The 56,963-nt window shown below is 73.0% G+C and carries 53 protein-coding genes and 2 tRNA genes (1 of these 55 running past the window's edge); 35 read left to right on the top strand and 20 right to left on the bottom strand.

The annotated features are described in order from the left end of the window. Positions 1-279: 279 nt before the first annotated feature. Positions 280-804: a MarR family winged helix-turn-helix transcriptional regulator gene (locus ACIBTV_RS17950; RefSeq protein ID WP_396706157.1), complete on the bottom strand. Its 525-nt coding sequence runs from the start codon at positions 802-804 to the stop codon at positions 280-282. A 116-nt stretch (positions 805-920) separates the two neighbouring features. Beyond that, positions 921-1,364 carry a hypothetical protein gene (locus ACIBTV_RS17955; protein ID WP_396706159.1) on the bottom strand — a complete coding sequence of 148 codons (444 nt, stop codon included), beginning with the start codon at positions 1,362-1,364 and terminating at the stop codon, positions 921-923. 296 nt (positions 1,365-1,660) lie between these two features. Here ACIBTV_RS17955 and ACIBTV_RS17960 point away from each other — a divergent pair, with 296 nt between their 5' ends. Continuing rightward, a complete protein-coding gene (locus ACIBTV_RS17960) occupies positions 1,661-1,831 on the top strand; it encodes a hypothetical protein (RefSeq protein WP_172836455.1) in 171 nt (56 codons plus the stop codon). Positions 1,832-1,966: 135 nt separating this feature from the next. Here ACIBTV_RS17960 and ACIBTV_RS17965 read toward each other — a convergent pair whose 3' ends face one another. Both ACIBTV_RS17965 and ACIBTV_RS17970 read right to left on the bottom strand, forming a co-directional pair. Next, positions 1,967-2,377: an FmdB family zinc ribbon protein gene (locus ACIBTV_RS17965; protein WP_396706161.1), complete on the bottom strand. Its 411-nt coding sequence runs from the start codon at positions 2,375-2,377 to the stop codon at positions 1,967-1,969. A 7-nt stretch (positions 2,378-2,384) separates the two neighbouring features. Then, positions 2,385-3,053, bottom strand: coding sequence for a 5-formyltetrahydrofolate cyclo-ligase (locus ACIBTV_RS17970; RefSeq protein ID WP_396706163.1), 669 nt, complete (start codon positions 3,051-3,053; stop codon positions 2,385-2,387). Between the two features lie 85 nt (positions 3,054-3,138). Here ACIBTV_RS17970 and ACIBTV_RS17975 point away from each other — a divergent pair, with 85 nt between their 5' ends. The 6 genes from ACIBTV_RS17975 (at position 3,139) to ACIBTV_RS18000 (ending at position 9,948) form a co-directional block, all read left to right on the top strand. Beyond that, positions 3,139-5,655, top strand: coding sequence for a diguanylate cyclase (locus tag ACIBTV_RS17975; protein ID WP_396706165.1), 2,517 nt, complete (start codon positions 3,139-3,141; stop codon positions 5,653-5,655). Between the two features lie 9 nt (positions 5,656-5,664). Continuing rightward, positions 5,665-6,627 (top strand): UTP--glucose-1-phosphate uridylyltransferase, encoded by a 963-nt coding sequence (locus ACIBTV_RS17980; RefSeq protein ID WP_396706167.1) that lies wholly within the window; start codon positions 5,665-5,667, stop codon positions 6,625-6,627. Beyond that, on the top strand, positions 6,624-7,907 hold the full coding sequence (glp, locus tag ACIBTV_RS17985) for a gephyrin-like molybdotransferase Glp (protein WP_396706170.1): 1,284 nt from the start codon (positions 6,624-6,626) through the stop codon (positions 7,905-7,907). The genes ACIBTV_RS17980 and glp overlap by 4 nt, the downstream gene beginning before the upstream one ends. A gap of 94 nt (positions 7,908-8,001) precedes the next feature. Then, positions 8,002-8,652, top strand: coding sequence for a GNAT family N-acetyltransferase (locus ACIBTV_RS17990; RefSeq protein ID WP_396706172.1), 651 nt, complete (start codon positions 8,002-8,004; stop codon positions 8,650-8,652). A 177-nt stretch (positions 8,653-8,829) separates the two neighbouring features. Then, positions 8,830-9,639, top strand: coding sequence for a hypothetical protein (locus tag ACIBTV_RS17995; protein ID WP_396706174.1), 810 nt, complete (start codon positions 8,830-8,832; stop codon positions 9,637-9,639). A 235-nt stretch (positions 9,640-9,874) separates the two neighbouring features. Next, a tRNA-Ala gene (locus ACIBTV_RS18000) sits at positions 9,875-9,948 on the top strand. 156 nt (positions 9,949-10,104) lie between these two features. Here the strand turns inward: ACIBTV_RS18000 and ACIBTV_RS18005 are convergent. Beyond that, positions 10,105-10,575 (bottom strand): hypothetical protein, encoded by a 471-nt coding sequence (locus ACIBTV_RS18005; RefSeq protein ID WP_396706176.1) that lies wholly within the window; start codon positions 10,573-10,575, stop codon positions 10,105-10,107. A 218-nt stretch (positions 10,576-10,793) separates the two neighbouring features. Then, positions 10,794-13,136 (bottom strand): RICIN domain-containing protein, encoded by a 2,343-nt coding sequence (locus ACIBTV_RS18010; RefSeq protein ID WP_396706178.1) that lies wholly within the window; start codon positions 13,134-13,136, stop codon positions 10,794-10,796. A gap of 570 nt (positions 13,137-13,706) precedes the next feature. On the opposite strand from ACIBTV_RS18010, the gene ACIBTV_RS18015 reads away from it, so the two are divergent. Then, positions 13,707-14,798, top strand: coding sequence for a DUF1996 domain-containing protein (locus tag ACIBTV_RS18015; protein ID WP_396706180.1), 1,092 nt, complete (start codon positions 13,707-13,709; stop codon positions 14,796-14,798). A gap of 163 nt (positions 14,799-14,961) precedes the next feature. Here the strand turns inward: ACIBTV_RS18015 and ACIBTV_RS18020 are convergent, their stop codons facing one another. After that, positions 14,962-15,618: a 4'-phosphopantetheinyl transferase gene (locus ACIBTV_RS18020; protein WP_396706182.1), complete on the bottom strand. Its 657-nt coding sequence runs from the start codon at positions 15,616-15,618 to the stop codon at positions 14,962-14,964. A gap of 265 nt (positions 15,619-15,883) precedes the next feature. Here ACIBTV_RS18020 and ACIBTV_RS18025 point away from each other — a divergent pair, with 265 nt between their 5' ends. Beyond that, a complete protein-coding gene (locus ACIBTV_RS18025; RefSeq protein WP_396706184.1) occupies positions 15,884-16,147 on the top strand; it encodes a hypothetical protein in 264 nt (87 codons plus the stop codon). Positions 16,148-16,209: 62 nt separating this feature from the next. Here the strand turns inward: ACIBTV_RS18025 and ACIBTV_RS18030 are convergent, their stop codons facing one another. The 3 genes from ACIBTV_RS18030 to ACIBTV_RS18040 all read right to left on the bottom strand — a co-directional run bounded on the left by ACIBTV_RS18030 (position 16,210) and on the right by ACIBTV_RS18040 (position 20,252). Beyond that, positions 16,210-17,007 carry a peptidase gene (locus tag ACIBTV_RS18030; protein ID WP_396706186.1) on the bottom strand — a complete coding sequence of 266 codons (798 nt, stop codon included), beginning with the start codon at positions 17,005-17,007 and terminating at the stop codon, positions 16,210-16,212. Between the two features lie 2 nt (positions 17,008-17,009). After that, on the bottom strand, positions 17,010-18,290 hold the full coding sequence (locus ACIBTV_RS18035) for a VWA domain-containing protein (protein WP_396706187.1): 1,281 nt from the start codon (positions 18,288-18,290) through the stop codon (positions 17,010-17,012). Positions 18,291-18,668: 378 nt separating this feature from the next. Continuing rightward, a complete protein-coding gene (locus ACIBTV_RS18040) occupies positions 18,669-20,252 on the bottom strand; it encodes a dolichyl-phosphate-mannose--protein mannosyltransferase (protein WP_396706499.1) in 1,584 nt (527 codons plus the stop codon). A gap of 236 nt (positions 20,253-20,488) precedes the next feature. Here ACIBTV_RS18040 and rsmI point away from each other — a divergent pair, with 236 nt between their 5' ends. Beyond that, the gene (gene rsmI / locus ACIBTV_RS18045) at positions 20,489-21,337 is read left to right on the top strand and encodes a 16S rRNA (cytidine(1402)-2'-O)-methyltransferase (protein WP_396706189.1); all 849 of its coding nucleotides are present in this window, start codon (positions 20,489-20,491) and stop codon (positions 21,335-21,337) included. Positions 21,338-21,380: 43 nt separating this feature from the next. Here rsmI and ACIBTV_RS18050 read toward each other — a convergent pair whose 3' ends face one another. After that, positions 21,381-22,487: a hypothetical protein gene (locus ACIBTV_RS18050; protein ID WP_396706191.1), complete on the bottom strand. Its 1,107-nt coding sequence runs from the start codon at positions 22,485-22,487 to the stop codon at positions 21,381-21,383. A 168-nt stretch (positions 22,488-22,655) separates the two neighbouring features. Between ACIBTV_RS18050 and metG the strand changes: the two genes are divergently transcribed. After that, entirely contained in the window at positions 22,656-24,458 is a 1,803-nt protein-coding gene (metG, locus tag ACIBTV_RS18055) for a methionine--tRNA ligase (RefSeq protein ID WP_396706193.1), read from the top strand. Between the two features lie 96 nt (positions 24,459-24,554). Here metG and ACIBTV_RS18060 read toward each other — a convergent pair whose 3' ends face one another. After that, the gene (locus ACIBTV_RS18060; RefSeq protein WP_396706195.1) at positions 24,555-25,406 is read right to left on the bottom strand and encodes an alpha/beta fold hydrolase; all 852 of its coding nucleotides are present in this window, start codon (positions 25,404-25,406) and stop codon (positions 24,555-24,557) included. Between the two features lie 74 nt (positions 25,407-25,480). Continuing rightward, the gene (locus ACIBTV_RS18065) at positions 25,481-26,728 is read right to left on the bottom strand and encodes a hypothetical protein (protein ID WP_396706197.1); all 1,248 of its coding nucleotides are present in this window, start codon (positions 26,726-26,728) and stop codon (positions 25,481-25,483) included. A gap of 119 nt (positions 26,729-26,847) precedes the next feature. Between ACIBTV_RS18065 and ACIBTV_RS18070 the strand changes: the two genes are divergently transcribed. The 7 genes from ACIBTV_RS18070 (at position 26,848) to ACIBTV_RS18100 (ending at position 32,966) form a co-directional block, all read left to right on the top strand. Beyond that, complete coding sequence (locus ACIBTV_RS18070; protein WP_396706198.1) at positions 26,848-27,747, top strand: TatD family hydrolase; 900 nt, start codon at positions 26,848-26,850, stop codon at positions 27,745-27,747. Positions 27,748-27,829: 82 nt separating this feature from the next. After that, the gene (gene rsmA, locus ACIBTV_RS18075) at positions 27,830-28,699 is read left to right on the top strand and encodes a 16S rRNA (adenine(1518)-N(6)/adenine(1519)-N(6))-dimethyltransferase RsmA (protein WP_396706200.1); all 870 of its coding nucleotides are present in this window, start codon (positions 27,830-27,832) and stop codon (positions 28,697-28,699) included. A 9-nt stretch (positions 28,700-28,708) separates the two neighbouring features. Next, complete coding sequence (locus ACIBTV_RS18080) at positions 28,709-28,882, top strand: hypothetical protein (RefSeq protein WP_396706202.1); 174 nt, start codon at positions 28,709-28,711, stop codon at positions 28,880-28,882. Then, positions 28,879-29,829, top strand: a complete 951-nt coding sequence (locus ACIBTV_RS18085) for a 4-(cytidine 5'-diphospho)-2-C-methyl-D-erythritol kinase (RefSeq protein WP_396706204.1) — start codon at positions 28,879-28,881, stop codon at positions 29,827-29,829. The genes ACIBTV_RS18080 and ACIBTV_RS18085 overlap by 4 nt, the downstream gene beginning before the upstream one ends. A gap of 128 nt (positions 29,830-29,957) precedes the next feature. After that, positions 29,958-31,763: an ABC-F family ATP-binding cassette domain-containing protein gene (locus tag ACIBTV_RS18090; protein ID WP_396706206.1), complete on the top strand. Its 1,806-nt coding sequence runs from the start codon at positions 29,958-29,960 to the stop codon at positions 31,761-31,763. A gap of 126 nt (positions 31,764-31,889) precedes the next feature. Continuing rightward, entirely contained in the window at positions 31,890-32,345 is a 456-nt protein-coding gene (locus tag ACIBTV_RS18095; protein ID WP_396706208.1) for a DUF4383 domain-containing protein, read from the top strand. 144 nt (positions 32,346-32,489) lie between these two features. After that, positions 32,490-32,966, top strand: a complete 477-nt coding sequence (locus ACIBTV_RS18100) for a DUF4383 domain-containing protein (protein WP_396706209.1) — start codon at positions 32,490-32,492, stop codon at positions 32,964-32,966. Between the two features lie 31 nt (positions 32,967-32,997). On the opposite strand, the gene ACIBTV_RS18105 is transcribed toward ACIBTV_RS18100, so the two are convergent. Further along, a complete protein-coding gene (locus ACIBTV_RS18105) occupies positions 32,998-33,687 on the bottom strand; it encodes a TetR family transcriptional regulator (RefSeq protein ID WP_396706211.1) in 690 nt (229 codons plus the stop codon). Positions 33,688-33,913: 226 nt separating this feature from the next. After that, a complete protein-coding gene (locus ACIBTV_RS18110; RefSeq protein WP_396706212.1) occupies positions 33,914-34,870 on the bottom strand; it encodes an acyl-CoA desaturase in 957 nt (318 codons plus the stop codon). A gap of 132 nt (positions 34,871-35,002) precedes the next feature. Here ACIBTV_RS18110 and ACIBTV_RS18115 point away from each other — a divergent pair, with 132 nt between their 5' ends. The 9 genes from ACIBTV_RS18115 (at position 35,003) to ACIBTV_RS18155 (ending at position 43,537) form a co-directional block, all read left to right on the top strand. Beyond that, complete coding sequence (locus tag ACIBTV_RS18115) at positions 35,003-35,866, top strand: helix-turn-helix domain-containing protein (protein WP_396706214.1); 864 nt, start codon at positions 35,003-35,005, stop codon at positions 35,864-35,866. A 13-nt stretch (positions 35,867-35,879) separates the two neighbouring features. Next, positions 35,880-35,951, top strand: a tRNA-Gln gene (locus tag ACIBTV_RS18120). A 103-nt stretch (positions 35,952-36,054) separates the two neighbouring features. Next, positions 36,055-37,590, top strand: a complete 1,536-nt coding sequence (gene glmU, locus ACIBTV_RS18125) for a bifunctional UDP-N-acetylglucosamine diphosphorylase/glucosamine-1-phosphate N-acetyltransferase GlmU (protein ID WP_396706216.1) — start codon at positions 36,055-36,057, stop codon at positions 37,588-37,590. A 59-nt stretch (positions 37,591-37,649) separates the two neighbouring features. Beyond that, positions 37,650-38,630 carry a ribose-phosphate diphosphokinase gene (locus tag ACIBTV_RS18130; protein WP_091592502.1) on the top strand — a complete coding sequence of 327 codons (981 nt, stop codon included), beginning with the start codon at positions 37,650-37,652 and terminating at the stop codon, positions 38,628-38,630. A 263-nt stretch (positions 38,631-38,893) separates the two neighbouring features. After that, positions 38,894-39,592: a 50S ribosomal protein L25/general stress protein Ctc gene (locus ACIBTV_RS18135; RefSeq protein WP_396706219.1), complete on the top strand. Its 699-nt coding sequence runs from the start codon at positions 38,894-38,896 to the stop codon at positions 39,590-39,592. Positions 39,593-39,688: 96 nt separating this feature from the next. Then, a complete protein-coding gene (pth, locus tag ACIBTV_RS18140; RefSeq protein ID WP_396706221.1) occupies positions 39,689-40,279 on the top strand; it encodes an aminoacyl-tRNA hydrolase in 591 nt (196 codons plus the stop codon). A gap of 136 nt (positions 40,280-40,415) precedes the next feature. Beyond that, positions 40,416-41,246: an inositol monophosphatase family protein gene (locus ACIBTV_RS18145; protein ID WP_396706223.1), complete on the top strand. Its 831-nt coding sequence runs from the start codon at positions 40,416-40,418 to the stop codon at positions 41,244-41,246. 72 nt (positions 41,247-41,318) lie between these two features. Then, a complete protein-coding gene (cysD, locus tag ACIBTV_RS18150) occupies positions 41,319-42,227 on the top strand; it encodes a sulfate adenylyltransferase subunit CysD (protein ID WP_091592494.1) in 909 nt (302 codons plus the stop codon). Next, positions 42,227-43,537: a sulfate adenylyltransferase subunit 1 gene (locus ACIBTV_RS18155; protein WP_396706226.1), complete on the top strand. Its 1,311-nt coding sequence runs from the start codon at positions 42,227-42,229 to the stop codon at positions 43,535-43,537. The genes cysD and ACIBTV_RS18155 overlap by 1 nt, the downstream gene beginning before the upstream one ends. A gap of 103 nt (positions 43,538-43,640) precedes the next feature. Here ACIBTV_RS18155 and galK read toward each other — a convergent pair whose 3' ends face one another. Together galK and galE are read right to left on the bottom strand one after the other, a co-directional pair. Next, the gene (galK, locus tag ACIBTV_RS18160; RefSeq protein WP_396706228.1) at positions 43,641-44,798 is read right to left on the bottom strand and encodes a galactokinase; all 1,158 of its coding nucleotides are present in this window, start codon (positions 44,796-44,798) and stop codon (positions 43,641-43,643) included. Beyond that, positions 44,795-45,778: a UDP-glucose 4-epimerase GalE gene (galE, locus tag ACIBTV_RS18165; protein ID WP_396706230.1), complete on the bottom strand. Its 984-nt coding sequence runs from the start codon at positions 45,776-45,778 to the stop codon at positions 44,795-44,797. The genes galK and galE overlap by 4 nt, the downstream gene beginning before the upstream one ends. Positions 45,779-45,974: 196 nt before the next feature. Here galE and ACIBTV_RS18170 point away from each other — a divergent pair, with 196 nt between their 5' ends. The 6 genes from ACIBTV_RS18170 to ACIBTV_RS18195 all read left to right on the top strand — a co-directional run bounded on the left by ACIBTV_RS18170 (position 45,975) and on the right by ACIBTV_RS18195 (position 50,603). After that, on the top strand, positions 45,975-46,997 hold the full coding sequence (locus tag ACIBTV_RS18170) for a hemolysin family protein (RefSeq protein ID WP_396706232.1): 1,023 nt from the start codon (positions 45,975-45,977) through the stop codon (positions 46,995-46,997). Positions 46,998-47,030: 33 nt separating this feature from the next. Then, entirely contained in the window at positions 47,031-48,056 is a 1,026-nt protein-coding gene (gene trpS, locus ACIBTV_RS18175) for a tryptophan--tRNA ligase (RefSeq protein WP_396706234.1), read from the top strand. Positions 48,057-48,115: 59 nt separating this feature from the next. After that, entirely contained in the window at positions 48,116-48,667 is a 552-nt protein-coding gene (locus tag ACIBTV_RS18180; RefSeq protein ID WP_396706237.1) for a 2'-5' RNA ligase family protein, read from the top strand. A gap of 66 nt (positions 48,668-48,733) precedes the next feature. Next, positions 48,734-49,657: a YihY/virulence factor BrkB family protein gene (locus ACIBTV_RS18185; protein WP_396706239.1), complete on the top strand. Its 924-nt coding sequence runs from the start codon at positions 48,734-48,736 to the stop codon at positions 49,655-49,657. Between the two features lie 17 nt (positions 49,658-49,674). Next, the gene (locus ACIBTV_RS18190) at positions 49,675-50,043 is read left to right on the top strand and encodes a GntR family transcriptional regulator (protein WP_396706241.1); all 369 of its coding nucleotides are present in this window, start codon (positions 49,675-49,677) and stop codon (positions 50,041-50,043) included. Positions 50,044-50,159: 116 nt separating this feature from the next. Then, positions 50,160-50,603: a hypothetical protein gene (locus ACIBTV_RS18195; RefSeq protein ID WP_396706243.1), complete on the top strand. Its 444-nt coding sequence runs from the start codon at positions 50,160-50,162 to the stop codon at positions 50,601-50,603. Positions 50,604-50,627: 24 nt separating this feature from the next. On the opposite strand, the gene ACIBTV_RS18200 is transcribed toward ACIBTV_RS18195, so the two are convergent. From ACIBTV_RS18200 to ACIBTV_RS18210, 3 genes are all read right to left on the bottom strand, one after another. Beyond that, complete coding sequence (locus ACIBTV_RS18200; protein WP_396706244.1) at positions 50,628-50,996, bottom strand: VOC family protein; 369 nt, start codon at positions 50,994-50,996, stop codon at positions 50,628-50,630. A 226-nt stretch (positions 50,997-51,222) separates the two neighbouring features. Then, complete coding sequence (locus ACIBTV_RS18205) at positions 51,223-52,857, bottom strand: glycoside hydrolase family 13 protein (protein WP_396706246.1); 1,635 nt, start codon at positions 52,855-52,857, stop codon at positions 51,223-51,225. A 165-nt stretch (positions 52,858-53,022) separates the two neighbouring features. Continuing rightward, positions 53,023-54,108, bottom strand: coding sequence for a LacI family DNA-binding transcriptional regulator (locus ACIBTV_RS18210; RefSeq protein WP_396706248.1), 1,086 nt, complete (start codon positions 54,106-54,108; stop codon positions 53,023-53,025). Positions 54,109-54,304: 196 nt separating this feature from the next. Here ACIBTV_RS18210 and ACIBTV_RS18215 point away from each other — a divergent pair, with 196 nt between their 5' ends. Together ACIBTV_RS18215 and ACIBTV_RS18220 are read left to right on the top strand one after the other, a co-directional pair. Next, entirely contained in the window at positions 54,305-55,552 is a 1,248-nt protein-coding gene (locus ACIBTV_RS18215) for an extracellular solute-binding protein (RefSeq protein WP_396706250.1), read from the top strand. Then, on the top strand, positions 55,552-56,963 hold the 5' portion of the coding sequence (locus ACIBTV_RS18220) for an ABC transporter permease subunit (protein WP_396706252.1). 223 nt of this gene lie beyond the right edge of the window; only the first 1,412 of its 1,635 coding nucleotides appear in the window; the start codon lies at positions 55,552-55,554; the stop codon falls past the right edge of the window. The genes ACIBTV_RS18215 and ACIBTV_RS18220 overlap by 1 nt, the downstream gene beginning before the upstream one ends.

Here is a 56,963-nt window from a genome sequence, read left to right on the forward strand (position 1 = left end):
ACGCCTGGACCGTCGCGGAGACCACCCGCACTGAGCGCACCCACCACGGCTACCAGGCCGAGGGCAACAGCGGCCCGGCCTACATCGCCTGACCGGCACCCTCATCGACTGCGGCTCGTGCCCGCACAGCGTGCGGGCACGAGCCGTCTCCTCCGCGGCCGTCAGTGCCCTCTCATCGTGATCAACCGCGGGTGGCCAGGCAGGCAGGGGCGGCCCGGTTTCCGAGAAGCAACTGTCGGGCCAGTGTGACGTTGCTCGATGAGGCAGCGGTCGGCGCTCTCAGGCACCCCGAGACGCCGGGTCGATAACGCTGCCCACGGCCAGACAGGGGTCGGTGCCCGGCGCGGCACTCACGATCGCCTCCGCCGCGCGCTCTGCCGCCTCACGAAAGCCCGCGCGTTGCTGCGGCGACAGACCGCCGAGCACCTGGTCCTCCGCGCGAGCGACCCGCTCTTCAGCGTCGGCCAGGACCCGGCGGCCCCTGTCGGTGGCCACGATGCGACGGGCGCGCCGATCACGGGGGTCCAGTTGCCGCTCGATCAGACCAGCAGCTTCGAGGTCGTCGATGACATAGGTCAGCACGCTTCGGTCGATCACCAGCCGAGCCGCCAGGGCGCCCTGCGTGGGAACGTCCTCGTGCACGACCACGGCGAGGATGTGGTATCCGCGGCTGCCGTGCGGAAGGTCCTGCAACGTCTCCTCGACGGACTCCTGCCACCGGCGCAGCACCATGCCGAGCGACCAGCCGAAGTTGACCCCACGCTGGCGGTCAGTCGAGGGTGGCACCTCTCCAGCAGCTGACATGGCCCAGATTGTATCACTCTGCGTTGATCAGAACATGATTTGCGAACAAATCATTTGTTAGGCAACTCATATCCGGTTCTGATGGCAGAACACCTGGACCACGCAGGCGCCCGAGATCAGAAGATGAGTCGGGAGCAGAGCAGGCAGACCAGGGCCACCAGCACCACCCCGGCCACCGCGCCGAAGCCGTACGTGACCCGCTGGGAGCGCTGCTCCGCCGCGTCCAGGGCCACCATGTCCTGGGTCGGCAGTTGCCGGGGTGGCGCCGGTTGCACGTGCAGGGGAGGGCGCCACCCGGCCGGCGGCGGCACGCTCGGCGGGGGACCGGTGTAACCGCCCGTCGGCCCGCCTCCGGTGGCGCTCGCACTGTAGGCGCCGCTCCCGGAGGGGCCGCCTCCGTAGGGGCCGATCCCGGGCGGGTCGCTTCGGTAGGGATCGCTCCCGGACGGGCCGCTCGGGGACGGGCCGGCCTCGCCGGCCTGCTCGGGCCGCCCTTCGGCGCCGCCCGGAGGCCGCCGCCAGTAGTCGTCCGGAGAGCTGCCGCCGCTGGGGGTCGTCACGCCGTCCGACGCTACCAACGCAGACCCCCCGCGACCGGCGGACGCGGCCCCTCTTCTCTGGGGAAGATCGCGCCCCAGCGATCGAACGCGCCCCGCGGAACACGCCCCCCCGGGCGCCCGGGGGACCCGGTGACCACTACTTCAGGGAAGAAGGCCGCTCGCCGGCGGTGGGAGACGACAACATCAGGGAAAGAGTCCCCTCCGCGCCGCCGGTGACCGGGGGCGCGGGCTGGCTGGGCTTGGTTGGCGGGCGGGTGCCGGGGTAGCGGGCGCTTTCTGCGCTAACCTTGCGGCTCGTGAGCACCGACGACCCGGGGACCCGCGGCGACGAGGACCGCACCGTCGACCTGAGCGACGACGTGCTGCCCTCGCAGACCGCCGACGACACCGATCGTGGTTGGGGCGAGTGGTCCGGCGGCGGCAACGACGACTGGCTGCTCGCCGAGCGCCCGCCGCACTGGGAGTGATCTCCGGTCAGCCCGCACGGCGGCGCTGAACCTGCTGCCCTCGAGCTGACCCACCGCGCGTGCCTGTGGACAACGGGCCGCCCTGTGGACAACGCCCACGGGACGGCCCGATGTGACAGCCGGGGATCCTCGGTGTCAGGACGCGGAGCTGCTGCTGGCGGCCGTGGCCTTGCCCGCCCCGCCGCTGGACGACCCGCCGGACGAGCTCGACGACCCGTTCGACGAGGACGTGGTGGCGGACGTGGTCGAACCGGAGGACGACTCGGTCTTCGCCGGCTTGCTGGTGGTGGTGCTCGACGAGCTGTCGGAGCCGGACGAGCGCGAGTCGGTGCGGTAGAACCCGGAGCCCTTGAACACGATGCCGACCGAGTTGAAGACCTTGCGCAGCCGCCCCTGGCACGCCGGGCACTCGGTCAGCGGCGCGTCGGAGAATGACTGCACCGCCTCGAGCTGCTGGCCGCACGCGGTGCAGGCGTACTGGTACGTGGGCACGTTCTCCTCCGGATCAGAATCGGCCGGTTGGCACTCGACGTCTTCGAGTGCCAATGGTGCGTCATGCGCCCCGGGTTCGTCCAGCGGACGTGTGGGGCGCGACACCCTTGCCGGCGGCGTCCAGCGTACGCAGGCCGTCGGCCGGGGTGACCACCGCGCTGACCGGGCGGTCGTGCGGCTCAGCCGGTACGGCTGGCACCAGCTCACCGTCGTGCAACGGCACCACGGTCAGCGCTGATTCCCGGACGCGGGCGAGCGCCCGGTCGTACGAGCCGCCGCCCCGGCCCAGCCGGAGCCCGCGCCGGTCGACCGCGAGCGCCGGCACCACGAGCAGGTCGACGTCGGTGATCACGGTCGGTCCGAGTCGGGGCCCGGTCGGCTCGCGCATGCCCCGACCGGCGGCGGCGAGCCCGTCCGGTCCGGCGTACGCGGCCCAGTCGAGGTCCAGGTCGGAGCGGAGCACGGGCAGCAGCAGTTCGCCGCCCGGGGGGAGCGCCGCGTGCAGCACCTCGGGCAGCTCCGGGCCGCCCGGTTCGGAGCCGACCGGCACGTACGCCGTCATCCGGCGTGGGCGCAGCCGGCGTACGAGCGCGACCAGTTCGGCCTGGACGCGGGCGGCGGCTTCCGCCCGGTGCGGACCGGTCAGTTGCCGGCGGTGAGCGAGCAGTGCGACACGCATGTCGCGTTTAGCCACATGGGTCACTTCCGCTTCATCAGAAAATTCCGGCACGCAACACTCCTGACGCAACGCCGCTCCCATGGTTGCTCTGTGTCAGCATCGCAGCATCGGAGGCGGAACTTTCGGGGGGAACCGAGTGACGCTACGCGGGCGGTTGACGGCGGCCTTCCTCGCGGTGGTGCTCGGCCCGGTCCTGCTCGGCGCCCTCTTCGTCGCCTCCACCATGAACGCGGTGGACCGCGGCCGCTCGACCGAGCGGCTGGCCGTGGCGGCCGCGACCGTGCGTACCTCGGTCGACGCCCTCTGCCAGCAGCTCCGCGCCGCCGCCGACGCGGTCGCGCTCGCCGGCCCCGACGCGACCGGCAGCGCGGGGCAGGTGGTCAGCCGAGGACTGGCGGCCGCAGTGGTGGTGCGCGACACGGCCGATCGGATCACCTACGCCACGCCCGGCGGCCCGCCGCGCCCGTGGCGTGAGTGCGCCGACGCCGCGCCGGCCGGCGGTCCGGTCGGCGCCCTGACCGCCCGGGTGGACCTGCACGACCGCGCGGGCGCGACGCTCGGCACCGTCACCACGGCGCAGCCGATCGACCCGGCGTTCGTGGCCCGGCTGGCCGCGGTGACGGGGGTCGCGGTCACCCTGCTCGACGACGGCGCCGGGCCCGTGCGGGTCACCCACACGACCGAGTCGCTGGAGGTACGCGACGCGGTGCTGGCCGCCGCCGGGACGCTCGACGGGGAACGGGTCCGGAAGACGGACGACGGCCGGTTCGTCCGCCGGATCGGGCCCTCGTCCGGGCAGCCGCTGCCGCTGGTGCTCTCGGTGCCGAGCGAGCGGCCGCCCGGCCTGGACACCGCGCTGGTCGTCGCGGTGGTGCTCGCGGGGCTGCTCGCCGTGCTGGCGGCCTGGCGGCTGGCCCGGGTCACCACCCGCCCGCTGGTCGAGTTGGCCGCCGCGGTGGACCGCGTCGCCCAGGGCGACCTGAGCGCCCGCGTCCCGGTCCGCACCCGCGACGAGGTGGGTCGGCTGGCCGGCGCGTTCAACCGGATGACCCGGGAGACCGGCTCCTACGTGGCGGCGTTGACCAGCAGCCGCGACCAGTTGCGCGGCCACCTGGCGGTGCTCGGCGACACCCTGGCCAGCACCCACGACCTGCAACGGATCCTGCGGGTGATCCTGCACAGCGCGATCGCGGCGACCGGTGCCCGGGCCGGTGCCGTGCTGCTTGTCGACTCCGGCGACATGCTCGTCGCCCAGTGCGCCGAGGGCCTCGACGGGCGCTGGCCGGACGGCGAGGCGCCGGAGACGCTCCGGGTGCCCGTCGGTAGCGGCGTGCTCGGCGCGGTCGCGGCGACGGGCGAGCCGCGGTGCGGGCGGATGGAACCGGCCGACGTGCCGCCGGGCGAGCCGGGCTGCCGTACGTACGTCGCCGTGCCGTTCGCCGCCCCCGCCGGACCCGGCCTCTCCGGCCCGGCGGCCGGCGACTCGGGCGCGGAGTCACCCAGCGCGCCCGGCACCTCCGGCGACGCGGCGGGCGCGCCCGGCTGGCCCGGCGACGCGGCCTGGCCCGGTGCGGCCGGCGATGCGGTCTGGCCCGGTGCGGCCGGTGACGCGGCGGCGGCCCGAGCCTCGGGCACGGACGACGCGCCGACCGCCGAGCTGCCCAGCGGGGTCGGGTTCGCCCTCGCGGCGGAGGGTGGCGGGGCCGCCACGACGCTCGGCGTCCTGGCCCTCTACGACCGGTTGGGCGCCGACGAGTTCGACGAGGACGATCTGGTGACGCTGCGCACCTTCGCCGGCCACGCGGCGGTGGCGGTCGACAACGTACGGGTGCACGAGGAGGCGCAGCGGCTCTCGCTCACCGATCCGCTGACCGGTCTGTGGAACTACCGTTACCTGCGCGAGTGCATCCGGCGGGAGGTGGAGCGGGCGAGTCGGTTCCGCCGGATGCTCAGCGTCCTGGCGCTGGACCTGGACCGGTTCAAGGACGTCAACGACACTTACGGGCACGCGGCCGGCGACACGGTGCTCGCCGAGTTCGCCCGCCGGGTACGCGGCGAGATCCGCGAGGTCGACTTCGCCTTCCGTCAGGGCGGCGAGGAGTTCGTGCTGCTGTTGCCGGAGACCGACGCGCGCGGCGCGGCGATCGTCGCGGAGCGGCTCGGCGCCGCCATCCGGGGCACCTCGGTCCCGGTCGAGACGCACAGCGGCGGCACCGTGCCGGTCCGGGTGACCGTCTCCATCGGCATCGCCGTCTACCCCGACCACGCCAGCACCGGCCAGCAGGTGATGGAGGCGGCCGACGACGCGCTCTACGCCGCGAAGGCGGCCGGTCGGGACACCTACCGGGTGAGCCCCAGTCGGCAGGTCGCGGCGATCGAACTTCCGGTGCCGGCGGGCGCGGTCAGCCCACCGGACGGCCTGCCCCGGGCGGGTCGCGCCGCCGCGCCCGCCCGGCCCGCGTCCGCGCGCTCGACCGACGCCGCTGCGCCCGTCGAGGCGGCACACGCCGGGGCGGAACCCGCCGGTGAGCCGCTCGGCCCGTCGCTCACCGGCCCGGACGTCGCCCGGGCCGGGCCCGGTTCCCCGCGGTCGGCCCCGGCGGGCGGCGCGTCTTCCGGGCCACACCCGCCGCGGCAGAGCCGTGGCCGATAGTCTCGCGACATGTCGGAGCACTCAGCGAACTCCTCACCGGCGGCCGCCGCGACCGGCCGCTCCCGCGCGGTCAAGGCCGTCATCCCGGCGGCCGGCCTGGCCACCCGGTTCCTTCCCGCGACGAAGGCGGTGCCCAAGGAACTGCTGCCGGTCGTCGACCGGCCGGTCCTGCAGTACATCGTCGAGGAAGCCACCCAGGCCGGCATCAACGACGTGCTCCTGATCACCGGACGGGGCAAGACCTCGATGGTGGACCACTTCGACCGCCGCCCCGACCTGGAAGCCCGGTTGCTGGAAAAGGGCGACGAGAAGACACTCGCGGCCGTGCGCCGGCCCAGCGAACTCGCCGAGATCTACACCTGCCGGCAGCCGGAGCAGCTCGGCCTCGGCCACGCGGTCGGCTACGCCGAGTCCCACGTCGGCGACCAGCCCTTCGCGGTGCTGCTCGGTGACGAGTTCGTCAAGCTCGACGAGCCGCTGCTGCCGGCCATGTTGGAGCTGCAGGCCCGCACCGGCGGGGTGGTGCTGGCGTTCTTCGAGGTCGACCCGGCTGAGACGAAGCGCTACGGCATCGCGTCCGTCGAGCCGGCCGAGGCCGAGCTGACCGACATCGGCGAGGTCGTCAAGGTCACCGGCATGGTGGAGAAGCCCAAGCCGGAGGACGCGCCGAGCAACCTGGCCGTGCTCGGCCGTTACGTGCTGCCCGGCCGGATCTTCGACGCGATCCGCCGCACCGAGCCGGGCAGCGGCGGCGAGATCCAGCTGACCGACGCGATGGAGCTGCTGCGTACGGAGGGGACACCGGTCCACGCGATCGTCTACCGGGGCACCCGCTACGACACCGGCATGCCGCTGGGCTACCTCCAGACGGTGGTGCAGATCGCCGTCGAGCGGGAGGACCTCGGCGCCGAGTTCCGCAAGTGGCTGGTCGAGTTCGTCAACTCCGACGCGTCGGGTGGATCTGGTACATGACCGCGACGGCCGACGCCGAGGCGGCCGCGAACGAGTTGACGCCGCTCGCCGACTACCTGGGCAGCGTGCTGCGCAGGTTACGCGCGCTGCCGCCGCTCGACCTCGAGCTCACCCAGGCGCACGGCAACGTCCTCGCCGAGGACGTCGTCGCGCCGCACGCCTTCCCGGCCTTCGACCAGGCCGCCGTGGACGGTTACGCGGCCCGCTGGGAGGACATCTCCGGTGCCGGTCGGGCCGCCGGGGGTCGGGCCGTACGCCTCAACGTGGTCGGCGACCTCGGCGCGGCGAGCTGGCGGCCGGTCCGGCTCACCCCCGGCTCGTGCTTCTCGGTGGCCGCCGGGGCGCCGCTGCCGGTGGCCGCCGACGTGGTGGTGCCGGTGGAGTGGACCGACCAGGGCATGGCCGCGGTGGAGATCTACCGCACCCCCAAACGGGGGTACGGTCTGCGCCGGGCCGGGGAGGAGCTGCCCGTCGGCACGCTGCTCGCCCGCGCCGGCACGTACGTCTCACCGGCGCTGGTGGCGGTCTTCGCCGCCACCGGCATCGGGCACGTGGTGGTGCGGCCCAGCCCGCGGGTGGTGATCGTGGCGACCGGTGACGAGCTGGTCGACGTGGGCCGTGGCAGCCAACCGGGCCAGGTGGTGGACGCGAACTCGCACGCGTTGACCGCGGCGGCGGCCGAGGCGGGCGCGCTGGCCTACCGGGTCGGGATCTGCGACGACGACCCGGAGGGCCTGCGGGGGCTGCTGGAGGACCAGACCCTGCGCGCCGACCTGATCATCACCACCGGTGGCACGGGCACCGGTCCCGGGGACATGGTCCGCCGGATCCTCTCCCGCCGGGAGGGGGGCCGGGCGGGGCCCGTCGCGTTCACGGACGTGGCGCTCTACCCGGGGACGGCACTCGGCTTCGGCACGGTCGGCGCGGAGGAGGTGCCGGTGGTCTGCCTGCCCGGCGACCCGGGGGCGGCTCTGATCGGCTTCGAGGTGCTGGCCCGCCCGGCGATCCAACTGCTGGCGGGCGCCGAGCCGGTGTTCCGGCCCAGCGTCCGGGCACACCTGCTGGAGACCGTGTCCTCCCCGGGCGGGCTGCGCGAGTTCCGCCCCGCGCACGTGGCCGAGCGGCGCGGCGGCGGCTACACGGTCCAACCGCTGAGCGGCGGGCCGTTCACGCTCGCCGGCCTCGCCGAGGCGAACGGTCTGCTGGTGCTCGGCGAGCGGGTCACCACGGCCGCCGCCGGCTCCACCGTGGACGTCCTGCTGCTGGACCGTCGCCGGTGAGCGGTCCCGGACCGGGCCGGCGCGGGTCGGGTGGGGCGGTACGTGGGCGGCCGGTGGTCGCGGGACCGGGGGTCGCGGGCGTAGGGTCCCGCCCGTGAGCCTCTTCGGAACCGGACGACCACCCGGCTGGCCGGCCGTGCTGGTGGACGGGCCCGTGGTGCTGCGGCCGTACCGGCGGTCGGACGCCGTCGCCTGGTCGGAGGTGCGTCGCGCCAACCAGAGTTGGCTGGCTCCGTGGGAGGCGTCGCTGCCCGGGGACTGGGACGAGCTGAACTCCCCGGCCGCGTTCCGTTGGGTGCAGCGCGACCAGCGTCGCTCGGCGCGTACGGGTGAGGGGATGCCGTTCGCGGTCTGCCTGCGCGAGGACGGTCAGGAGCGGCTGGTCGGGCACCTCAACGTCGGCAGCATCGTGCGGCGGGCGTTCTGCTCCGGCTACGTGGGCTACTGGGTGGACCACCGGGTGGCCGGCCGCGGGGTGATCCCGACCGCGCTGGCGCTCGCCGTCGACCACGCCTTCGGCGCGGGGGGCCTGCACCGGGTGGAGGTCAACATCAGGCCGGAGAACCGGCCGTCCCGGCGGGTGGTGGAGAAGCTCGGGTTCCGCGAGGAGTCGTACCACGTGCGCTACATGCACATCGACGGTGCGTGGCGGGACCACATCGGATACGCGATGACCAGCGAGGAGGTCGCCGCCGAGGGCGGTCTGCTCGCCCGCTGGCACCGGGTGCGTGCTGCCGCGAGGTGAACCGTCCCACGGACGGGATCGGCGCGGCGTGCGGGCATAGCGGACCGCCGCCCGTAACCTCAAGTAACTGCAAGCTGTGGCAAGCGCTGTTCGCCCGCACGATCCACGGGACCGACGCCGATCGGTGGAAGATCCTGCGGCCGGGCGGTGGTTGCCCCGAATTCGGTGACGGGAGGGGTGAGGGTGCCGACCTCGGTGCTCCTCGCCGTCCTCGCCGCCGCCGGCCTGCTCGCCCTCGCTCCGGCGCTCGTCCGCCGGTACGACGCCGCCGAGCGGCTGGTGGCGGAGCGGGCGCAGTCGACGGCGCGGGTGCTCCAGCGCCAGCGCCGCCGCCGTACTGTGCCGGGGCGGCGGCCGGTGCGCCCACCCCGATCCCTCGTCGTCACCCTCAGTGAGGATCCGACTACGGGTGGTCTCGCCGCCCCGATCTCCGCGCCGCCCGCCGCGCCCGTATCGGCCGGCCGTTCCGGCCGCCCCGGTCGGCTGCGCTCGGTCCCGCCCGCCCCGAACCGGGCGCGCCGCCGGCCACCACCCCGCCGGCACACCCCCGCCGTCTACCGGCGCCGCCGGGTGCTTGCCGCCCTGCTGCTGCTCAACGCGGTCGAGTTGGTCGGCGTGGTCGTGGTCGGCCCCGGGTTCTGGATCAGCGTCTCGGTGACCGGCACGCTGCTGATCGCGTACGTCGGGCACCTACGCCAGCGGGCCATCGCCGACCAGCGGCGGCGGCGCGCACGGGCGCGCGAGGCGGCCTGGCTGGCCGCCCGGCAGGCCGAGGTGCGACGGGAGCAGGCCCGTCGGGCGGCGGCCCGTCGGGAGGCGCAGCGCCGGCTGGCGGCTCAGCGGGAGGTCGTACGGCGGGCCGCCATGGGCCTGGACCGGCCGGCCGACCTGCCGGCGGCGGCGAACGGCGGATCGGTCTCCTACCGGCGCTCGGGCGGGCTCCGGGGCCGCCCCTACCAGTCCGGCCGCACCAGCCACCCCGCCTGAGCCCACTCCCGCCCTGCGCCCCGCCCTGCTCCCGCTCCCTGCGTCCCGTCGATCATGCACGTATGGTGCCCGGGATGCCCCGTTGGTGATGATCTGTCAGGCACCACAACTGCATGATCGCCGGGGACGGCGTGGCGGGCGGGGGTGATTCGCTTCCGGGGTGCCCGACCTGTTAGCCTTGTCGCCGGCCCGCCCGGTGATAGCCGGGTGGGACCGAAGCCGGTTAGCCGGCGGAGGGGCTGTGGCGCAGACCGGTAGCGCACCTCGTTCGCATCGAGGGGGTCAGGGGTTCAAATCCCCTCAGCTCCACCCAGTTCAAAGGCCGTTTCCCCGTGGTGGGAGACGGCCTTTTCGATGACCGCATGACCAAGCCCGGCGGGCGGCCGACATCCAAGCAGGTTGCGTGTTCCAGGTCGGTGCTGCGCTGGCGAGCGTCTGCGGTGCTCGCGAGCGGGTAGGCGCGGACTAATGCGCCGAGGTGGAGCTACTGTGCGCGTCTCCGGTGGTCTTCTGCGCTGCCAGCAGCTCGCGGGCCTGGGCCAGCAACTCGCGCAGTTCCTCGCGGTCGCGTCGGCTGCGCATGCGGTTGCGGTCCTGCGGGGACGTGCGCTCCAGGCCGAGGGCATCGGCGGTCTCCCGGGGCACACGGGCGCGCACCAGATTGCCGATGTGATACCGGGTGGCGGTCTGGGTGACCTTCCGCTCCTCGGGGCTGTAGCCGGCCTGGGCATACAGCTCGCGTACGGCGTACCGGTACACGCCGGTGCGGCCGGTCCAGTCGGGGTCGCCGGACGCGGTCAGATAATGCTCGCGCAGGTCGACCATCTGCTCGGCGAGGGCGCGCAGCAGGATCGTGCGGTGCTCACCCGTGGTTTGTCGCGCAGCACGGAGGATGCGCACGACATCGCGCTCGATGTGCTGCTTAGCGGCGGCCATGCCGCGAGAATACGCGCGCGGGGAGCTCCTTGATCATGGCCTGGTAGGCCCGGGGGAGCACCCTGGCCGTCGGCGTCGTGTCGGTCGGGGCGCGGCGGACTCCGGCGGTGATCAAGAGGTTCGCGTCAGAAGTCGGCTCGCGGATGACGCGAACCTCTTGATCACCGGGACGGGAGGGGGACGGGAGGGGGACGGGAGTGGGGTGGGGTGGGGTGGGGTCAGCCGAGCTTCCATTTCTGGTGGGCTTCGCCGGTGCACTGCCAGATCTGCAGCTGCGAGCCGTTCGCCGTGTGGTGATCAAATACGTCGACGCAGCGGTCGGCGCGGACGTTGACCAGGTCGTACGCCTTGTTGAGCGTGAACTTCTGCGACGCGGCGCCGTTGCAGTCGGCCAGCAGCACGGCCGCCCCGTCCGACGTCGAGTGTCCGGCGACGTCGAGGCACTTGCCCAGGGCGCGGACGGTGCCGTCGGAGGGGAACGTCCACAGTTGTCCCGCCGTCCGGCGGCAGTCCCAGATCTGGAGTTGCACTCCGCTGGTGGCCTTGCCGCCAGGGACGTCGATGCAGCGGTCACTGGCGAAGCCCACGATCGGCCTGCCGGTGGGTGCGTTGGGGGATGACGACACCGCCGACTGCCGGGGGCTCGCCGACGTGCCGTTGCCCGTCCCCGGTGACGGCTGACCCGCACCCGTACGGCCGGGCGTCGGTTCGCCGGTCGGCGGGGTGCCGGCGGTCTGGGACGGGGCGCCGCCGGCCACCGGCAGGCCCTGGAAGCCGTCCGTGATGAGCGCGAAGAGGCTTCGGCTCGCCGACCAGTCCGCTGCCGGAGTGGTCCATCCGAGGGTGTACGCGTGCCCGTTGTGGCCGACGAACAACCGGCTCACGGCGTGCGTCGGCGTGCCGTCGGGACCGTCGTACGTCCACTCCCACTCGGCGGCCCGTGCCTGGTAGGGGACCGCGCCGAGGCGCACCTGACGGTAGCCGTCGTACTTCCTGCGCTCCGCCTTCTCCCGCGCCCGCAGGTCGGTGGTCGGGTTGGTGGGCACGGTGCGCTGTTCGCCGACGACGAGCACCCGGGCGCCGTCCGGATCGCGGAACTCGGTCCAGTCACCGTCGCGGTCGGCCACCCAGCCGTCCGGCACGGGTAGGAGGAACCGGGGGTCATCCCGGTGGTAGTGCCAGCCGGAGGGCGGCGGCGGCAGGACGTGCGACACCGCCGTGTCGGCGAACGCGGTCGGGCTGGGCGGTTGGGCCGCCGGGTTGTCGGTGGAGGTGCCGGGCAGCCCGCCGTATTGCAGCGAGACGCCCACCAGCACGGCGAGCAGGAGCCCGGCGGCGAGTGACCCGACCAGCCAGCTGCGGCGTCGCCGGGCCGTTGCCCGGGCGGGCAGGACGTCATCGATGCCGTCAGCGGCACTCCCGCCGCCCACCGCGCCCCCGACACCCGCCGCGCCCGCGGCACCCGCGCCCGCCACGGGACCCGTCGCGCCGCTGTCGGCGGCGCCGGTGTTCGCGGTCGTGGTCGGCGTGCTGGAACGGAACTCCGGCACGATCATCGGGCGGGGCGTCTCGCCGGAGCCGCCCCGGGTGGCCCGCGCCCCCGACGTGGGCGATCCGGCCTCGGCACCGGCCACGCCCGGGGGGACCGTGCCCGCCAAGGCTGTGGGGACCGTGCCGTCCGTGCCGGAGGGGCCCGAGCCGGTGGGGTCGGCGGCGGCCGAGCGCAGCAGGCGGTCCGCCTCCCCGGCGTCGATCCGCTGCTGCGGGTCCCGCCGGAGCAGCCCGTTGAGCAGTTCGGTCAGCACGCCGGCGCGTTGGGGCGGTGGCGGGGGTTCGGTGGCGAGCGCGGCCAACGTCGCGATCGGGGTGGAGCGGTGATACGGCGTACGGCCCTCGACCGCCGCGTAGAGGGTGGCGCCGAGCGACCAGAGGTCGGCGGCGGGGCCGACGGCACCGTCGGTGGCCCGTTCGGGGGCGAGGAACGCGGGCGAGCCGAGGACCATCCCGGTCTGCGTCACGCGGGGGTCGCCGGGGAGAGTGGCGAGCCCGAAGTCGGTCAGCACCACGCGACCGTCGTTGGCGAGCAGCACGTTGGCCGGTTTGACGTCGCGGTGCAGGATGCCGGCCCCGTGTGCGGCACGCAGCGCGGCGAGCACGCCGAGCCCGATCCGGGCGACGCGCGCCGGTGGCATCGGCCCCTCGGCCTCGAGCGCCTGGTGCAGGGAGCGGGACGCCACCAGCTCCATGACGATCCACGGGTCGTCGTCGGAGTGCAGGACGTCGAAGACGCGTACGACGTTGACGTGGTCGAGGCGGGCGACGGCCCGAGCCTCCCGCAGCGAGCGTTCGCGGAGGTCCCGGCGCTCCTCGTCCCGGAGTCCGGCCGGCGCCACCAACTCCTTGATGGCCACGTCCCGTTGGAGCATTTCGTCGCGAGCCTGCCAGACGCGACCCATTCCGCCCTGACCGAGCGGGCGTACCAGACGGTAACGATTGGCGATGAGCTGTGAAGAGGCGCCGAGCACGGCGAAACGGTACCCGGCCTTGATTACGAGACCCATTCCGATGGCTCGCCAAATGACGACAGTTGGCTATGTCACAGCAGGTCGGACGAGGTTCCTGAGCGGTCATCCTGGAAGGAATACGGCTTTTCGTGCTACGTCTGTCGCCCACCGCATTGTTACCGGCGCGTAGCTGGTGGAATGGTGGTGAGGTTCGGTGAAAATCGAATCACGCGCGGGACGTAGGTGCAGATGCTGGGCGATTAGTGCCCGGCCGGGGCCGGTCGACAGTCCGTGATGTCGGTCCCGATGCCGCTGGGCGCGGGCGGCCAGGCCCCGGGCGTCGGGGGTGTGGGGGCCGGGATGCGGCGACCGAGTGCGCGGCCGACCGGCGCCGAGAATGTGCCGACTCCCCGAGAGGCATTCAAATTACAGTTTCTCCGCGAATTTGAGAAAAATCATTCCTGGGTCCGCCGCCGCAGGTCAGGCGGCGGGTAGGAGTCAGAGACTTAAGTAAGACCTAAGCGATTATGCCTCGATTTCAAGGGTGCCGGAACCGTATTCTTCCGAACCGGAAGAAAGGTGCTCCCCTCGATGATCAGGCGACTCGATTCACGGAAACTTCGACCGGTGGCGGCGGTCCTGCTGCTCAGCCTGGCCCTGACCGCCGGCTGCAAGGACCAGGTGACGACCCCCGGCGCCGCCGCCCCGTCGTCCGCCACCGGCCTCGGTCCGGGCGGGGCGGCCGACCCGGTCCAGACCTCGGCCGGACCGTCGGCCAGCGCTGCGGCCGGTTCGCCGACGCCCAGCGCGACCTCCTCCGGCTCGCCCAAACCGCCGGCCGCCCCCCGGCCGCCGGTCAACAAGGGTGGCTGGATCGTCATCGATCAGGCGGCGCAGGCGGCCCGGACAAAGGCCTTCTTCGCCCGCAAGCCGAAGCCGGTCACCGGCAACCCGGTGAAGGTGCCCGAGTTCAACGTCGGCTGCACGGTCAGCCACCACAACAACGACGACCCGATCGTCGCTCCCGGGCTCGTGGGCGCGTCGCACAACCACACGTTCTTCGGCAACCGGTCCACCGACGCCGACTCGACCTACGAGTCGCTGATGGCCGCCACCCGCACCAGCTGCAACGTCGGCGACGACCACTCCGCCTACTGGATTCCCACCCTGCTGCAGAACGGCAAGCCGGTCGATCCGAAGGAGGTGACCGTCTACTACGGCTCCCGGTTGAAGGACCCGAGCAAGACCCAGCCGTTCCCGCCCGGCCTGCGGATGATCACGGGCGACGCGAAGAAGCAGACCGACACGCCCGACAAGCAGGGCAACCACTTCTGGTGCGCGGGCATCGGCGGTGAGACCGGCCGGACGGCCGACGGTCTCTTCCCGATCTGCGCGAAGACCGCCAACCTGGTCCGCCAGGTCACCTTCTTCGACTGCTGGGACGGCAAGCACCTGGACAGTCCGGACCACAAGTCGCACATGGCGATGGGCGACCACACCGGCGCCTGCCCGAAGAGTCACCCGGTGCCGGTCCCGTCGGTGTCGTTCGTGATCGGGTACCCGCTGAACACGAACACCAACGGCATCACCCTCGCCTCGGGCACGTCGTTCTCGATGCACGCCGACTTCTTCAACGCCTGGGAGGACGACGCGCTCGCGGCTCGCGTCCGCAACTGCCTCAATCAGGGCGTGAAGTGCAACTCGGCGGGCAACTTCTAGCGCGGCGGCCGGAGCGGACGACCTCCGGCTGACTCGCGGCGTGGTCTCCGGTGGTGCGCTCGGCGACGGGCGGAACCCGACACCCCGGAGACCCGTCGCGTTGTCCGGGGCGCTTACCAGGAGCGGGCCACCCGGCCACGACCGGGAACCCGGCCGCGACGGGTCAGCGCAGCGGGAGGACGGCGGCCGTGCGGACCAGCCCGTCCGCCACGACGAAGCGGCCGCGCACCGTCCCCGGTGGATCCTCGACCGGCGCGGTGGCGATCCGGGCCGGTGCGATCCGGGCCGTGAACGTGCCGGCGTCCGGGTCCAGCTCCACGTGCGCGTCGGCGAAGTCGAGCCAGGTGCCGACCACCGGGTACCAGACCTTGTAGACGGTCTCCTTCGCGCTGAACAGCACCGCCGGCCAGGAGACCCCGCCGGGCAGCGCGGCCAGCCGGTCCTCCTCCTCCGGCAGGCAGATCATCCGGCGTACGCCCTCGTTGAGCTCGCGGTGCTGCTCGGCGTCCATGCCGACGGAGCGGACGGCGGTGATGTGGGCCGCGGCGGCCGCGCAGTATCCGCGGGTGTGGGTGATCGTCCCGACCACGCCCGAGGGCCAGATCGGCGACCGGTCGGCGGCCGCCACCACGGCGGCCGGCGGCAGGCCGAGCGTCGTCATGGCCCGTCGGGCGCACACCCGACCGGCGGTGAAGTCCCGCCGCCGGCCCTCGACGGCCCGCTCGCTGAGGCAGGCTCGCTCGGCTGCCAGCAGCTGCCCGGTCCAGTCGTCGGGCCCGGCCACGGCCACCGCGACCTCCGGTGGCAGCAGGTCACGCACGGGAGACCCCCGGACCGGCCGGCGGCTGTCCCGCGACGGCGGGGGCCCGGTGCGCGGGATGCGCGTGTCCGGACATTTGGTAGCGCTCCCGCCGGCCGAGCGTCGGATATGTGACTGCCACGAGTGACGAAAGTACCGCAACCATGTAACACCGGATGGTTCCGGAGCGCTGCTTCGGCGGCAGCCGGCATATTGGCTGCCGCGACAGCGGTCGATCCAGGTCGGGCCGTGGCCCGGCCCTGTCAGGATCCGGAGAGGGAGCGCGATGACCGGTGCGGAAGGGTTCAGCCCGCGGAGCGACGAACACGCCCCGCTGACGCCGGGCTGGAGCTGCGGTTCCTGCGGCGACGAGTGGCCGTGTGCGACCAAGCGCGCCCGGCTCCTGGAGGAGTACGGGGACCGGGCGATGCTCAGCGTCTACCTGGGCTCCTGTCTCGCCGCCGCCAGCGAGGACCTGCATACCGCACCGGTGGCGTCCCTGCAGGATCGCTTCATCGGCTGGCTGCCCCGCGGCCCGCGTACCCGCTGACGGTTCCGCCGCCCGGCGCCGGGGCGCGGCGCCGGGCGGCGGTGGTGTTCCGGGCCTGACCCCTAGGCTCGCCGGGGACGTCGGGTCAGCGCGAAGCCGACCACCCCGGCCACCGCGGCGAGGATCCCGCCGACGCCGGTCCAGATCCACCGGGAGCCCAGCGCGGGCAGGAGGTCGGACAGGCCGCTGTCCTGCTCCTCGTCCGCTGCGGCAGGTGCGGTGGCGGCGTCCTCGGAGAGCAGGGCGCCGGCACGGGTGTTCGGCACCAGCGGCGCGGCCAGTTCACCGTCGTCGGCGGGAGCGCCGCCGTCGCCGTCCGCGCTGACCAGCAGGTCCACGTCGATGGGCGCGCCCAGGTCCGGCTCCGGCAGGTCGACGACCGACAGCCGGACGTAGTACGTACCGGGCAGCGGGTCGGCCGACCACGGCTCGGCCCACGGCCGCACCTCGCGGAGGGTGCAGCCGAGCGACACGCTCCCGCTCGCCGCCTCGGCGGTCGGGGTCTGCGCCCCGGCCGTGCAGGCCTGCCGGCGGCGGAGCCCGTCGAAGACCTCCACCGTCCACGTCGACGCCCCGCTGCGGTTGCGCGGGAACGACACGGTGGCCGTGATGTCGTGCACCTGGCCGGCGTCGGCGGTGAACGACCAGTAGAGGTGGTCACCGGTGGAGGCACCGACCCGGACCGGCTGGCCGGCGTTGATGGCGGTGGCGGTGAGGAACGACGTGCCCGCCCGGGTCACCGTCTGCGCGCCGGGCGAGGGGGTGGGCGCGGGCGTCGCGTCCGCGGCGGCGGCCGTGGGCAGCAGCGTGGCGCCGGCGACGGCGAACAGCGCCACCGTCGACCTCAGGGGGGTACGCACGCTCACTTCTCCCTCCAGGTGGCCACCCACCAGCGGGTGAGCAGGCCGGTCACCAGACCGGTGAGCAGACCGGCGACGGTCAGCAGGGCCAGCAGCACCCAGCCGCGGCCGAGGTCCGGCCCGCGCGGGTCGGGTGCCGCGGCGACCACGTCGACGGTCAGCTCGACGGGCATTCCCGGCGTGAGCCCGGTGCCGGGGCGGGGCGCGAACGAGTTGCTGACCACCAGGCAGACCATCTCCGCGGGGGCGGGGACCTCGGCGTCGCGCTCCTCGGCGTCGCGTTCCTCGGGCTCGTCGCCCGACCAGCGCAGCCCGGCGGAGACGACGTCCGCCCGGCCGCTGCCCGCGTCCGCGCCACGGACCAGTTCGCGGCCGTCCTGGGCGACGGCCCGCAGCAGCACGCCGTAGTCGCGGTTGACCGGCCGGTCCAGCGCCATGCTGACCGACGCCCGCAGCTCCTGGCCCGGCCGCACCGGAACCCGGTACCAGCGGTGCTCGGAGAACGTCTCCCGGTCGGTGTAGACGCCGGGCCCGAGCACGGGCGCGCCCGGGCAGGCGTTGCCGCCGCCGACGACGGTGGGCGTGCGGGTGTACGTCTCACCGGCCCGCTCGACCAACTGCTTGATCCGCCCGGTCAGCTCCTCGGTGCTCTGGGCGGCCGTGTAGGTGCCGCCGGTCGCGCTCGCGATGCAGAGCAGCTGCCGGCGTACCTTCTCGTCGGGGGCGAGACCGAGGGTGTCGACCACGAGCCGGGTGCCCTGGGCGGCGAGCTCCCGGGCGACGTCGCAGGGATCCGGCGGGGCGCAGGTGTCCTCGCCGTCGGTGATCAGCACGATCCGTCGGGTGGTGGCACCCGTGCCGAGGTCCTCGGCGGCCTTGCGCAGGGCGAGCCCGACCGGGGTGAAGCCGGTCGGCCGCAGCGTGGCCACCGCCGCCTTCGCCTCGGTCCGGTCGACCGGGCCGACCGGCACGATCTGCTGCGTGTCCTGGCAGCCGACCTTCTTGTCCTTGCCCTGGTAGGTCGCGCCGAGCACCCGGATGCCGAGCTGCGTCTCCGCCGGCAGCGCGTCGACGACCTCGTTGAACGCCTGCTGCGCGACGGAGATCCGGCTACGGCCGTCGATGTCGCGGGCGCGCATCGACCCGCTGACGTCGAGCACCAGCTCGACGCGGGGTGGCTCGGGGGGTGTCGGCTCGTCGGCCGCGGCGGGCGCGGGCCCGAGCAGCGCGGAGACCACCAGCAGTCCGACGAGGACCGTGGTGGATCGTCTTGAGTTGATCACCGGCGCAGTGTAGGAGCAGTCCACTTAGGATGATCATTGGGGTGGGTCGGCGTACGGCTGACCGCTGTGGACGATCGGGGTCGGGCCCACCGGCGCGGTGACGGTGGGTCAAGCTGCGCGTCTTCCACGTTATCGGGCTGGCATCCGTCAGAAATCTGACCCAAGTCGACCCGTTGTGCCGGTGGTGCAGGGTGGTTAAGCTTCTCTTGCGCGCCCCAATCGCCCGCTTCCCCCGTGGCAGGCGATCGGGGCGCGCGTCTTCGTCCCGCGGGCCCGCACGCCGACGCGTGCGGGCCCGTTGTCGTTCGGCCGTCCCGGTGCCGCCGCGCCCTCCGTCGCGCCGTCCCGGAACGGGGCGCGGGCGCGCGGCGAGGCCGGTCAGATCCAGCGACCGTCCAGCCACATCCGGGCGGACCAGTCCGCGTACGGGATGATCCGGCCCACGAAGATCGGATAGAAGTACGCGAAGCAGAGCGCGACCAGCAGCACGTACGCGCCCACGATGACGCCGCCGACGACCCGGCGGTCGTGCGTGGTCTCGGCCGGCACGGGCGCCCGGACCACCCCGGCACCCGCCTCGGCGGGCGAGATGATCGCCCCGAGCACGTAGACCACCGCCAGGACCAGGAACGGCAGTGCCGGCGCGGTGTAGAACGAGAACATCGTCCGACCGTCCAGGGCGAACCAGAACCACGGCAGCAGGCCGGCCGCCACGGTCAGCAGGATCGCCCCGGCCCGCCAGTCCCGCCGGGCGGCACCCAGCCAGACCAGCGCCACCAGCGCCGGCAGGAACGACCACCAGAGCAGCGGCGTGCCCAGCAGCAGGATCTCCGCCGCGCAGCTCGCCGCCCCGCAGCCGCCGTCGCCCGACCAGTAGAACGCCACCGGCCGCCCCAGCAGCAGCCACTGCCACGGCCAGGACTGGTACTTGTGCGGGTCGTCGAGGCCGGTGTGGAAGCCGTACGCCGCCTTGTGGTACTCGAACAGGTTGATCAGCGGCCCGACCACCGGGGCGTCGCTGAGCGGGGCGCCCGGGTAGTTGGCCGCGAGCCGGTAGTAGCCGCCGTCGGTGAGCAGCCAGCCCGACCAGGTGGCCAGGTAGGTGCCGACCATCAGCACACCGGCCAGCGCGAACCAGGGCAGCTCGTCGAGCACGGCGTCCCGCCACGGCCGGCGGACCCCCGCCGACCGGCGCACGCCGACCTCCCAGAAGAGCACCAGCAGGGCGAACGCCGGGACGAAGTAGAGCGCGCTCCACTTCACCGCGCAGGCGCAGCCGAGCAGCACACCCGCCGCGAGCCGCCACCACGGCCAGCCCCGCCAGCCGGTCGCCGGCCGACCCGCGCGCCCCGGCCGGGTCGGGTCGAGCCCGGCCTCCAGAGCCCGCGCCCACCGTCGGCGCTGCGCGTCCCGGTCGAGCACCAGGGCGCCGAACGCGGCCAGCACGAAGAAGAGGAGGAAGATGTCGAGCAGCGCGGTGCGGGACAGCACCAGGTGGAAGCCGTCCAGGGCGAGCAGCAGACCGGCGGCGCAGCCCAGCGCGGTGGACCGGAACATCCGCCGGCCGATCCGCACCAGCAGCAGCACCGAGAGCGTGCCGATCACGGCCGCCGAGAAGCGCCACCCGAACTCGGGCGACGTGGTCACCAGATGCCCCGGCACCGAGACGCGACTCTCCGGGTCCTGGTAGCCGAAGGCCCACTCGCCGAGGCCGATGAGCCACTTGCCCAGCGGCGGGTGCACCACGTACGACGGGTTGCCGTCCTTGTAGTTGAACTCGAAGCCGCGGTCGATCAGCCCGTACGCGTCCCGCGCGTAGTAGACCTCGTCGAAGATCTTGCCGCTCGGGTGGGACAGGCCCACGAAGCGGAGGATCCCGGCGATCAGCACCACGACGCCGGTGGCCAGCCACGACCAGGCGTCGAGCCCCGCGTCGACGGTCGCCAACCGGCGGCGGACCACCCCGGGGAGGCCGTCGCCGTCGGCCCGGGGCCCGGCGGTCGCCCCGGCCGACCCGTCATCGGCCGTACGCTCGGCCTCGGCGGCTCGTCCCACAAGACCCTCCGACTCCGCCCGCCCGGTGCCCGCGCTCTGTGCTGTCGACGCACTCGTCACCCGGGAATCGTAGGCTGCCATGGTGACCGGTGGCGCCCGTCGTCCCCGATACCGGAACGGCTGTCGACCGAGGAGCGCAACCTGTGGGTGAAATGTCGGACGTCGGTCGCCTCGTCCTGCTCGGCGCGCCGCTCGGCAACCCGGCCGACGCGTCCACCCGGTTCCGCGAGGTGCTCGCCAGCGCCGACGTGGTCGCCGCCGAGGACACCCGCCGGCTCACCCGACTGGCCCGGGACCTCGACGTCACCATCCCCGGGCGGATCGTCTCCTACTTCGAGGGCAACGAGGAGCGGCGTACGCCGGAGCTGGTCGAGGTGATCCAGGCCGGCTACCTGGTGGCGCTGGTCACCGACGGCGGCATGCCGAGCGTCTCCGACCCCGGCTACCGGCTGGTCCGGGCCGCCCTCGACGTCGGCGCGCCGGTCACCGCGGCCCCCGGCCCGAGCGCCGTCACCACCGCCCTCGCCCTCTCCGGTCTGCCCTGCGACCGGTTCTGCTTCGAGGGGTTCCTGCCCCGCTCGCCCGGCGCCCGGCGGTCGCGCCTACGGGAGCTCGCCGCCGAGCAGCGCACGCTGGTCCTCTTCGAGGCGCCGCACCGGGTCGCCGGGGCGCTGACCGACCTGGCGGACGCGTTCGGCGCCGACCGGCCGGCCGCGCTGTGCCGGGAGCTCACGAAGACCTACGAGGAGGTGCTCCGCCGGCCGCTCGGCGACCTGGCCCGCTGGGCCGCCGAGGGGGAGCCGCGCGGGGAGATCACCCTGGTGGTGGCCGGCGCCCCGGCGACGCCGGCGCAGCGCCCGGACGACGACACCCTGAAGGCGGAGGTGGCCGAGCGGGAGGCCGCCGGCCTGTCCCGCCGCGACGCGATCAGCGAGGTGGCCACCCGGCACGGGCTGCGCCGACGCGAGGTCTACACCGTCGTCCACCGCTGACAGCCGCCGCGCTCAGGCCCGGCGCGCCCCGCCCTCGGCTCGATCACCAGGCGGCGGCGAGGAACCCGAGGGTGATCAGCGCCGGCCCGCCGAACGCGGCGGCGACCGCCCAGCGTCGTGCCCGTGGGTCGCCCAGGAGCATGCCACCGGTCCACCGGGCGATCCCGGCGCCGCAGGCCACCACCATCAGCAGGCCGAGCATCCAGCGCAGGTGTCGGGCCAGGCCCCGGTCGGCGTACGCGGTGCCGCCCTCGGGGCCGGTCATTCGGGCGGGAAGGATCGCGCCTCGTGCGGCCCGCTCGGCCGGTACGCCGCTGACCCGCACGCCGTGCGCGATGAAGCGCCCCCCGTCGGCGGTGAAGACGCCCCGGCAGCGCTGGGTGAGCCCGCCGCCGGTGCAGTCGGAGATCGCCACCCGGCCCTCCGTCGAGTGGCCCAGCGCCACCCAGAGCGGCCCGGCGCTGACCCAGGCGAAGAACGCCGCGACGAGGCTCAGCGCCAGCAGCGCGGCGAGCCCGGGCAGGGGGTCGGGTGGGTGGGCCGCCCGCCTCGCCCGCCGCCGGCGGATCGGGGCCTCCCGCTTCCGCTCCGGTTCCGCCCGGATCGGGGTGCCGTCCCAGTGCACCTCCTCGATCGGCGGCCAGAACGTCGGGTCGTCGTCCTCCTCCGCCATACCGCTGCGGGTCGCCCGGCCGCCACGGTGCCACCGCTTCGGCTGGCGGACCGGCACCCGGCGGGGCAGGGCGTCCACCGGCGCCCCGGTGGTCGGCTCCACCTCGACGGGGGCCGCCCCGGGCTGGGCGGAGGAGTCCTCGGTGACCGGCCCGGCCCCGGCGCCGCCTCCCGCAGGGCCGGGGAGCGCCGGCGGTGACGCCGGAGCGGGGACGACCGGTCCGGTCGCCGTCTGCCGCCGACCGCGCCGGGCCTGGGCCGGCGGAGCCGCCTGCGCGGGCGGCGGCGCGGCCCGGTCCGGCGACGTCTGGCCCTGGTGTGGGGCCGGTTGGTGCGGCGGCGCGGCCCCACTCGACGGCGCGGGCGTCGCCGAGGCCTGGTGGGGAGCCAGCTGGTGCGGCGGCGCGGCCCGGTCCGGCGAGGCCGGCGCCTCGGCGGGCTGGTCGTCGGGCTTGCGGGCCGATCGTCTGCCAGTCACGAGGTTCATTGCACCCCGGACCGGGAGGGGAACTGGGCAGCTGAGGCGCGTGTCGACGACAAATCGGACCAAAGGGGGAGGGGTGTCCGCCTGATCGCCGATCCGGTGACGCCCCGGCACCCCTATTGGTTCGCGACCGCCCCACGGGGGTCATTAGGCTTGCTGGTCATGAGTCACGTTCTCGCGGCGGTTGCCTGGCCGTACGCCAACGGCCCGCGCCACATCGGCCACGTCTCCGGTTTCGGCGTTCCCTCCGACGTCTTCAGCCGGTACATGCGGATGGCCGGTCACGACGTGCTCATGGTCTCCGGCACCGACGAGCACGGCACCCCGATTCAGGTGCAGGCCGACGCCGAGGGGGTCACCCCGCGCGAGCTGGCCGACCGCTACAACCGGGTGATCGTGGAGGACCTGCACGGGCTGGGCCTGTCGTACGACCTGTTCACCCGCACCACCACCCGCAACCACTACGCGGTGGTGCAGGACCTGTTCGAGGGGATGTACCGCAACGGCTACATCGTGCCGAAGACCACGATGGGGGCGATCTCCCCGTCCACCGGCCGGACGCTGCCCGACCGCTACATCGAGGGCACCTGCCCGATCTGCGGCTACGAGAGCGCCCGCGGCGACCAGTGCGACAACTGTGGCAACCAGCTCGACCCGATCGACCTGATCAACCCGAAGTCGAAGATCAACGGTGAGACGCCGGAGTTCGTCGAGACCGAGCACTTCTTCCTCGACCTGCCCGCCCTCGCCGACGTGCTGCGGCAGTGGTTGGACACCCGGGAGGGCTGGCGCCCGAACGTGCTGCGGTTCTCGAAGAACCTCCTCGACGACCTCCAGCCCCGGGCGATCACCCGGGACCTGGAGTGGGGGGTGCCGATCCCGCTGGACGGGTGGCGCGACCGGTCGGACAAGCGGATCTACGTGTGGTTCGACGCGGTCATCGGCTACCTGTCCGCCTCGATCGAGTGGGCGCGCCGCTCCGGCGACCCGGAGGCGTGGCGGCGGTGGTGGTCCGCCGACGGCGAGGGCAAGGACGCCCAGACCTACTACTTCATGGGCAAGGACAACATCGTCTTCCACTCGGTCATCTGGCCGGCGCTGCTCGCCGGCTACTCCGGTGAGGGCGCCCACGACGGCGAGCCGGGCGACCTGGGCCGCCTCAACCTGCCCACCGAGGTGGTGTCCAGCGAGTACCTGACCATGGAGGGGCGGAAGTTCTCCTCCTCCCGCCGGGTCGTCATCTATGTCCGTGACTTCCTGGAGCGCTACGACGCCGACGCGCTGCGCTATTTCATCGCCGCCGCCGGGCCGGAGAGCAACGACACCGACTTCACGTGGGCCGAGTTCCTGCGCCGCAACAACGACGAGCTGGTCGCCGGCTGGGGCAACCTCGTCAACCGGTCGATCTCCATGGCGGCGAAGAACTTCGGCGAGATCCCGCCGGTCGACCCGGCCGGTCTCACCGAGGCGGACGAGGCCCTGCTCGCCACCGCCCGGGCCGGTTTCGCCACGGTCGGCGACCTGATCGCCAAGCACCGGCAGAAGCAGGCCATCGGTGAGGCGATGCGGGTGGTCGCGGAGGCCAACAAGTACCTGTCCGAGCAGGCGCCCTGGAAGCTGAAGGACGCCGCCGACAAGCCCCGGATGGGCACGATCCTGCACGTCGCCCTCCAGGTGGTCAGCGACGCCAATACGCTGCTCACCCCGTTCCTGCCGCACTCCGCGCAGAAGGTGCACGAGCTGCTCGGCGGCGAGGGCGTCCACGCGCCGATGCCCCGGATCGTCGAGGTCGCCGACCTCGACGGCGGGCCGGCCTACCCGGTGCTGACCGGCGACTACACGCAGGGCGCGCGTTGGGAGTCCGTGCCCCTGGTGGTGGGTCGGCAGCTCGCGGCGCCCAAGCCGGTGTTCCGCAAGCTCGACCCGTCGATCGTTGACGAGGAGCTGGCCCGGCTGGCCGGCTGACGGAGAACGCGGTGTGCGGCCCCGGGGCATCCCCGGGGCCGCACCCTCCTCTGACGTCGGCCGGCCGCGCCCGAACCGGGCGCCACCGGCGGGACGTCAGGCGCGAGCCATGGTCGGTGAGCCGATGAAGTCCATGATCGCCTTGTTGACCTCATTGGCGTTCGTCCACGGGATGCCGTGCGGGGCGCCCTTCAGGGTCACCAGCTGGCTGCCGGCGAGCATCGGCTGCAGCCGCTGCCCGGTCTTCGCGTACGGCAGCACGTTGTCCTTGTCGCCCTGCACGATCAGCACCGGCACGTCGATGTTGGGCAGGTCGCCCCGGAAGTCGGTGAGCCACGCGTCGACGGAGTCGTACGTGCCCTTGGCCGAGGCCCGGGCGCCGATCTCCCAGTGGGCGCGGAACGCCTCCTCGCTGACCAGCTTGCCCTTGTTCTCGCTGTAGTTGAAGAACGCGTCGCAGAACTGCGTCAGGTAGGCGAAGCGGTCGGCGATGATCGCCTGCTGGAAGCCGTCGAAGAGGCTCTTGTCGACGCCCTCCGGGTTGTCCGCCGTCTTCAGCAGGAACGGCGCCAACGGTGCCAGCAGCACCGCCTGGCTCACCCGCTGCGACCCGTACGCGCCGAGGTAACGGGTCACCTCACCGGTGCCCATGGAGTGGCCGACCAGGATCGTGTTGCGCAGATCCAGCTCGGTCATCAGCACGTCGAGGTCGGCGGCGAAGGTGTCGTAGTCGTACCCCATCGTCGGCTGCGCCGAGTTACCGAAACCGCGCCGGTCGTACGTGATCACCCGATATCCGGCGTTCAGCAGCGGAATGGACACCTTCTCCCACGTCGCACCGTTGAACGGGAAGCCGTGGATCAGCACGATCGGCTGACCGGCACCGTGGTCCTCGTAGTACAGGTCGATGGGCGCGGAGTTCTCCGTCCCCACGGTGATGAAGGGCATGCTCTTCTCCTGACGGGCTCGGGTTGTCTCCTCGCCCGGCGCATTCCCGGCCCGCCTCCCGGTATGCCCGCCGCCTAGAGGGCATACGGGACGTGGACGACCTGGTCATCCGTCACCTCCGCGCCCGGGGCCCACACCTCGTAGATGCCCCGGTCGTGGCACTGTGCGGCGGTCACCGCCACGGAGTCCGGATCGGGTCGCCGCAGCCGCAGCCGCAGCCAACCCGCCTCCTCGCGCAGCACCAGACACGACACACCGCGCCAGGACGCGAAGCGCAGCCGCCGGGCCACCGCGTCCACCGGATAGCGGGCGGCCCGGGTCATCGCCAGCACCCGGAAGCCGCCGGGCAGGTCGGCGACCGCCTCGTACTCGCTGTCGCCGTACCGGCCGACGAGCTGAGTGGCGCGGGGCGCGTCCCCGGTCGGCAGGTACTCCTGGTCCGGGGAGAGGCCCGGCACCGCGGCGATCAGGTGCCGCCACTGCGGGCCGACCATCCGCAGCCAGCCCCGCTGCTCGGCCTGGTAGGTGTAGAGCACCACCTCCACCCCGTTCGCCGGGTAGGCGAGCAGGGTGGCGTTGGCCGGCATCGGCAGATCGGCGAAGTCGCGGGTGACGAACTCCGGGATCAGCTGGTTGCTGCTGGGCACGAAACCGGTGCCGAGCACCGCCGGCCCCAGCCGGTCGCGGGGCGGCAGCGCGCTCAGGCCCCGGTGCGCCTCGCCCACCGGCACGTCGTAGTCGACCGGGTCGGTGGCGCGCCAGCGCAGCGCGTACGTCACCTCCCCGCCGTCGCGGCCCACCTCAGCGTCCGTGCGGAGCAGGGTCGTCGCCGACGGCGTACGCAGGTGGGCGACGTCGTACTCGCGGTAGCAGAACCCGTGCGGCAGCCAACCCCGCACGTAACCGGCGAGCTGACGGCCGGAGAGCATTTTGACCATCCGGGTGCCCCGGCGGATCGTCGCCGACCCGCGTACCGCGACCAGCGTAGGGTCGTCGGCCGCGTCGGGGCGCTGGCTGAGCTGGTGGACCTGCGCCCAGCCCCGTTCCCGGTGCACCGGCATCAGCAGTGGCGCCTCCGGCTCCTCACCCGGGTCGGCCGCGCCGTGCACGGCGGTCACCTCGGTGACGTGCACGAACCGGCGCCAGGGCAGGGCCGACCCCGGGCGGGGCGCCCACTCGAAACCGGCCACCTCGTCGGCGCTGAACAGCTCGTACGCGGCCCCCCGGGCGATCTCCTCCGCCGGGTAGACGCCGCCGCCGTACGCGACCCGCAGCCCGGTCCGCTCGCCGGCGTCCCCGCTGGCGTGAGGAGTGACACTCATGCCGCACCTCGCTGTGCCCACGGCTCGCTCACGGGGCGACCGTAGAGTCGCTCTGCGTGATCGAGGTGAACAGCGGGTGGCGGGCGGATGTCCACGGTCCGTGTGTGATCCTTTGGGTGATGACCGAGCCAACCGAACAGACGAGCGAGTCCCGCCGGGCGCGCGCGGCCCGACGTGCCGGGGAGTTCCCGCCCGCGCCCGAGCCGCTGCCGAGCCCGGTGCTCGACAGCCATACGCACCTGGACATCACGGTCAGCGAGGCCGGTGTGCCCGGCGGCGGGCGCACCGACGACCCCGTCGGCACGGCCATCGCGGTCGCCGCCGACGTCGGCGTCGACCGGCTGGTGCAGGTCGGCGTGGACGTCGCCTCCTCCCGGTGGGGCGCCGACGTGGCCGACCACCACCCGGCGGTCCTGGCCACCGTGGCGCTGCACCCCAACGAGGCGCCCCGCCTCGCCGACCTCGACGAGGCGCTGCGCGAGATCGAGACGCTCGCCGCCCGGGACCGGGTCCGCGGCATCGGGGAGACCGGCATGGACTTCTTCCGCACCGGCGACGAGGGTCGCGCCGCGCAGGAGGAGAGCTTCCGGGCCCACATCGCCATCGCGAAGCGCTACGGCAAGACGCTGGTCATCCACGACCGGGACGCGCACGCCGACGTGCTGCGCGTCCTGGACGACGAGGGCGCGCCGGACACCGTGGTCCTGCACTGCTTCTCCGGTGACGCGGACTTCGCCGCCGAGTGCGTCCGCCGGGGCTACCTGCTCAGCTTCGCCGGCACGGTCACCTTCGGCAGCGCCGGTGCGCTGCGCGAGGCCGCCGCCGTGACCCCGCTCGACCAGATCCTCGTGGAGACCGACGCCCCCTACCTGACGCCGACGCCGCACCGCGGCCGGCCCAACGCGTCGTACCTCATCCCGCTCACCGTCCGCTCGCTGGCCGCGACCACCGGCGCGGACCTCGACGAACTCTGCGCCGCCATCTCGGCGACCGGCGAGCGCGCCTTCGGTCCGTGGTGAGCCGCCCGCCGCGCCCGGGGGCGGCGCCGGCCGCACCGGGTCCCTTCCGGGCGGCCCCGCCGAGCCGCATACGCTGCTGCCCATGACCGGTCTCCTCGGCCCGGCGGAGATCCGGGAGCTGGCCGCCCGGCTGGGCGTGTCGCCGACGAAGAAGCTCGGCCAGAACTTCGTGCACGACCCGAACACGGTGCGCCGGATCGTCACCGCGGCCGGGCTCGGCCCGGACGACGTGGCGCTGGAGGTCGGCCCCGGGCTCGGTTCGCTCACCCTGGCCCTGCTCCCGGTCGCCGCGCACGTGCACGCCGTGGAGATCGACCCGGTGCTGGCCGGCGCGCTGCCGGAGACCGCCGCCCGGCACGCCGGTCCGGCCGCCGCCCGGCTGACCGTGCACCGGGCCGACGCCCTGCGGATCACCGCCGCCGCGCTCGCCGACCCGCCCCCCACCGCGCTGGTCGCGAACCTGCCCTACAACGTCGCGGTGCCGGTGGTGCTGCACCTGCTCGCCGAGCTGCCCGACCTGCGGCACGGCCTGGTCATGGTGCAGAAGGAGGTCGCCGACCGGCTCGTCGCCGGCCCCGGATCCAAGGTGTACGGCATCCCGTCGGTCAAGCTCGCCTGGTACGCCCGCGCCCGCGCCGCCGGCAAGGTCCCGCCGAACGTCTTCTGGCCGGTGCCCAACGTCGACTCCGGGCTGGTCGCCTTCACCCGGCGCGAACCACCCCGCACCGACGTGACCCGCGAGCGGGTCTTCGCGGTGGTCGATGCCGCGTTCGCCCAGCGTCGCAAGACCCTGCGCGCGGCCCTCGCCGGGTGGGCCGGCGGGGCGGACCGGGCCGCCGCCGCGCTCACCGCGGCGGGGGTGGACCCGGGTGCCCGCGGCGAATCGCTCACCGTCGAGCAGTTCGCCGCCGTCGCCGCGTCGGCCCCGGCCGCCGCACCGGCCGCGCAGTAGGCTGGCGCGGTGCCCGCCGACACGGGCCTCCCGAACCATGGGCGGACCGTGCGGCAACCGCCGCACGTGTACGCGTACGACCTGGTCGACGGCCGGAACGAGCCGACCGAAGACCCCGCCGAGGAGCTGATCGTGGACAAGCCGTTCGACATCCGCCCGCGCGTGCGGGACGCCGCCCCGTGACCGAGGCCTGGCGTCCGGACGACGACGGTCAGCGGCGCGGCGCGACCGGCCCGGTGCGGGTACGCGTACCGGCGAAGGTCAACCTGCACCTCGGGGTGGGCCCGCTGCGCCGGGACGGCTACCACGAGCTGAACACCGTCTACCACGCGATCTCGATCCACGACGAGCTCACCGCCCGCCGGGGCGACACCCTCACCCTCACCATGGAGGGCGAGGGCGCCGGCGAGCTGGCCCTCGACGACTCGAACCTGGTGATCCGGGCCGCCCACGCCCTCGCCGGCTACGCCGGGGTCCTTCCGCACGCCCGGCTGCACCTGCGCAAGCAGATCCCGCTCGCCGGCGGTCTGGCCGGCGGCAGCGCCGATGCCGCGGCGGCCCTGGTCGCCTGCGACGCGCTCTGGGGCACCGGCCTGTCCCGCGACGAACTGGCGGGCATCGCCGCCGACCTCGGCTCCGACGTGCCGTTCCTCATCCACGGCGGCACCGCGTTGGGCACCGGCCGTGGTGAGGCGGTCAGCCCGGTGCTGGCCCGCCCCACCTCCTGGCACTGGGTCGTCGCCATCGCCGACGGCGGCCTCTCCACCCCGGCCGCCTACCGCGAGCTGGACCGGCTCCGCGAAGCCGGCACCGCCGGCCCGCCGCTGGGCAGCACCGACACGCTGCTCGCCGCGCTGCGCCAGCGTGACCCGCGGGTGCTGGCCGCCGCGCTCGGCAACGATCTCCAGGACGCCGCGCTCGCCATGCGTCCCGCGCTCGCCGAGACCCTCAAGGCGGGCGAGGCGGCGGGCGCCCTGGCCGGCCTCGTCTCCGGCTCCGGGCCCACCTGTGTCTTCCTCGCCACCGACGAGAAGCACGCCGTCCGCCTCGCCGCGGACCTGACCGCCGCGGCGGTGTGCCGCGAGGCGCGGGTGGCGCACGGGCCGGTGGCCGGCGCCCGGATCGTCTGACGGCTCTCCCGACCCAAGATCCCTGATCTGGGCGGGTGACGCGGGAGGCGGGCCGCCCGCGTACGCTGGTAGGCCAGGCGTCCCGTGCCCGCCCGGCACCGGGGCGCTTTGATCATGGAAGGTGGGTCGTGGCCAACATCGTCAACCTGGACCGGGTGTCCAAGGGCTACGGAGCTGCCGGCCCGCTGCTCACCGACGTGTCGCTCGGCCTCGACGACGCCGACCGGATCGGCGTCGTCGGCCTCAACGGCGCCGGCAAGTCCACCCTGCTGCGGCTGCTGACCCGCACCGAGGAGCCCGACGACGGCCGCGTCACCCACCGCCGTGACCTGCGCGTCGCCTGGCTGCCGCAGACCCTCACGCTCGCCCCCGACGCCACCGTGCGTGACGTCGTGCTCGGCACCGAATGGCTCGCCGAGAGCATGGGCGCCGAGCACGAGTGGGCCGGCGACGCCGGCGTGCGCGCCATCCTCGACGGCCTCGGCATGCCCCACCTGGGCCTCGACCAGCCGGTCGGCCCGATGTCCGGCGGTGAACGCCGCCGCGTCGCCCTCGCCGCCCTGCTGGTGCGCGACTCCGACCTGCTGATCCTCGACGAGCCGACCAACCACCTCGACGTCGGCGGCGTCGACTGGCTCGCCCGGCACCTGCTCGGCCGCAAGGGCGCGCTCGTCGTGGTCACCCACGACCGGTGGTTCCTCGACGCCGTCTGCACCACCACCTGGGAGGTCGCCGACCAGACCGTCCGGGCGTACGAGGGCGGCTTCGCCGCGTGGACGCTCGCCCGCGCCGAACGGGAGCGCGTCGCCGCGGCCACCGAGGCCCGCCGGCAGAACCTGCTCCGCAAGGAGATCGCCTGGCTGCGGCGCGGCCCGCCGGCCCGCACCTCCAAGCCCCGTTTCCGCATCGACGCCGCCAACGCGCTGATCGCCGACGTCCCACCGCCGCGCGACACCATGTCGCTGCAACGGCTCGCCACCGCCCGGCTCGGCAAGCAGGTGTACGACCTGGAGCAGGTCAGCCTGCACGCCGGCCCGAAGGAGATCCTGCGCGACGTCACCTGGCAGGTCGGCCCCGGCGACCGGATCGCCATCCTCGGCGCCAACGGCGCCGGCAAGACCACCCTGCTGCGGATGCTCGCCGGCGTCACCCGCCCGCACGACGGCCGGTTCGTCACCGGCTCCACCGTCCGGCCCGCCTTCCTCTCCCAGGAACTCGCCGAACTCCCCGGCCAACTGCGGGTCCTCGAAGCGGTCGAGGAGGTCGCCCGGCGGGTGCAGCTCGGCGACCGGGAGATCTCCGCCGCCCAGCTCGCCGAGATCTTCGGCTTCGACGACCGGCGGCTCTGGACCCCGGTCAGCGACCTCTCCGGCGGCGAGCGGCGTCGGCTGCAGATGCTGCGGCTGCTCGCCGGTGAGCCCAACGTGCTCCTCTTCGACGAGCCCACCAACGACCTGGACACCGACACCCTCGCCGCGCTGGAGGACCTGCTCGACTCGTGGCCCGGCACGATCATCGTGGCCAGTCACGACCGCTACCTCATCGAACGCGTCACCGACGCCGCGTACGGGATGTTCGGCGACGGGCGGCTCGTGCACCTGCCCGGCGGCATCGACGAGTACCTTCAGCGCGCCGCCGGCCGGCCCGGCTCAGCCCGCGCCGAAGCCGTCCCCGCGGCCACACCCGAGGCCCCGGCCCGCGCCGGCCTCTCCGCCGCCGAGGTGCGGCAGGCCCGCAAGGAGCTGACCCGCCTGGAACGGCAGATCGGCAAGCTGGAGCAGCGCGAGGCGACGCTGCTCGACCAACTCGCCACGCACGCCACCGACTACGCGAAGGTCGCCGACCTCGACGGCCAGCTCAAGGACCTGCGCGCCGAGCGGGAACGCACCGAGGAGGCCTGGCTGGCGCTGGCCGAGGAACTGCCGGCCGACTGAGCACCCCACGCCGCCCTCCGCCGACGGGGGTGACCGCCGCGCCGGGGGGCCGTGTGCGGCGTCACATCCCGACGTGCGGGACAATCGTCGTCGACCCTCACCCGAAACGGCGTTGGAGACACAGACATGGCCCACACCCCCGTCAACCACCCCGCGCGGCCGATCTACCGGGCGATCGGCGGGCTGACCGGTCTGTACCTGGTGGTCTTCGGTGCGCTCGGCGTCATCGAGAGCGCCGGCAACCCGTTCTTCGCCCAGGACGACACCCAGGTTCTCGGCCAGGGCACCAACCTCGGCTTCTCGCTGCTCAGCATCCTGCTCGGGGTGCTGGTGCTGGCCGGCACCGCGCTCGGCCGCAACATCGACGTCGCGATCAACCAGTGGCTGGCGTACGCGCTCATGGTGATCAGCCTCGGCGGGCTCGCCTTCATCCGGACCGACGCGAACCTCTTCAACTTCAGCATCGTGACCGTCATGGTGGTCATGGTCGCCGGCCTGGTCCTGCTCATGTGCGGCATGTACGGCAAGGTCGGCTCGGACGAGGAGCGGGAGGCCTTCGAGAAGGCCCGCCTCGTCCTCTGACAGCGCTCCCGGGTCCTCGCCGGAGCCGCACCCGCCCGACCACACGCGGAATGCGGCCCCGGCGAACCCGGTTCGCCGGACAACCCCCGCCGCGCCGGGTGACAATCCTCCGGAACCGGTCAACTCGGGCGGAGGCGAAAGATCATGGCGCACATTCCGGTCAACCACCCGGCGCGGCCGATCTACCGGGTCCTCTCCGGCGCCATCGGGCTCTACATCCTGGTCTTCGGCGTCTGGGGCGTCGCGCAGACCGCCGGTGAGTCGCTCTTCGGTCGCGGCAGCCACTGGGTGCTCGGGCTCCGCACCAACCTCGCGTTCTCCATCGCCTCGGTGGTCTTCGGCGCCTTCCTGCTGATCGGCGCGTCCCGACGCACCAACCTCGGCCACTACATGAACCTGACCGCCGGGGTCGTCTTCCTGGTCACCAGCATCCTCATGATGTCCGTGCTGCAGACCGAGGCGAACTTCCTCAACTTCTCGATGTCGACCGTCATCGTCTCGATGATCTTCGGCCTGGTCCTCCTCGGCACCGGCCTGTACGACAAGATCGGCACCTCGGACCACGCGGAGGCGCAACGCAACCACCGCTACCACCCAGTCGCCGACATGCACCGCCGCTGAGCGCGCCGCGAACCGGTGCCGCCCGCGCGGCTCAGCGGCCCCGCGGGGTGATCAGCGTCGGCTTCGCCTCCAGGTGGGACAGGCCGTTCCAGGCCAGGTTCACCAGGTGCGCCGCCACCGTCTCCTTACGCGGCTTGCGGACCTCCAGCCACCAGCGGCCCGTCAACGCCACCATGCCCACCAGCGCCTGCGCATAGAGCTCGGCCAGCTTCGGGTCGTACCCCCGGCTCTTGAACTCCGCACCCAGAATGTGCTCCACCTGGTGCGCCACGTCGTTGAGCACGCTGCTGAAGTTGCCCGTCGCCGACATCACCGGCGACTCCCGGACCAGCACCCGGAACCCGCTGGTCTCCTCCTCGATGTAACCCAACAGGGCCATCGCCGCCTGCTCCAGCAACTCCCGCGGATGACCGGCCGTCAGCGCCGTGGTGATCCGGTCCAGCAGGGCGCGGACCTCACGGTCCACGACCACCGCGTAGAGCCCCTCCTTGCCACCGAAGTGCTCGTAGACCACCGGCTTGGAGACCTTCGCGCGGGCCGCCACCTCCTCGATGGAGGTGGCGTCGAACCCGCGCTCCGCGAAGAGCTGCCGGCCGATCACGATCAGCTGCTCCCGCCGCTGGGTCGCCGACATGCGCACCCGGGACGGAGCCTTGCCGGTCGCCGCCGGAGCCGGCCGCCGCCGTGCGGCGGCCTCCTCTTTACCTGGACCATCCGCCATCTCGTCACCTCGCTGGCGCTCGGTGACGCCCTGCCGTGGGATGGTGCCTCCGCTGTGTCCGCTCACGTCGCCGCCTCACTGGCGTTCGGTCGAAAGACGCTGTCGCGCCCTCCGACCGTATCCACCGCGGGCCCGGCCCCCCTGTCGCCGAGCACCCCGGCGCACCCCCCGCTTGGTCCGGTCATCCGGCCATACTGCCAGGTGACCGCCGGGATCATCGCCCGCATTACCCCGCGGCCGGTGACGCCAGCTTCGCGGCGAGCCGCTCCGGCTTCGGCCAGCGGACGTCGTACGCCGCGCCGACCTTCTCGAAGAACCAGATCACCCGGGCCGAGATGTCCACCTGGCCGCGCATGACGCCGTGCCGGGCGCAGGTCGGGTCGGCGTGGTGCAGGTTGTGCCAGCTCTCGCCGAAGGACAGGATCGCCAGCGGCCAGAAGTTCGCCGCCCGGTCGCCCTGACGCATCACGAACGGGCGCTCGCCGTAGACGTGGCAGACCGAGTTGATCGCCCAGGTCACGTGGTGCAGCAGCGCGATGCGGACCAGGCCGGCCCAGAAGAGCGCGGTCAGCGCACCCTGCCACGACCAGGTCAGCAGGCCGCCCATCAGCGCCGGACCGAGCACCGAGATCACCACCAGCAGCGGGAAGAGGCGGTCGACCCGGCGGATGTCCTGGTCGGCGAGCAGGTCGGGGGCGAAGCGCTCCCGGTTGGACAGCTCCCGCCGGAACAGCCAGCCGATGTGCGCGTGGAACATGCCCCGGGTCAGACCCCAGACGCTCTCGCCGAACCGCCACGGCGAGTGCGGGTCACCCTCCAGGTCGGAGAAGGCGTGGTGGCGCCGGTGGTCGGCCACCCACTGGATGATCTCGCCCTGCACCGAGAGCGAGCCGGCGACCGCCAGGGCGATCCGCAGCCCGCGGCGGGCCTTGAACGAGCCGTGCGTGAAGTAGCGGTGGTAGCCGACCGTCACCCCGAGTCCGGAGATCACGTACCAGAACGCGGCGATGCCGACGTCCGTCCAGCTCAACCAGCCACCCCAGGCCACCGGTACGGCGGCGATCAGGGCCACGAAGGGAATCACCACGAACGCCCAGAGGGCGACCAGGATGCCGGTCGACTGGCTGCCCTGGGTGAGCGGCTTCGGTCCGGGGGCTTTGGGTTCGAGCAGAGCGGTCGACATGGCACCTCGCAGCACAAGGGGATGGGGAAGATCAACGAAGTTACGCCTACGTCACCGTAACTTACGGAACCGTAGTCCGCACGAGGAAGTTCACAAACACCTTCGTCATACCCGCCGCCTACGGTCCCTACCGTGACCGATCCGACCGTGGCAGAGGTCCGCCGGCTACGTACCGTCGACGGGCTCTCCGTGCGCGAGATCCGGGCCCGTACAGGCCTCGGCCGTAACCGGGTGTACGAGCTGCTGCGAGGTGTGCCGCCGCCCCCGGCGACCCGTAGGCCCAACGCCAAGGACGACCTGCGCGTCCGGGCGGTGGAGCTGCGGGCCGACGGCTACTCGGTTCCGGAGATCGCCACTCACCTCGGGGTGGCGAAGTCGACGGCCTACCGGTGGGTGCGCGACGCGCCGATCGAGCCCGACGGTGACGTCGCCCGAGCCCGCCACGAGGCCAGGGTGAAGGCTGCGGGGGATGCTCGGTGGGCGGCGCACCGGGCGGAGCGCGACGCGGCTCGCGCCGCCGTGCACGAGCGGGCCGCGCGGACCGTCGGGTCGCTCGACGACCGCGATCTGCTGCTGCTGGGTGCGGCCCTCTACTGGTGCGAGGGCGCCAAGTCCAAACCGTGGCGACGCGACGACCACGTGCAGTTCGTGAACAGCGATCCGGGCCTGTTGGCGCTGTTCCTGCGCTTCCTGGAGGCCTGTGGCGTCGACCGGGCGGCGCCCACCTATCGGGTGAGCATCCACGAGACCGCCGACGCCGACGCCGCGACCAGCTGGTGGGCGCAGCGGCTGGGTCTTCCGGTCGGGCAGTTCCGGCGGCCGACCCTCAAGAAGCACAAGCCGAACACCATCCGGCGCAACGTCGGCGCCGATTATCACGGCTGCCTCGTGATCAACGTGCCGCGCAGCCGCGCGCTCTACTGGCGGATCGAAGGTATGATCGCCGAGCTGTTTCAGAGAACAGGCGGCGCGGGCGTTGAACAAGCGGACCGTTAGGCTTGACATCTGATGGGGTGTGGGGTAACGGCAACCCGCAGGCCTTTGGAGCCTTGAGCTCCTGGTTCGAATCCAGGCACCCCAGCTCGTGCTGGTCGGAACGCATTCGCCGTGGCCGTGCCAACCATCGCATTCGCTCTGGTTAGCATGGCCGCGAGAGTGTCCGCCTTCCCGACGGGAGCCACGTCGTGTCCCAGCCCCACCTTCGCACCGTCGTCGTGCTCGCCGCCGGTGAGGGCAAGCGGATGAAGTCGGCGCTGCCCAAGGTGCTGCACCCGCTGCTCGGTCGCACCCTGCTCGGTCACGTGTTGAGCGCCGCGGCGCCCCTGGCCGCGGACCGCACCGTGGTGGTCGTCGGGCACGGTGCCGACCAGGTCCGCGCGCACCTCGCCGAGACGGCCCCGGACGCGACGCCCGTGCTGCAGGCCGAGCAGCTCGGCACCGGGCACGCGGTGCGGATCGCGCTGGACGCCGTTCCGGAGGCCACCGGCACCGTGGTCGTGATCAACGGTGACGTGCCGCTGCTGCGCCCGGAGACGGTGAGCGCTCTGGTGCAGGCGCACGAGCAGGCCGGTGCCGCGGCGACGGTGCTCGCCGCCGAGGTGCCCGACCCGACCGGCCTGGGCCGGATCGTGCGGGACGCCGACGGCCGGCTGGAGCAGATCGTCGAGGAGCGCGACGCCACGCCGACGCAGCGGGCGATCCGCGAGATCAACGCGGGGATCTACGCGTTCGACGTGCCGCGGCTGCGCGACGCGCTGGGCAAGCTCTCCACCGACAACGACCAGGGCGAGGAGTACCTGACCGACGTGTTCGGGCTGCTCGGCTCGGCGGGTGAGCCGGTGACGGTGCACGTCGCGGCGGACCACGTGGAGACGCTGGGCTGCAACGACCGGGTCGAGTTGGCCGCGCTGCGTCGCCTGCTGCGGGACCGGATCAACGAGGCGTGGATGCGCACCGGGGTTAGTCTGCTCGACCCGGAGACCACCTGGATCGACGTGACGGTGGCGCTGGACCGGGACGCGGTGATCGACCAGAACACCCAGCTGCGGGGCGGTACGGTGGTCGGCACCGGCGCCGTGGTCGGCCCGGACGTGACGCTGGTCGACACGGTGGTGGGCGAGGGCGCGACGGTGCTGCGCAGCCACGCGATCGGCGCGGAGGTCGGGCCGGGGGCCAGCGTGGGGCCGTACGCGTACCTGCGGCCGGCGGCGCGGCTGGCCGAGAAGTCGAAGGTCGGCACGTTCGTCGAGGTGAAGAACTCCGAGGTCGGCCCGGGCGCGAAGGTGCCGCACCTGTCGTACGTGGGTGACGCGACGATCGGCGCGAAGGCGAACATCGGCGCGGCGACGATCTTCGTGAACTACGACGGGGTCAACAAGAACCGGACGGTCGTGGGCGAGGGCGCGTTCGTGGGCTGTGACACGAGCCTGATCGCGCCGGTCGAGGTGGGCGCCGGGGCGTACGTGGCGGCGGGGAGCGCGATCGCCCAGGACGTGCCGCCGGGCGCGCTGGGGGTGACCCGGGCGCCGCAGCGCAACATCGAGGGCTGGGTGGCGCGTAAGCGGCCGGGGACGGTCTCCGCGGCGGCGGCCGAGCGGGCGCTGCGGTCGGCCGAGGATGCGCCGGTCGCGGGCGGTGCCGCAAGCGAAGGTGAGGCAATCCACGGGGAGGCCGAGTCGGTGGGCGGGGCGTCCGCCGCGGGGGATACTGCAACCGAATAGTCCCCGGCCCACCACCTCCGTGCCGGGTACCACACCGACCAACGGGAGCAGACGGGCCCATGGGCAGCATCGTCGCCGAAAACCGCAAGAGCCTGATGCTCTTCTCCGGGCGTGGATTTCCGGAGCTGGCCAAGGAGATCGGTGAGGTGCTCGGCGTCGCGCCGACGCCCGCCGACGCGTACGAGTTCGCCAACGGTGAGATCTTCGTACGTTTCAAGGACTCGGTGCGTGGTTCGGACGCCTTCGTGGTGCAGTCCGTCACGCACGGTGTGAACACGTGGGTCATGGAGACCCTGATCATGGTCGACGCGCTGAAGCGCGGTTCGGCGAAGCGGATCACGGTGGTGCTGCCGTTCTACCCGTACTCGCGGCAGGACAAGAAGCACCGCGGTCGGGAGCCGATCTCGGCGCGGCTGGTGGCGGACCTGCTGAAGACCGCGGGGGCCAACCGCATCCTCACGGTCGACCTGCACACGGCCCAGATCCAGGGCTTCTTCGACGGGCCGGTGGACCACCTGTTCGCGATGGACATCCTGGCCGAGTACGTGGAGCGCCGGTACGCGGGCCGCCCGATGACGGTGGTCGCGCCGGATTCGGGCCGGGTTCGGGTGGCGGAGCGGTGGACGGACCGGCTCGGTGGCTGCCCGCTGGCCTTCATCCACAAGACGCGGGATCCGCTGAAGCCGAACCAGGTGGTGGCGAATCGGGTGGTCGGTGACGTGGAGGGACGGGTCTGCCTGATCGTCGACGACATGATCGACACCGGTGGCACGATCTGCAAGGCGGCGGACATCCTGAAGGAGTCCGGTGCGGCCGACGTGATCGTGGCGTCCACTCACGCGCTGCTGTCGGACCCGGCGACCGAGCGGTTGAAGAACAGCCCGATCAGCGAGGTCGTGGTGACCAACACGCTTCCGCTGCCGCCGGAGAAGCAGCTCGACAAGATCACTGTGCTGTCGATCGCGCCGCTGCTGGCCCGGGCGATCCGGGAGGTCTTCGACGACGGTTCGGTGACGACGCTCTTCGGTGGCCTGAGCTGATCCGGTGACCGTTCCCGGTCGTGTTTCCGACGGCCGGGGACGGTGTTCGGGGGACTGGCGGAGAGCCGCGAAACGGCTCGGGTAGACTGGTGCGGTTGCCACGGCGAGGGTGCCCGGCGGGCCGCTGAGGAAGCGCCGCACGGAGGCACCGTCATCGACGCGGTGCTCCGGGCAGTCGTTCATGACGCATGAGCCCCAGCGAGCCCCTCGCCCCAGCACCGCCAGTCGACAAGCCGCCGCAGCGAAGCATCAGGAGTTTCCCCGTGTCCGAGGTAAAGATCAGCGCCGAGCCCCGTACCGAGTTCGGCAAGGGTGGTGCCCGTCGTACCCGCCGGGCCGGCAAGGTGCCCGCCGTGCTGTACGGCCACGGCGAGAAGCCCAAGCACATCGCGCTGCCGGCCCGTGAGTTCGCGGCCGCGATCCGCAAGGGCGGCGCCAACCAGCTCTTCGCGATCGAGGTGAGCGACGGCACCCAGGCGCTGGCGCTGCCGAAGGCGATTCAGCGTGACCCGGTGCGGGACACCTTCGAGCACGTGGACCTGCTGCTGGTCCGCCGGGGCGAGAAGGTCACCGTCGAGGTCCCGGTCGAGCTGACCGGTGAGGCCGCGAAGGACACGCTGATCGTGCACGACCACGACACCCTGTCGGTGACCGCCGACGCGACCAAGGTGCCGGACCACCTGGAGGCGTCGATCGAGGGCGCCGAGCCGGGTGTGCAGGTCACCGCCGCCGACGTGACGCTGCCGGCCGGCGTCGAGCTGGCCGCCGACCCGGAGCTGGCGGTCGCCACGGTGACCGCCGCCCCGACCGCCGAGCAGCTCGAGGCGACGCTCCCCGAGGTCGAGACGGCCGCCGAGGAGGAGGAGGCCGAGGTCGGCGAGGTCACCGAGGGCTCCGAGGGTGCCGACGCCGCTCCGACCGCGGAGGGCGAGGAGAACACCGAGGCGCGCACCGAGGCCTGATACGGCTGTTTCCGTGCGACAGGCGTCCCCGCGCGTTCGGGGGCGCCTGTCGGCGTATCCGGGTCGGTTGGCGGGGATGGCGAAAGAGGGCGGGTCGTGACGGACGAGGCGGGACCGTGGCTGGTCGTCGGCCTGGGCAATCCGGGCCGGGAGTACGCGGGTAACCGGCACAACGTCGGCTTCATGGTGGCCGACCTGCTGGCCGGGCGGGTCGGTGCGAAGTTCGGCCGGCACCGGCGGGCGATGGCGGAGGTGGCCGAGGGGCGGCTGGGTTTCGGCGGGCCGCGGGTGGTGCTGGTCAAGCCGTTGACGTACATGAACCTGTCCGGTGGGCCGGTGGCCTCGCTGGCCCAGTTCTACAAGGTGGTGCCGGGGCAGGTGGTCGCGGTCCACGACGAGCTGGACATCGGCTACGGGCAGCTGCGGGTGAAGTGCGGCGGCGGTGAGGGCGGACACAACGGGCTGCGCTCGATGTCGAAGTCGCTGGGCACGAAGGACTACGTGCGGGTGCGGTTCGGCATCGGCCGGCCGCCCGGTCGGCAGGATCCGGCGGACTACGTCCTGTCGGACTTCGCGGCGGTCGAGCGCAAGGAGCTGGAGTTCCTGGTGGACCGGGCGGCGGACGTGGTGGAGTCGGTGATCACCCGTGGGGTGGAGCCGACGCAGAATCTGTACCACGGGGGCTGATACCGGGCGGGGCGTACCGGATCGGGCGTGACGGGCCGGTAGTCTGCGCCTTTCGGCGTGCCGCGACCGGCGACGCGGGTCGCGGCGGGACGGCCCGGTGGGTGACCCGGGCCGCGAGGCGACGGGAGCGGTAGTCATGGGCACTCCACCGATGATCGACGGCGCGTTCGCCCGGTGGCTCGCCGGGCGGGCGGGTCAGGCGCTGGTCGCCCTGCGGGCGGAGACGGGGTTCGGTGACCCGGGCGCGTTGCGGTCGGCGGGGGACAAGGTCGCGCACGACCTGATCCGTACGGAGTTGGCGAGGTGGCGGCCGGGCGACGCGGTGCTCTCCGAGGAGGACGAGGGCGCGCGGTTGGCCTGGGCGGCGGAGGTGAACGAGGCGGCGGTATCGCGGCTGACCGCCGACCGGGTGTGGATCGTCGACCCGTTGGACGGCACCCGTGAGTTCGCCGAGGACGGGCGTACGGACTGGGCGGTGCATGTGGCGCTCTGGTCGCGGCACGCGCCGAGCCCGCACGGGCTGGTCGCGGGGGCGGTGGCGTTGCCGGCGCAGCACCGGGTGCTGGCGACGGACTATCCGCCGGCGTACCCGCCGATGACGGTGGAGGCGGCGACGGCGGGCCGGCGGATGATCCGGCTCGCGGCGAGCCGGAGCCGTCCGCCGGTGTTCCTTACCGACCTGGCGGAGGACGTGGGCGCGCATCTGGTGCCGATGGGTTCGGCGGGCGCGAAGATCGCCGCGGTGGTCACGGGCGAGGTGGACGGGTACATCCACGCCGGCGGGCAGTACGAGTGGGATTCGGCGGCGCCGGTGGCTGTGGCGACGGCCACCGGGTTGCACGCTTCCCGGATCGATGGTTCTGCGCTGAAATACAACGAAGCGGATCCACGCCTGCCGGACCTGTTGGTCTGTCGCAAGGATCTCGCTCCCCGGTTGCTTGCGGCGCTGCAGAGACATTCCGGGTAGCCTGACGGAGGTTCTCGACATCTCCGACCGGAAAGGTCTGGAAATCATGAGCGAGCGAATCGAGCCCCGGTCGTGACCGCGCCCGCGTACCAGGTCTCGCACCTCGACGCGCTGGAGGCGGAGAGCATCTTCGTGATGCGCGAGGTGGTCGCCGAGATGGAGCGGCCGGTGTTGCTCTTCTCCGGCGGCAAGGACTCGATCGTGATGCTCCGGCTGGCGCAGAAGGCGTTCGCGCCGGCGAACATCCCCTTCCCGGTGATGCACGTGGACACCGGGCACAACTTCCCCGAGGTGCTGGAATACCGCGACCAACGGGTCGCCGAGCTGGGGTTGCAGCTGGTGGTGGCGAGCGTCCCGGAGGCGCTGGCGACCGGGCTGGTCCGGGAGTCCGCCGACGGGATGCGTAACCGCATCCAGACGCCGGTGCTGCTCGACGCGGTCGAGAAGCACCGCTTCGACGCGCTCTTCGGCGGCGCCCGTCGCGACGAGGAGAAGGCGCGCGCCAAGGAGCGGGTGTTCAGCTTCCGCGACGAGTTCGGCCAGTGGGATCCGAAGAACCAGCGCCCGGAGCTGTGGGCGCTCTACAACGGCCGGCACCACCCGGGCGAGTCGATCCGGGTGTTCCCGCTGTCCAACTGGACCGAGCTGGACGTGTGGCACTACATCGCCCGGGAGCGGATCGCGCTGCCGTCGATCTACTACGCGCACGAGCGCGAGGTGGTCGAGCGCGACGGGATGCTCTACGGGGTCAACGAGTTCTTCCGCCCGAGGGCGGGTGAGGAGCGGTTCAAGGCGCGGGTGCGCTACCGCACGGTCGGCGACGCGTCGTGCACCGCCGCCGTGCGGTCCGATGCGGACACGGTGGAGAAGGTCATCGAGGAGGTGGCGGCGACCCGGATCACCGAGCGGGGCGCGACGCGCGGTGACGACCGGGTCAGCGAGGCCGCCATGGAGGACCGCAAGCGGGAGGGCTACTTCTGATGACCACCGAGATCGCGGCCCCGGCCGGCACCACCACCGGGCCGGAGGCCAGGCCCATGGATCTGCTGCGGTTCGCCACCGCCGGCAGTGTGGACGACGGCAAGTCGACGCTGATCGGCCGGCTGCTGTACGACACGAAGTCGCTCTTCACCGACCAGTTGGCGGCCGTGGAGGCGGTCAGCGCGGCGCGCGGCGACGAGTATACGAATCTGGCGCTGCTCACCGACGGCCTGCGGGCGGAGCGGGAGCAGGGGATCACCATCGACGTGGCGTACCGCTACTTCGCCACGCCCCGGCGGAAGTTCATCATCGCGGACACCCCCGGGCACATCCAGTACACCCGGAACATGGTCACCGGGGCCTCCACGGCCGACCTGGCGCTGATCCTGGTGGACGCCCGCAAGGGCCTGGTCGAGCAGTCCCGCCGGCACGCGTTCCTCTGCTCGCTGCTGCGGGTGCCGCACCTGGTGCTCTGCGTCAACAAGATGGACCTGGTCGACTGGTCGCAGGAGGCCTTCGAGCGCATCGCGGACGAGTTCACCGCGTTCGCCGCGAAGTTGGAGGTGCCCGACCTGACGGTGGTGCCGGTCTCCGCGTTGAAGGGCGACAACATCGTCAGCCGGTCGGCGAACATGCCCTGGTACGAGGGCCCGTCGCTGCTGCACCACCTGGAGCGGGTGCACATCGCCAGCGACCGCAACCTGGTCGACGTCCGCTTCCCGGTGCAGTACGTGATCCGTCCCCAGTCGACCACCGTCACCGACTATCGGGGTTACGCCGGCCAGGTCGCGTCGGGTGTGTTGAAGCCGGGTGACGAGGTGATGGTGCTGCCGTCGGGGTTCACCAGCCGGATCGCCGCGGTGGAGACCGCCGACGGCCCGGTCGCGGAGGCGTTCCCGCCGATGTCGGTGACCGTACGCCTCACCGACGAGATCGACATCTCGCGGGGCGACCTGATCTGCCGGCCGAACAACGCGCCGGCGGTGGCGCAGGACATCGAGGCGATGGTCTGCTGGATGGACGAGACCCGCCCGTTGCGGGTCGGCGGCAAGTACGCGATCAAGCACACCACCCGGTCGGCCCGGGCCATCGTGCGCGGGCTGAACTACCGGTTGGACATCAACTCGCTGCACCGGGACGAGTCGGCGGACGAGCTGCGGCTCAACGAGATCGGCCGGGTGCGGCTGCGGACGACGATTCCGCTGCTGGCCGACGAGTACCGCCGTAACCGCACCACCGGCGGGTTCGTCGTCATCGACGAGACCACCAACCGCACGGTCGGCGCCGCCATGATCATCGAAGCGTCCTGACCCGCACCTGCTCTCCCCGGCGATCGAGAGGTTCGCGTCGGATCCGGCTCGGACCCGGACGCGAACCTCTCGATCACTTTGTGCGGAGCGGCGGACGGGGTCGTCAGGGGAGGCGGGTCGCGCCGGGGGCGGGGAGCGCCGTCAGGTGGGTGGGGGTCTGAAAGCCCCGGTCGGCGTACGCGGCGGTGACCGCCTCGGCCACCGTGTCGGCGGCGTCCGCCTCGACCAGGGCGAGCACGCAGCCACCGAAGCCGCCGCCGGTCATCCGGGCGCCGAGCGCGCCGGCCGCGAGGGCCGCCTCGACCGCGGTGTCGATCTCCGGCACGGTGATCTCGAAGTCGTCCCGCATCGACGCGTGCGACGCGGTCAGCAGCGGCCCGATCTCGCGTACCCGGCCGGCGCGCAGCAGCGCCACCGTGTCGAGCACCCGCTGGTCCTCGGTGACCACGTGCCGGACCCTGCGCCGGGTCTCCTCGTCGTCGATCCGGGCGAGCGCCGCGTCGAGCTGGTCCACGCCGACGTCGCGCAGCGCCGGGACGCCGAGCAGCGTGGCGGCGGCCTCGCAGGACCTGCGGCGGGCCGCGTACTCGCCGTCGGCGTGCCGGTGCGGGGCCCGGCTGTCCACGACGAGCACGGCGAGGCCGGCGGCCCGCAGGTCGAACGGGATGTGCTCGACCTCCTCGGTGCGGCAGTCGAGGAAGAGCGCGTGCCCGTCGCGGCAGCGGATCGCGGCCGACTGGTCCATGATCCCGGTCGGCGCCCCCACGTAGGCGTTCTCGGCCCGCTGGGCCAGCCGGGGCTGCCGCTCGGCGGGCAGGTCGAGCCCGCCCAGGTCGACCAGGGCGGTCAGGACCGCCGCCTCCAGCGCGGCCGAGGAGGAGAGGCCGGCGCCCAGCGGCACGTCGGAGGCGATCGCCAGCCGGGCGCCGGGCACGTCGTGGCCGGCGTCGCGCAGCGCCCAGACCACTCCGGCGACGTACGCGCCCCAACCGGTCACCCGGCCCGGCTCGTCGACGTCGGCGGCGTCGAAGGTGATCGTCTCGCCGGAGAGCTCGGACCAGACCGTCCAGCGTGGGCCGTCCTGCCGGTCGGCGGCGGCGATCGTCCGCAAAGGCAGCGCGAAGGGCAGCACGAAGCCGTCGTTGTAGTCGGTGTGCTCGCCGATCAGGTTGACCCGGCCGGGAGCCGCCCAGCGGCCCGCGGGCGGTGCGCCGAACTCCCGCCGGAAGCCGGCGGTGGCGCGGTCGGCGACGTCGGTCATCCCTGCTCCAGGATGTGCGCGCGGTAGAAGGCCCAGGCGTCGCCGACCATGTCGTGCAGGGTCGGCTTCTGCGGCACCCAGCCCAGCTCCTCCCGGGCCAGCCGGGACGACGCGACCAGCTCGGCCGGGTCACCCTCGCGGCGAGGGGCGACCTCGACGGGCACCGGGCGGCCGGTGACCTCGCGGACCACGTCGACGACCTGGCGGTTGGTGAACCCGTTGCCGTTGCCCAGGTTGTAGATGCGGTGCTGGCCGGGGGTCGCGGCGTCCAGCGCGAGCAGGTGGGCCCGGGCCAGGTCGGCGACGTGGATATAGTCGCGCACGCAGGTGCCGTCGACGGTCGGGTAGTCGTCGCCGAAGAGCTGGAGCTTCTCGCGCCGGCCGGCGGCCACCTCCAGCGCGATCGGGATCAGGTGCGTCTCCGGGTCGTGCCGCTCGCCGAGGGCGACGTCGCCGTCGAGGTGCGCGCCGGCGACGTTGAAGTAGCGCAGCGACACGGCGGCGAGCTGGTGGGCGATCGCCTCGGAGGTGAGCGCCATGTCGACGGCGAGCTTGGTCGCCCCGTACGTGTTGGTGGGCGCCTTGACGGCGGTCTCCGGGATGGGCAGCTCGGTGGGGTTGCCGTAGACGGCGGCCGTGGAGGAGAAGACGAGGCGGGGGACCCCGGCGGCGCGGACCGCGTCGAGCAGCGCGAGGGTGCCGACGGTGTTGGTGTGCCAGTAGATCTCCGGCTTGACCATCGACTCGCCGGCGGCGATGAGGGCGGCGAAGTGCAGCACGCCGTCGAAGCCGGCCTCGGGGGTGACGACCCGGGCGGCGTCGTGAATGGTCGCGTCGACGTACGTGGCCTGCGGGGCGAGGGCCTCGCGGTGGCCGGTGCGCAGGTCGTCGAGGACGACCACCTGGTGGCCGGCGTCGAGCAGCATCCGGGTCACCACGCTGCCGATGAACCCGGCGCCGCCGGTGACGAGCAGTTTCACGGTCGTTGCCTCCTGCCTGGCGGCCACGCGGGACGCGGCCCCTCGGTGATCACCCTATGGTGGCTGCGCGGACCGGCCCCTCCCGGTCAGCCTCCTGATTCCATCATAAACTCTCACGATCCAACAGAGTTGAACATGGTGCGGCATCTGTGCGGAAGCCCGGTGCCGCGACGTTCCGGGCTCTACCATCTCTGGCATGCGGGAGGGGGTCCCCGAGCACCGGCGACGTGTCCGTCGGTCGCCCCGCCGCGAACCGGGACCGGTCGCGCGGGCCGTCGCCCGGGTGGTGGTGCGGGCCGCCGACGCGGCCACCCGTCTGGTCACCGACCTGCTCGGCGCGAGCCCCGCGGCGGGCCGGGAACGCATCAGCGAGGCCGAGCTGCGCGACCTGGTCGCCGCCAACACCCTGCTCGACGCCGACGAGCGCCGGATCATCGACGAGGTGCTGGTGGCCGGCGCGAGCCTGGTACGCGAGGTGATGATGCCCCGCACCGAGGTGGTGTTCCTGCCCGCCGGGCTCTCCATCGCCGAGGCCGCCCGGCTGGTCCGCGCCGAACCGCACACCCGCTACCCGGTGACCGACGGCACGCACGACGACGTGGTCGGCTTCGTCCACCTGCGCGACGTGCTGCTCCGGCCGGACACCGACGGGTGCGCCACGGTCGGCGAGCTGGCCCGGGAGGTCAAGCGGCTGCCCGGCAGCAAGCGGGTGCTCGCCGCGCTCACCGAGATGCGCCGGGAGGGGCACCATCTGGCGGTCGTCGTCGACGAGTACGGCGGCACCGCCGGCATCGTCACCCTGGAGGACCTGATCGAGGAGCTCGTCGGGGAGATCCACGACGGGCACGGCGGCGTGCCGGAGCCGGCGCGCGACGGGCTGCCCGCCGTGGTCGACGGGCGGCTCAACCTGGCCGACTTCGCCGAGCGCACCGGCGTGCCGCTGCCGTCCGGCCCGTACGAGACGGTCGGCGGTTTCGTGATGGCCGCCCTGGGCCGGCTGCCGGTCGCCGGTGACGAGGTGCCGGTCGCGCCGGGATCACCCGACGCTGGCGAACCGGATCCGGCCGAGCCGGCGGGCGGCTGGCTGCTGCGGGTGCTCGCGCTGGAGGGGCGCCGGGTGGCCCGGCTGGCCGTCTCCGCCGTCCGCCTGCCGGAGCAACGGCGGGAGGTCACGGCACCCGCGGCGGCGAGTGGCGCGCGACCCGCCGGCCCGTCATGACGTGCCCCCGGGCTTGCTGACAGAATTGCCGGCATGTCCGACGTACCCGCCCGCCCACGCGTCTTCTCCGGCATCCAGCCGACGGCCGACTCGTTCCACCTCGGCAACTACCTGGGCGCGGTGCGGCACTGGGTGGCGTTGCAGGAGACGCACGACGCGTTCTACTGCGTCGTGGACCTGCACGCGATCACCGCCGGGCACGACCCCGCGGTGCTGCGGCAGCGGTCGCGGGTGGCCGCCGCCCAGCTCTACGCGGTGGGCATCGACCCCGAGCGCAGCACCCTCTTCATCCAGTCGCAGGTGCCCGAGCACCCGCAGCTGGCCTGGGTGCTCGGCTGCATCACCGGGTTCGGCGAGGCCAGCCGGATGACGCAGTTCAAGGACAAGTCGCAGAAGCAGGGCAGCGACCGCTCCAGCGTCGGCCTGTTCACCTACCCGATCCTGCAGGCCGCGGACATCCTGCTCTACCAGGCGCACGCGGTGCCGGTCGGCGAGGACCAGCGGCAGCACCTGGAGCTCTCCCGCGACCTGGCGCAGCGGTTCAACTCGCTGTTCGGCAAGACCTTCACGGTGCCCGCGCCGCACATCGTGAAGGACACCGCGAAGATCACCGACCTGCAGGAGCCGACCGCGAAGATGTCCAAGTCGTCCTCGTCGCCGGCCGGCATCATCGACCTGCTGGAGGACCCGGCCCGCTCGGCCAAGAAGATCCGTTCCGCGGTCACCGACACCGGCCGCGAGATCGTCTTCGACGCCGTGACCAAGCCCGGCATCTCCAACCTGCTCACCATCTACTCGGCGCTGAGCGGCCGCGGGATCGACGACCTGGTCACCGCGTACGCCGGCAAGGGCTACGGCGACCTGAAGAAGGACCTGGCCGAGGTGGTGGCCGAGTTCGTCCGTCCGATCCAGGAGCGCACCCGCGGCTACCTCGACGACCCCGCTCAGCTCGACAAGCTGCTGGCCGCCGGGGCGGAGAAGGCCCGCGCGGTGGCCGCGCCGACGCTGCGCGAGGCGTACGAGCGGATCGGGTTCTTCCCGCCGGTGCGCGGCGAGTAACGCCGCGACGCGACGCGGGACGGGTGGACGGGCCGGTGGCCGGAGAGGTGACGCGCAGCGTGGTGGACAGGGACGGGGTGCCGGACGCGGGCGACCGCATCCAGATCGGCGTCGCGGTCGACATCCCCGAGCCCTGGGGCCCACAGCTCACCAAGCGACGCGCGGAGGCGGGCGACCCACAGGCCGCCGACATCCCGGCGCACGTCACGCTGCTCGGGCCCACCGAGATACCGCTGGACACGCTGCCCGCCGTGGAACGGCACCTGGCCGCGGTCGCCGCCACCCACCTGCCGTTCACCCTGCACCTGCGGGGCACCGGCACGTTCCGGCCGGTGACCCAGGTGGTCTTCGTGGCGGTCGCGGCCGGGATCAGCGAGTGCGAGTTGCTCGCCGCCGCGATCTCCGCCGCGCCGGAGCTGCACCGCGAGGCACGTTTCCCGTACCACCCGCACGTCACCGTCGCGCAGGACGTCGCGCCGGAGGCGCTGGACCGGGCGTACGAGGACCTGGCCGACTTCTCGGCGATGTTCGAGGTGGGGGCGTTCACCCTCTTCTCGCACAGCGGGCAGACCCGCTGGCAACCCCGGCGGGACTTCCGGCTCGGCGGCTGACCGGGCGTGTGGCACGCCCGCCGGGGGTTCCCCACGGAACGGGCTGACATCGGCGAGGATGACGGCGTGAACGTGATCGGCCGGGTAGAGGCGGCCATCGACCGCCGGGTGAGTGCCGCCCGCCGCCGGTCGCCGGTGTTCGACCACGTCTGGCGGGCCGGCGCGCTCTACGCCCAGGTGCTCGGCGGTCGGCTGGCCGCGGCGATCGCCTACTACGGGTTCTTCGCGGTCTTCGCGCTCGCCCTGGTCGCGTACGCGATCTTCGGCGCGATCCTGCAGGGCAACGACGACGTCAGCGAGGGCGTCGCCGGGTTCCTGGAGCAGAACCTGCCGTTCCTCGACCCGGTGCAGATCTCCGACAGCAGCAGCACCGTCGGCGTGGTCGGCCTGATCATCCTGGCGTTCACCGGGATCGGCTGGATCGAGGCCATCCGATCCTCCCAGCGGCTCATGTACGGGCTGAACCAGCAACCCGGCAACCTGGTGATCCGCCGGCTGGTCGACATCGGCGTGATGATCGTCGTCTTCGTGCTGCTCGGTCTCTCGGTGGCGGCGGTCGACGCGCTGGAGTCGGCGCTGCGCTTCCTGCTGCGCAGCACCGGGTCGCTCGGCCTGACCACGCTGAGCGCGGTGCTCAGCGTGCTGGTCAACGCGGTGCTCGCCACGCTGCTGCTGGTCGCGATCCCCCGGCTGCGGATGAGCCGGGCGCGGCTGCGCCCGGTGGTGTGGCTCGTCGCCGTCGGCATCACGCTGCTCAACACGGTCGGGCGCTTCTACGTGGTCCGCACCGAGCGGAACCCGGCGTACACCGTCGTGGCCGGTGCGGTGGGCCTGCTGCTCTACCTCTACCTGCTCAACCAACTCATGCTGTTCGGCGCGGCGCTCGCCGCGACGAGCGGGCGGGGCCGCGTGGTGGACCTCGCCGCGGGGTCGCCGCCGGCCGACATCGACGCGGACACCGATCCCGGCACACCCGGTGGTGCCGGCTGAAGGAGAAGGGGGTCGGCGTGCTGATCTCGGTCGACGTGGGGTCGTCCGTGCCGCCGTACGAGCAGGTGCGGGCGCAGCTCGCCGAGCTGATCGGGGACGGTCGGCTGCCGGTGGGCACCCGGCTGCCCACCGTCCGGCAGCTCGCCGAGGACCTGAGCCTGGCCGCGAACACCGTGGCCCGGGCCTACCGGGAGCTGGAGGCGGGCGGCCTGATCGAGACCCGGGGTCGAAACGGCACCTTCGTGGCGCCCGGCCGCGACGACGCGATGGACCGGTTGCAGCGGGTGGCCGCGGACTACGCCGCCCAGGCCCGCCGGCTCGGTGTGCCACCGGCGGCGGCCCTCGCGCTGGTCCGGGCGGCCCTGGACGCGTCCCGACCGTGGTGAGCGCGGGTGGATCCACGCCGTGGACCGGTGCCGGGGCGGGTCCGGAACCGGGGGGATCGGGGCGGGATCGGCCGAATGACGCCCGAGCGGCAGGGCGGACCGACCATGATGGGCCCGTGGGCGCACTCGTGACGTTGGACCTGCCGAGCGATTCGCCGATGCTCGGCCTGCCGTGGATCATCACCTTCGGGCCGCTCGGTGAGGACGACGAGTGGGAACCGGTCGTCTGCGGCCCGTACGAGCGTCCGCACGCGCTCGCCCTCGCCGAGGCGGTGGTGGCCGAGGAGCAGCTGATGGCGGTGGTCGAGCCGTTGTTGCCGGCGCTGTCTCCCGAGGAGATCCGCAGTGAGATCGCCGCCGCCCAGATCGCGGCGGAGGACGAGGCCGCGCAGACCGACCAGGCCGATCTCTACGGCGACTTCGAGGACACCATCGACGAGGAATTGGACGCCGCGGCGGACGAGGCCGGCCGGGGTGAGCCGACGGTCCCGCCGACCGAGGCCGAACTGCGGGACGGCTTCCGGCGGATCGCCGAGATCCTGACCGCCAAGGGCACCTGAGCGTCCTCCCCGCCCGGTCGGCCGTCAGCGCAGGACCGGTGCGTGGTCCAGGACGCAGAACTCGTTGCCCTCGGGGTCGGCGAGGACCACGAACTGCTCGTTCCCGGTCTGCCCGACGTCGACGTGCCGGGCGCCCAGCGCCACGAGCCGCGCCACCTCCGCGCCCGGGTCGCCGTCGCCGGTCAGGTCGAGGTGGAGCCGGTTCTTGCCCCGCTTCGGGGTGCCCGAGCCCTGCAACCAGACGGTCGGCCCGTGCCCGCCGGCCGGGGGAAACAGCTTCGCGCTGCCGTCGCCGCCCTGGTCGACGCGGTAGCCGAGCGCCGCGGACCAGAAGGCGGCCATCCGGTCGACGTCCTCGACGTCGAGCGTGTACTGCGCCACTCGTGCCACCATCTGCCACCTCCGCCACCGCTGTCCGGTCGTGGTACCCGGTACCCCGGGGCAGCGTGGGCGACACCTTCCGCACCGGCCACTGTGGGACCGGGTGGACGTCGGCGCCCCGCGGGGAGAAACCCGCGAGGCGCCGAGGCCACCTCACCCCCCACCACAAGGGGCCGGTGCCCAGTCGCCCGTCGGCGCGGGGCACAACGGACGACCAGGTCGCTGACGGGTTACCCGCTCAGCGGCGTTCGAACCAGGCCGCCGCGTCGACCGGCAGCAGATGCCCGTCGCCCTGGCGGGTGAGCGGCGCGCTGGCGACGAGCGGCTCGCCGTGACCGTCGGCCACGACCGGCGCGCCGCTGATGTTGACCACGCAGGTCAGCACGGTGTCGCCCGCGGCGCGGGTGAACGCCAGCATGCCGGGCTCGGTCTCCAGCCAGGTGACGCCGCCCGCGTCGGCCGAGAGCGCGGGGTGCGCGCGCCGGATCCGCAGCGCGGCGCGGTAGAGCTCCAGCGTCGAGTCGGGCACGCCGGCCTGCGCGGCCACCGAGAGGGCCCGCCAGGTCGCCGGCGCGGGCAGCCAGCTCCGGTCGCTGTCGGCCGGTCCGAAGCCGTACGGGGGCAGCTCGCCGTCCCACGGGATCGGCACCCGGCAGCCGTCCCGGCTCTCGCCGGTGCGCAGGAACGCGGGGTCCTGGCGGAGCTCGTCGGGCAGGTCGAGGACCTCCGGCAGGCCCAGCTCCTCGCCCTGGAACAGGTAGGCGCAGCCGGGCAGGGCGAGCATCAGCAGGGTCGCCGCCCGGGCCCGGCGCAGGCCGTCGGGGCCGTCGCCGTAGCGGGTGACGTGCCGCTGCTTGTCGTGGTTGGAGAGGACCCAGGTGGTGGGGGCCCCGACGATGGTCGACTCGGCGAGCGCGGTGTCGATGACCTTGCGGAACGAGTCGGCCGACCAGGTGGCGTCGAGGAAGTCGAAACTGAACGCCTGGTGCAGCTCGTCCGGACCGATGTAGCGGGCCAACCGCTGCGGCGTCTCGGCCCAGGCCTCGGCCACCGCCATCCGGCCGCCCGGGTAGCTGTTTAGGATCGGCCGCCAGGAGCGGTAGATGTCGTGCACCTCGTCCTGGTCGAAGTAGGGGAGCCGGCCCTTGCCGAGCAGTTCGACCTGGCGTTGGCCGGTGGTCAGCGTGCCGAACCCGACGTCGGGCAGGCCCTCGGCCTTGATCATCCCGTGCGCCACGTCGATCCGGAAGCCGTCGACGCCCCGGTCGAGCCAGAAGCGGAGGATGTCCTCGAACTCGGCGCGGACCTCGGGGTGGCGCCAGTTCAGGTCCGGCTGGGCCGGGTCGAACAGGTGCAGGTACCACTGGCCGTCCGGCACGCGCGTCCAGGCCGGGCCGCCGAAGATGCTCTCCCAGTCGTTCGGGGGCAGTTCGCCGTCCTCGCCCCGGCCCTCGGCGAAGAGGTAGCGGGCCCGCTGCGGGGAGCCGGGCGCGGCGGCGAGGGCGGCGCGGAACCAGGGGTGGGCGCTGGACGTGTGGTTGGGGACCAGGTCGACGATGATCCGCAGCCCCAGGGCGTGTGCGTCGGCGATCATCGTGTCGAAGTCGGCGAGCGTGCCGAACATCGGGTCGACGTCGCGGTAGTCGGCCACGTCGTAGCCGCCGTCCACCATGGGCGAGGTGTAGAAGGGGGTCAGCCAGAGGGCGTCCACGCCGAGGTCCCGCAGGTAGGGCAGGCGGTCCCGGAGACCCGGCAGGTCACCGATGCCGTCGCCGTTCGCGTCGGCGAAGCTGCGGACGTAGACCTGGTAGACGACGGCGGAGCGCCACCAGTCATCGTCGGTGGTCAGCGGGCGCGGCTGGGTGGCGGTCATGGGTGGTGGTCCCCGTTCTCGGCGCGGTCGACGGCCCCCGACGCGACCCGGGCGGCGCGCGGGGTGTCTGAGCAGAATGCAGGCCAGGCGCTGCAAGAGTCAAGCAGCGCTTGCGCAAGAAACGGCTGGGCTGTCGTCGTTCGCTGCAGGGTGCGGGGACGCGGGTCAGGCGGGCACCGCGAACGCCGGGGGCGTCGGCCGGCGCCCGGACCCGCCGGGGACCGGGCGGGCCGGGCCCGCCGGGGCGACCGCGGTCGAGCCCCGGACCACCAGCTCCGGTCGGAAGAGGTACTCCGAGTGCGGCGCCGCGTGCCCGTTGATCTCGTCGACCAGGGCCCGGACCGCCGCCACCGCCATGGCGGTGACCGGCTGGCGCATGGTGGTCAGCGGCGGGTCGGTGAAGGCCATCAGCGGCGAGTCGTCGTAGCCGACCACGGACAGGTCGGCCGGCACGGACAGGCCGCGCTGCCGCGCCGCGCGGACGGCGCCGAGGGCCATCAGGTCGGACCCGCACACGACGCCGGTGACGCCCCGGTCCAGCAGTCGGCCGGCCGCCGCCTCGCCGCCCTCGACGCCGAAGAGCGTCAGTTCGGCGAGAGCGTCCAGTTCGGACGCGTCGAGCCCGGTGAGCCGGGCCATCGCGTTGCGCCAGCCGGCCACCTTCCGGCGGACGGGCACGAACCGGTCCGGGCCGGTGATCAGGCCGATCCGCCGGTGCCCGAGCGCCACCAGGTGCGCGACGGCCAGCTCGGCGGCCTCGCCGTCGTCGCACGAGACGAAGGGCGCGGCGACGTCCGGCACGTACCCGTTGATCATCACGATCGGCAGTGGCCGGGCGATCAGCGCCCGGTAGCGCTCGTGGTTGGCCGCGGTGTCGGCATGCAGACCGGAGACGAAGACGATCCCGGAGACCTGCCGATCCAGCAGCATCTCGACGTACTCGTCCTCGGTGACGCCGCCGGCGGTCTGGGTGCAGAGCACCGGGGTGAACCCGCTCTGTGCCAGCGTCGACTCGATCACCTGGGCGAAGGCGGGGAAGATCGGGTTGTCCAGCTCCGGCACCACCAGACCGACCAGGCCGGCGCTGCGCTTGCGCAGCCGGGCCGGGCGCTCGTAGCCGAGCACGTCGAGGGCGGTGAGGACCGCCTGCCGGGTCTCCGGGGCCACACCGGGGCGGTCGTTGAGCACCCGCGACACCGTGGCCTCGCTGACGTCGGCCTGCTGGGCGATGTCGGACAGTCGAGCGCGCATGGCGGCACTGTAGCTCACAGGCAAGTTCTTGCGTACGGTTCTGCAAGCCCTTCCATTCCATGAAACCTCTTGCTAACGTCCCCGCAACAGGCGAGAGCTGCGGCGCGCCGTCGGCGCGCCGGTTGGCAAGAACTTCCAGAGGTTCCCCCTGGCGGGCCCGTCCCCCGGCGGACCCGCCATGACGACAGGAGTACCGATGCGCATCCGTACCGCGGGTGTGGTCGCCGTCTTCGCCCTGGCGCTCGCCGCCTCGGGCTGCGGTGGCGGCGGCGACGAACCGGCCACGAAGGAATCCCCCAAGGCCGCCGGCGGCAAGCTGGTGATCTGGGCCGACGACAAGCGGACCGCTGCCCTCAAGCCGTTCGCCGAGAAGTTCGGCCAGGACAACGGCGTCACCGTCGAGGTGCAGGCCGTCTCCAAGGACCTGCAGACCAACTTCGTGACCGCCTCCCAGCAGGGCAGCGGCCCGGACGTGGTGGTCGGCGCGCACGACTGGATCGGCAACCTGGTGCAGAACGGCGCCATCGACCCGGTCCAGCTCGGCGCCGAGCAGAAGAGCGCGTTCAACGAGACCGCGGTCAAGGCGGTCACGTTCAACGGCCAGCTCTACGGCGTGCCGTACGCGATGGAGAACCTCGCGCTGATCCGCAACACCGCGCTGGCCCCCGAGGCGCCGAAGACCATCGAGGACCTGGTGGCCGCCGGCAAGAAGCTCAAGGCGGACAAGAAGGCCAGCGAGATCCTGTGCCTCCAGTCCGGCCAGAACGGCGACGCCTACCACATCTACCCGCTCTACACCTCGGCCGGCGGCTACCTGTTCGGCACCGCCGCCAACGGCGACTACGACCCCAAGGACCTGGGCGTGGGCAAGCCGGAGTCGATCGAGGCGTTCAAGAAGATCGGCGCGCTCGGTGAGAAGGGCGAGGGCGCGCTGAAGCGCTCCATCACCCCGGAGAACTCGACCGCCACCTTCACCGCCAAGAAGTGCGCGTTCCTGGTGTCCGGCCCGTGGGCCGTCGCGGACGTCAAGAAGGCCGGCATCACGTACGACATCTCCCCGATCCCCGGCTTCGCCGGTGGCAAGGAGGCGCAGCCCTTCGTCGGCGTCCAGGCGTTCTACGTCGCGTCGAAGGGCAAGAACAAGGCCCTCGCCCAGGAGTTCGTCACCAACTACGTGACCACCCCGGACCTCGCCGTGGCGCTGTACCAGGCCGAGCCCCGCCCGCCGGCGCTGACCGCGGCGCTGGACCAGGTCAAGGGCAGCGACCCGGACCTGGCCAAGTTCACCGAGGCCGGCAAGAACGGTCAGGTCCTCCCGGCGATCCCGGCGATGGCCGCGATCTGGGACCCGTTCGGCAAGGCGGAGGCGGCCGTCATCGGCGGCGCCGACCCGACCAGGACCATCACCTCCGCGGGCCAGACCATCGCGGGGCAGATCAAGTAATGAGCACGTCGCTGTCCGGCCCGGGGTCCACGCGGACCCCGGGCCGGGAGCCGGTCGACACCCGGCCGGCGAGGAGTCGTACCGCGCGTGCGAACGCGCCGATCACCCTGACCGGCCTCGGCGTCAAGGTGGTCCTGCTCGGCCTCGTGGCCGGGGTCGCGATCTGGGCGGCCTTCCCGCTGATCGAGGCGGAGCAGTGGGTGGGGCTGGCGCTGCTGGCCGCCACCACCGCCGGGCTGTTCCACCTCTATCTCGGTCGCCGGCACGTCCCCGCCAAGTACCTGGTGCCGGGCACGCTGTTCCTGATCGCCTTCCAGATCTTCCCGGTGCTCTACACGGCGAGCACCGCCTTCACGAACTTCGGCGACGGACACCGCGGCAGCAAGCAGGACGCGATCGTCGCGATCCAGACCGCGTCGGTGAAGCAGGTACCCGGCTCCACCGAGTACGCCCTCTCCGTCGCCACCGAGGGCGACCCCGCCACCGGCCCGCTGGTCTTCCTCGTCACCGACCCCGCGACCGGGACCGTCTCGGCCGGCGACGCCGACGGGCTGCGCCGACTCGACCCGGGCGCGGTCACCGTCGCGGCGGGCGGCAAGGTCACCGCCGCCGACGGCTACACCGTGCTGAACTTCGGGCAGGCCAGCGCCCGCAGCCAGGAGATCACCGACCTGGTCGTGCCGACCTCCGGCGGCGCCCTGCGCTCCGCCGGCCTGTCCCGGGCCTACGAGGGCACGGCGGTCCGGGCGTACGACGCCGGATGCGACTGCGTCCGGGACACCGAGACCGGCCGGACCTGGACCGCGGACGAGTCCACCGGCTCGTTCGTGGCCGACGACGGCGATCGGCTGGCGCAGGGCTGGAAGGTCGGCGTCGGGCTGCGCAACTTCACCCGCGTGCTCACCGACTCGCACATCTCCGGGCCGTTCCTCGGCACGCTCGTCTGGAACTTCGCCTTCGCCATCGGTTCGACCGGCGGCACGTTCCTCCTGGGTACGTTCGTGGCGCTCGCGCTGCACTCGCCCCGGATGCGCGGCACCAACCTCTACCGGGTGCTGCTGATCCTGCCGTACGCCATGCCGTCGTTCGCGATGCTGCTGGTCTGGCGGGACATGTTCAACACCGACTTCGGGCTGATCAACAACCTGTTCGGGCTCGGAGTGAACTGGTTCGGGCAGGAGTGGTCGGCCCGCGCGGCCGTCCTGCTGGTGCAGCTGTGGCTGGGTTACCCGTACATGTTCCTGGTGGCCACCGGCGCGCTCCAGGCCATCCCGCGGGAGCTGACCGAGGCGACCTCGGTGGACGGCGCCTCGCCGTGGCAGTCGTTCCGGTCGGTCACCCTGCCGCTGCTGCTGATCGCGCTCTCCCCGCTGTTGATCTCGTCGTTCGCGTACAACTTCAACAACTTCAA

It is taken from the genome of Micromonospora sp. NPDC049366, assembly GCF_044466625.1.
In the GTDB taxonomy this organism is placed as follows: Bacteria; Actinomycetota; Actinomycetes; order Mycobacteriales; family Micromonosporaceae; genus Micromonospora.

Excerpts from the sequence above, each read along its gene's own strand:
- ACIBTV_RS17980 (WP_396706167.1), top strand. The coding sequence starts at position 5,665 with ATGTCGGAGCACTCAGCGAACTCCTCACCGGCGGCCGCCGCGACCGGC.
- ACIBTV_RS18065 (WP_396706197.1), bottom strand. The coding sequence starts at position 26,728 with ATGAGTGTCACTCCTCACGCCAGCGGGGACGCCGGCGAGCGGACCGGG.
- glp (WP_396706170.1), top strand. The coding sequence starts at position 6,624 with ATGACCGCGACGGCCGACGCCGAGGCGGCCGCGAACGAGTTGACGCCG.
- ACIBTV_RS18070 (WP_396706198.1), top strand. The coding sequence starts at position 26,848 with ATGACCGAGCCAACCGAACAGACGAGCGAGTCCCGCCGGGCGCGCGCG.
- ACIBTV_RS18210 (WP_396706248.1), bottom strand. The coding sequence starts at position 54,108 with ATGCGCGCTCGACTGTCCGACATCGCCCAGCAGGCCGACGTCAGCGAG.
- ACIBTV_RS18155 (WP_396706226.1), top strand. The coding sequence starts at position 42,227 with ATGACCACCGAGATCGCGGCCCCGGCCGGCACCACCACCGGGCCGGAG.
- ACIBTV_RS18025 (WP_396706184.1), top strand. The coding sequence starts at position 15,884 with ATGACCGGTGCGGAAGGGTTCAGCCCGCGGAGCGACGAACACGCCCCG.
- ACIBTV_RS18005 (WP_396706176.1), bottom strand. The coding sequence starts at position 10,575 with ATGGCCGCCGCTAAGCAGCACATCGAGCGCGATGTCGTGCGCATCCTC.
- galK (WP_396706228.1), bottom strand. The coding sequence starts at position 44,798 with ATGACCGACGTCGCCGACCGCGCCACCGCCGGCTTCCGGCGGGAGTTC.
- ACIBTV_RS17950 (WP_396706157.1), bottom strand. The coding sequence starts at position 804 with ATGTCAGCTGCTGGAGAGGTGCCACCCTCGACTGACCGCCAGCGTGGG.
- metG (WP_396706193.1), top strand. The coding sequence starts at position 22,656 with ATGAGTCACGTTCTCGCGGCGGTTGCCTGGCCGTACGCCAACGGCCCG.
- ACIBTV_RS18130 (WP_091592502.1), top strand. The coding sequence starts at position 37,650 with ATGGGCAGCATCGTCGCCGAAAACCGCAAGAGCCTGATGCTCTTCTCC.
- ACIBTV_RS18095 (WP_396706208.1), top strand. The coding sequence starts at position 31,890 with ATGGCCCACACCCCCGTCAACCACCCCGCGCGGCCGATCTACCGGGCG.
- ACIBTV_RS18205 (WP_396706246.1), bottom strand. The coding sequence starts at position 52,857 with ATGACCGCCACCCAGCCGCGCCCGCTGACCACCGACGATGACTGGTGG.
- rsmA (WP_396706200.1), top strand. The coding sequence starts at position 27,830 with ATGACCGGTCTCCTCGGCCCGGCGGAGATCCGGGAGCTGGCCGCCCGG.
- ACIBTV_RS18105 (WP_396706211.1), bottom strand. The coding sequence starts at position 33,687 with ATGGCGGATGGTCCAGGTAAAGAGGAGGCCGCCGCACGGCGGCGGCCG.
- ACIBTV_RS18060 (WP_396706195.1), bottom strand. The coding sequence starts at position 25,406 with ATGCCCTTCATCACCGTGGGGACGGAGAACTCCGCGCCCATCGACCTG.
- ACIBTV_RS18010 (WP_396706178.1), bottom strand. The coding sequence starts at position 13,136 with ATGGGTCTCGTAATCAAGGCCGGGTACCGTTTCGCCGTGCTCGGCGCC.
- ACIBTV_RS18200 (WP_396706244.1), bottom strand. The coding sequence starts at position 50,996 with ATGGTGGCACGAGTGGCGCAGTACACGCTCGACGTCGAGGACGTCGAC.
- ACIBTV_RS18145 (WP_396706223.1), top strand. The coding sequence starts at position 40,416 with ATGGGCACTCCACCGATGATCGACGGCGCGTTCGCCCGGTGGCTCGCC.
- ACIBTV_RS18110 (WP_396706212.1), bottom strand. The coding sequence starts at position 34,870 with ATGTCGACCGCTCTGCTCGAACCCAAAGCCCCCGGACCGAAGCCGCTC.
- ACIBTV_RS18100 (WP_396706209.1), top strand. The coding sequence starts at position 32,490 with ATGGCGCACATTCCGGTCAACCACCCGGCGCGGCCGATCTACCGGGTC.
- ACIBTV_RS18215 (WP_396706250.1), top strand. The coding sequence starts at position 54,305 with ATGCGCATCCGTACCGCGGGTGTGGTCGCCGTCTTCGCCCTGGCGCTC.
- trpS (WP_396706234.1), top strand. The coding sequence starts at position 47,031 with ATGTCCGACGTACCCGCCCGCCCACGCGTCTTCTCCGGCATCCAGCCG.
- ACIBTV_RS18170 (WP_396706232.1), top strand. The coding sequence starts at position 45,975 with ATGCGGGAGGGGGTCCCCGAGCACCGGCGACGTGTCCGTCGGTCGCCC.